Annotated in this window: 42 protein-coding genes, 1 tRNA gene and 3 pseudogenes (2 of these 46 running past the window's edge); 26 read left to right on the forward strand and 20 right to left on the reverse strand. The window is 71.4% G+C overall.

The features are described 5' to 3' along the window. Together JJJ15_RS08540 and JJJ15_RS08545 are read left to right on the forward strand one after the other, a co-directional pair. Window positions 1-354: the 3' portion of an RpiB/LacA/LacB family sugar-phosphate isomerase gene (locus JJJ15_RS08540; RefSeq protein WP_106110278.1), read on the forward strand. The gene continues 90 nt to the left of window position 1, outside the view; only the last 354 of its 444 coding nucleotides appear in the window; the start codon falls outside the window, past its left edge; its stop codon occupies window positions 352-354. A gap of 244 nt (window positions 355-598) precedes the next feature. Then, window positions 599-2899 carry a serine/threonine-protein kinase gene (locus JJJ15_RS08545; RefSeq protein ID WP_200510457.1) on the forward strand — a complete coding sequence of 767 codons (2301 nt, stop codon included), beginning with the start codon at window positions 599-601 and terminating at the stop codon, window positions 2897-2899. 549 nt (window positions 2900-3448) lie between these two features. Here the strand turns inward: JJJ15_RS08545 and JJJ15_RS08550 are convergent. The 3 genes from JJJ15_RS08550 to JJJ15_RS08560 form a co-directional block, all read right to left on the reverse strand. After that, window positions 3449-4036 (reverse strand): RloB family protein, encoded by a 588-nt coding sequence (locus JJJ15_RS08550; protein WP_200510458.1) that lies wholly within the window; start codon window positions 4034-4036, stop codon window positions 3449-3451. Window position 4037: 1 nt separating this feature from the next. Then, a complete protein-coding gene (locus JJJ15_RS08555; RefSeq protein WP_200510459.1) occupies window positions 4038-5342 on the reverse strand; it encodes an ATP-binding protein in 1305 nt (434 codons plus the stop codon). Window positions 5343-5433: 91 nt separating this feature from the next. After that, window positions 5434-6762, reverse strand: coding sequence for an ATP-binding protein (locus JJJ15_RS08560; protein WP_106110281.1), 1329 nt, complete (start codon window positions 6760-6762; stop codon window positions 5434-5436). Window positions 6763-7749: 987 nt separating this feature from the next. Between JJJ15_RS08560 and JJJ15_RS08565 the strand changes: the two genes are divergently transcribed. Then, window positions 7750-8145, forward strand: a complete 396-nt coding sequence (locus JJJ15_RS08565) for a VOC family protein (protein ID WP_200510460.1) — start codon at window positions 7750-7752, stop codon at window positions 8143-8145. 294 nt (window positions 8146-8439) lie between these two features. On the opposite strand, the gene JJJ15_RS08570 is transcribed toward JJJ15_RS08565, so the two are convergent. The 3 genes from JJJ15_RS08570 to JJJ15_RS08580 form a co-directional block, all read right to left on the reverse strand. After that, window positions 8440-8793 (reverse strand): DUF6176 family protein, encoded by a 354-nt coding sequence (locus JJJ15_RS08570; RefSeq protein ID WP_200510461.1) that lies wholly within the window; start codon window positions 8791-8793, stop codon window positions 8440-8442. Window positions 8794-9142: 349 nt separating this feature from the next. Further along, on the reverse strand, window positions 9143-9769 hold the full coding sequence (locus tag JJJ15_RS08575) for an NAD(P)H-binding protein (RefSeq protein WP_200510462.1): 627 nt from the start codon (window positions 9767-9769) through the stop codon (window positions 9143-9145). A gap of 242 nt (window positions 9770-10011) precedes the next feature. Continuing rightward, complete coding sequence (locus tag JJJ15_RS08580; RefSeq protein ID WP_165271644.1) at window positions 10012-11334, reverse strand: Fic family protein; 1323 nt, start codon at window positions 11332-11334, stop codon at window positions 10012-10014. Between the two features lie 393 nt (window positions 11335-11727). Here JJJ15_RS08580 and JJJ15_RS08585 point away from each other — a divergent pair, with 393 nt between their 5' ends. The 4 genes and pseudogenes from JJJ15_RS08585 to JJJ15_RS08600 all read left to right on the forward strand — a co-directional run bounded on the left by JJJ15_RS08585 (window position 11728) and on the right by JJJ15_RS08600 (window position 17055). Further along, window positions 11728-12513, forward strand: a complete 786-nt coding sequence (locus JJJ15_RS08585; protein ID WP_246741985.1) for an SIP domain-containing protein — start codon at window positions 11728-11730, stop codon at window positions 12511-12513. A 259-nt stretch (window positions 12514-12772) separates the two neighbouring features. Continuing rightward, window positions 12773-13276: pseudogene (locus JJJ15_RS13180) on the forward strand (helix-turn-helix domain-containing protein); the annotation flags it as partial. Between the two features lie 418 nt (window positions 13277-13694). Further along, window positions 13695-15386 carry an MDR family MFS transporter gene (locus JJJ15_RS08595; RefSeq protein ID WP_200510463.1) on the forward strand — a complete coding sequence of 564 codons (1692 nt, stop codon included), beginning with the start codon at window positions 13695-13697 and terminating at the stop codon, window positions 15384-15386. A 289-nt stretch (window positions 15387-15675) separates the two neighbouring features. Continuing rightward, the gene (locus JJJ15_RS08600; RefSeq protein ID WP_246741986.1) at window positions 15676-17055 is read left to right on the forward strand and encodes a hypothetical protein; all 1380 of its coding nucleotides are present in this window, start codon (window positions 15676-15678) and stop codon (window positions 17053-17055) included. Window positions 17056-17125: 70 nt separating this feature from the next. On the opposite strand, the gene JJJ15_RS08605 is transcribed toward JJJ15_RS08600, so the two are convergent. The 3 genes from JJJ15_RS08605 to JJJ15_RS08615 all read right to left on the reverse strand — a co-directional run bounded on the left by JJJ15_RS08605 (window position 17126) and on the right by JJJ15_RS08615 (window position 20634). After that, the gene (locus JJJ15_RS08605; protein WP_200510464.1) at window positions 17126-17881 is read right to left on the reverse strand and encodes a hypothetical protein; all 756 of its coding nucleotides are present in this window, start codon (window positions 17879-17881) and stop codon (window positions 17126-17128) included. A gap of 50 nt (window positions 17882-17931) precedes the next feature. Continuing rightward, complete coding sequence (locus JJJ15_RS08610; protein WP_246741987.1) at window positions 17932-19317, reverse strand: hypothetical protein; 1386 nt, start codon at window positions 19315-19317, stop codon at window positions 17932-17934. Between the two features lie 102 nt (window positions 19318-19419). Beyond that, window positions 19420-20634, reverse strand: coding sequence for a hypothetical protein (locus tag JJJ15_RS08615; RefSeq protein WP_106110289.1), 1215 nt, complete (start codon window positions 20632-20634; stop codon window positions 19420-19422). Between the two features lie 157 nt (window positions 20635-20791). Here JJJ15_RS08615 and JJJ15_RS08620 point away from each other — a divergent pair, with 157 nt between their 5' ends. From JJJ15_RS08620 to JJJ15_RS08640, 5 genes are all read left to right on the forward strand, one after another. Then, the gene (locus tag JJJ15_RS08620) at window positions 20792-21697 is read left to right on the forward strand and encodes a glycosyltransferase (protein ID WP_246741988.1); all 906 of its coding nucleotides are present in this window, start codon (window positions 20792-20794) and stop codon (window positions 21695-21697) included. Between the two features lie 28 nt (window positions 21698-21725). Next, complete coding sequence (locus JJJ15_RS08625; RefSeq protein WP_246741989.1) at window positions 21726-23603, forward strand: ABC transporter ATP-binding protein; 1878 nt, start codon at window positions 21726-21728, stop codon at window positions 23601-23603. Window positions 23604-23674: 71 nt separating this feature from the next. Then, on the forward strand, window positions 23675-25315 hold the full coding sequence (locus JJJ15_RS08630) for an ABC transporter ATP-binding protein (protein ID WP_200510466.1): 1641 nt from the start codon (window positions 23675-23677) through the stop codon (window positions 25313-25315). Between the two features lie 117 nt (window positions 25316-25432). After that, on the forward strand, window positions 25433-26158 hold the full coding sequence (locus JJJ15_RS08635) for a TetR/AcrR family transcriptional regulator (RefSeq protein ID WP_200510467.1): 726 nt from the start codon (window positions 25433-25435) through the stop codon (window positions 26156-26158). Window positions 26159-26355: 197 nt separating this feature from the next. Then, a complete protein-coding gene (locus tag JJJ15_RS08640; protein WP_200510468.1) occupies window positions 26356-27984 on the forward strand; it encodes an MDR family MFS transporter in 1629 nt (542 codons plus the stop codon). 181 nt (window positions 27985-28165) lie between these two features. Here JJJ15_RS08640 and JJJ15_RS08645 read toward each other — a convergent pair whose 3' ends face one another. From JJJ15_RS08645 to JJJ15_RS13185, 4 genes and pseudogenes are all read right to left on the reverse strand, one after another. Then, window positions 28166-28990 (reverse strand): alpha/beta hydrolase, encoded by an 825-nt coding sequence (locus tag JJJ15_RS08645; protein WP_106110292.1) that lies wholly within the window; start codon window positions 28988-28990, stop codon window positions 28166-28168. Window positions 28991-29157: 167 nt separating this feature from the next. Then, window positions 29158-30075, reverse strand: coding sequence for a copper homeostasis protein CutC (locus JJJ15_RS08650; RefSeq protein ID WP_246741990.1), 918 nt, complete (start codon window positions 30073-30075; stop codon window positions 29158-29160). 399 nt (window positions 30076-30474) lie between these two features. Further along, window positions 30475-31431 (reverse strand): cation diffusion facilitator family transporter, encoded by a 957-nt coding sequence (locus JJJ15_RS08655; RefSeq protein WP_200510469.1) that lies wholly within the window; start codon window positions 31429-31431, stop codon window positions 30475-30477. Between the two features lie 77 nt (window positions 31432-31508). Next, window positions 31509-31625 (reverse strand): annotated as a pseudogene (locus JJJ15_RS13185) (IS982 family transposase); the annotation flags it as partial. A 356-nt stretch (window positions 31626-31981) separates the two neighbouring features. Here JJJ15_RS13185 and JJJ15_RS08660 point away from each other — a divergent pair. From JJJ15_RS08660 to JJJ15_RS08675, 4 genes are all read left to right on the forward strand, one after another. Next, window positions 31982-32815 carry a trimeric intracellular cation channel family protein gene (locus JJJ15_RS08660; protein ID WP_200512010.1) on the forward strand — a complete coding sequence of 278 codons (834 nt, stop codon included), beginning with the start codon at window positions 31982-31984 and terminating at the stop codon, window positions 32813-32815. Between the two features lie 124 nt (window positions 32816-32939). Continuing rightward, window positions 32940-34283 carry an SMI1/KNR4 family protein gene (locus JJJ15_RS08665; protein ID WP_200510470.1) on the forward strand — a complete coding sequence of 448 codons (1344 nt, stop codon included), beginning with the start codon at window positions 32940-32942 and terminating at the stop codon, window positions 34281-34283. 295 nt (window positions 34284-34578) lie between these two features. Next, a complete protein-coding gene (gene ppgK, locus JJJ15_RS08670) occupies window positions 34579-35331 on the forward strand; it encodes a polyphosphate--glucose phosphotransferase (RefSeq protein ID WP_200510471.1) in 753 nt (250 codons plus the stop codon). Between the two features lie 608 nt (window positions 35332-35939). Then, window positions 35940-36242: a YtxH domain-containing protein gene (locus tag JJJ15_RS08675; RefSeq protein ID WP_200510472.1), complete on the forward strand. Its 303-nt coding sequence runs from the start codon at window positions 35940-35942 to the stop codon at window positions 36240-36242. Between the two features lie 218 nt (window positions 36243-36460). Here JJJ15_RS08675 and JJJ15_RS08680 read toward each other — a convergent pair whose 3' ends face one another. The 4 genes from JJJ15_RS08680 to JJJ15_RS08695 are packed head-to-tail and all read right to left on the reverse strand — an operon-like array spanning window position 36461 to window position 42005. Then, window positions 36461-37693: a phosphatase domain-containing protein gene (locus JJJ15_RS08680; RefSeq protein ID WP_200510473.1), complete on the reverse strand. Its 1233-nt coding sequence runs from the start codon at window positions 37691-37693 to the stop codon at window positions 36461-36463. Between the two features lie 57 nt (window positions 37694-37750). After that, complete coding sequence (locus JJJ15_RS08685) at window positions 37751-39406, reverse strand: glycosyltransferase 87 family protein (protein WP_200510474.1); 1656 nt, start codon at window positions 39404-39406, stop codon at window positions 37751-37753. A gap of 2 nt (window positions 39407-39408) precedes the next feature. Further along, window positions 39409-40800 (reverse strand): MFS transporter, encoded by a 1392-nt coding sequence (locus JJJ15_RS08690; protein ID WP_200510475.1) that lies wholly within the window; start codon window positions 40798-40800, stop codon window positions 39409-39411. Between the two features lie 5 nt (window positions 40801-40805). After that, entirely contained in the window at window positions 40806-42005 is a 1200-nt protein-coding gene (locus JJJ15_RS08695; protein WP_129591593.1) for a hypothetical protein, read from the reverse strand. Window positions 42006-42165: 160 nt separating this feature from the next. Here JJJ15_RS08695 and JJJ15_RS08700 point away from each other — a divergent pair, with 160 nt between their 5' ends. The 6 genes from JJJ15_RS08700 (at window position 42166) to JJJ15_RS08725 (ending at window position 47805) form a co-directional block, all read left to right on the forward strand. Beyond that, window positions 42166-43251 carry an AAA family ATPase gene (locus JJJ15_RS08700; protein WP_106110302.1) on the forward strand — a complete coding sequence of 362 codons (1086 nt, stop codon included), beginning with the start codon at window positions 42166-42168 and terminating at the stop codon, window positions 43249-43251. A 126-nt stretch (window positions 43252-43377) separates the two neighbouring features. Next, on the forward strand, window positions 43378-44265 hold the full coding sequence (locus JJJ15_RS08705; protein ID WP_246742266.1) for a DUF58 domain-containing protein: 888 nt from the start codon (window positions 43378-43380) through the stop codon (window positions 44263-44265). Beyond that, window positions 44266-44787: an alpha-amylase gene (locus JJJ15_RS08710; protein ID WP_106110304.1), complete on the forward strand. Its 522-nt coding sequence runs from the start codon at window positions 44266-44268 to the stop codon at window positions 44785-44787. Continuing rightward, on the forward strand, window positions 44787-45848 hold the full coding sequence (locus JJJ15_RS08715; RefSeq protein ID WP_246741991.1) for a VWA domain-containing protein: 1062 nt from the start codon (window positions 44787-44789) through the stop codon (window positions 45846-45848). Before JJJ15_RS08710 ends, JJJ15_RS08715 begins: the two co-directional genes overlap by 1 nt. Further along, on the forward strand, window positions 45845-46900 hold the full coding sequence (locus JJJ15_RS08720; protein ID WP_200510476.1) for a vWA domain-containing protein: 1056 nt from the start codon (window positions 45845-45847) through the stop codon (window positions 46898-46900). Before JJJ15_RS08715 ends, JJJ15_RS08720 begins: the two co-directional genes overlap by 4 nt. Further along, entirely contained in the window at window positions 46897-47805 is a 909-nt protein-coding gene (locus tag JJJ15_RS08725) for a hypothetical protein (protein WP_200510477.1), read from the forward strand. Before JJJ15_RS08720 ends, JJJ15_RS08725 begins: the two co-directional genes overlap by 4 nt. Window positions 47806-47895: 90 nt before the next feature. Here JJJ15_RS08725 and JJJ15_RS08730 read toward each other — a convergent pair whose 3' ends face one another. The 3 genes from JJJ15_RS08730 to JJJ15_RS08740 form a co-directional block, all read right to left on the reverse strand. Further along, window positions 47896-48591 carry a TetR/AcrR family transcriptional regulator gene (locus JJJ15_RS08730; protein WP_106110308.1) on the reverse strand — a complete coding sequence of 232 codons (696 nt, stop codon included), beginning with the start codon at window positions 48589-48591 and terminating at the stop codon, window positions 47896-47898. Between the two features lie 253 nt (window positions 48592-48844). Further along, window positions 48845-49291: a (deoxy)nucleoside triphosphate pyrophosphohydrolase gene (locus JJJ15_RS08735; RefSeq protein ID WP_200510478.1), complete on the reverse strand. Its 447-nt coding sequence runs from the start codon at window positions 49289-49291 to the stop codon at window positions 48845-48847. Between the two features lie 187 nt (window positions 49292-49478). Then, a tRNA-Gly gene (locus JJJ15_RS08740) sits at window positions 49479-49552 on the reverse strand. Between the two features lie 420 nt (window positions 49553-49972). Between JJJ15_RS08740 and dcd the strand changes: the two are divergent. The 4 genes and pseudogenes from dcd to JJJ15_RS08760 all read left to right on the forward strand — a co-directional run. Then, window positions 49973-50554 (forward strand): annotated as a pseudogene (gene dcd, locus JJJ15_RS08745) (dCTP deaminase); the annotation flags it as partial. 254 nt (window positions 50555-50808) lie between these two features. Further along, on the forward strand, window positions 50809-51930 hold the full coding sequence (locus JJJ15_RS08750) for a hypothetical protein (RefSeq protein ID WP_106110311.1): 1122 nt from the start codon (window positions 50809-50811) through the stop codon (window positions 51928-51930). Window positions 51931-52062: 132 nt separating this feature from the next. After that, on the forward strand, window positions 52063-55326 hold the full coding sequence (locus tag JJJ15_RS08755; RefSeq protein ID WP_200510479.1) for a family 20 glycosylhydrolase: 3264 nt from the start codon (window positions 52063-52065) through the stop codon (window positions 55324-55326). Between the two features lie 391 nt (window positions 55327-55717). After that, window positions 55718-57671, forward strand: partial view of an exo-alpha-sialidase gene (locus JJJ15_RS08760; protein WP_200510480.1) — the 5' portion only. 1259 nt of this gene lie beyond the right edge of the window; 1954 of the gene's 3213 nt are visible here — the first part of the coding sequence; the start codon lies at window positions 55718-55720; the stop codon falls past the right edge of the window.

The following is a 57671-nucleotide window of genomic DNA, read 5'->3' on the forward strand; positions in this document are numbered from 1 at the left end:
GTCACCGACCTGTCCGAGGCTGGCATCACCTACCCACAGGTCTCCTTCCTCGCTGGCCAGGCCGTTACCGAGGGGCGGGCCGACCGCGGCATCCTGGTGTGCGGCACCGGCGTGGGCACCGCCATCGCCGCCAGCAAGGTCAGGGGCGTGCGTGCCGCCACCGCCCACGACCTGCTCACCGTCCGCGGCTCGGTGGAGAACTACGACGCCCAGATCCTGTGCATGGGACAGAACGTCATTGCCGCCCCTGCCGCCTGGGCCCTGGTCGACCTCTGGCTCGACCTGCGCCACGACCCCGCCAGCGCCTACGGCCCCAAGGTCGGTGAGATCGAGGCCTACGAGGCCGCCCACTGAGCTGGCGTGCACCTGCTGAGCGACGACAGCCCGGTCTCCCCCTCCGCCTCAGGTCCCACTGGCCAGGCCCCGGCTCCCGTGCCCACCCGGGTGCGCCCGCGCTACCGCTCGGTCAGGTCATTGAGCCTGCCGGGGCCGCCCCGGCGACCCCGGCGGGGCGGGGCCGCGGCTGGCTGCTTGTCGGCGCCGGGCTCGTGGACTACCGTGGAAGGCCCCTGTCCTCTGCCCCTTCCCAGGAGTGGTGATGAGCGAGTCCCCCGACCCCGACCCCGACCCGCAGGACGCCGGGCGGCACCTGGGCAGCCTGTACGTCCTCGAGGAGCGTATCGGGGCCGGCGCCCAGGGCGAGGTCTGGAAGGGCCGTGCCCGGGGCTCCTCGGAGCCGCTGGCCTTCAAGATCCTGAGCTACGACCTGAGCCTGGAGCACACCGTGGTGGAGGCCTTCCTGCGGGAGCGCAAGGTCCTCCAGAAGGTGTCGAGCCCCCTGGTCGTGCGGTTCCGCGACCTGGTCGTCGAGGGCGCCCGCCTGGCCCTGGTCATGGACTACGTCGGCGGCGGGGACCTGCGCGGGCTCATGGGCACGCAGGGCCCCTTCGAGCCGGCCATGGCCGCCTGGATCGGCACCTGCGTCGCCACGGGCCTGGCCGCCATCCACCAGGCCGGGGTCATCCACCGGGACATTAAGCCCGCGAACATCCTCATTGACGCCTCGACGACCCCGGGCACGCCCCGGGTGGCGGACTTCGGCATCGCCCGGATCTGCGACGCGGCCGCCTCCACGCGCTCGACCCTGAGCGGCGGCACCCCGCTGTACATGGCCCCCGAGGTGTACGAGGGCGGCCCCCAGACGCCGGCCGTGGACGTCTACTCCCTGGGCGTGGTGCTCTACCAGATGTGCTGCGGGGTACCGCCCTTCGTCGGCAACCCGATGCAGGTGATGCGGGCGCAGGCCACCCAGGCGCCGGGCCGCCCGGAGGGCATCCCCGACCCCCTCTGGGAGCTGCTCGCCGCCATGCTCGCCCGGGCCCCCCAGGAGCGCCCCGGTGTCCTGGAGGTGCAGCGCCGTCTGAGCGAGATGGTGACCTCCCTGGCCGGCCTGCCAGCTGCCCCCGCGCTCACCCAGCCCCCACCGGGTCAGGCGCTGCCCCACAGCGGCCCCGCCGGGACCGCGGGTGCCGTGGCGGGCCCGGTCTCACCCCCGGTGGCCGGTGTCCTGGGGCCGGTCGACGCCGACGCCACGGATCCCTCGACGGCGCGCACGCTCGTCGGCACGCTCCCCAAGGGGGCGGAGGCTGTCCTGGCCGGGGTCACGCTCTCGCCCGGCGCAGGCGCCGCCCAGGCCCCCGACGCCCTGGTCTCCGGGGACCTGGCCTCCGGAGCCCTCCCGCCCGGGACGCCGCCAGAGCTCCTGCCCGCGCCCAGGCGGCGGCGCGTCGTGCTCCTCGTCGTCCTCGTCCTGCTGGTCCTGGGCTGCGGTGGTGGGGTAGTGGCCCTGTCCGTCCTCGGCCAGGACGACGACCCCGCCCCGACCCAGGCCGCGGGCAGCCCGTCCACGAGCCCGGCCACGAGCCCGGACGCCGGGCAGGCCACCTACGACCCCCAGGGCACTGCGAGCCCGGGCGGCGGCCAGACCCCCGCCACCGACGCCGCCGGCGACCAGGAGGCCACCGGCGTCGCGAACTCCCTGCTGACGGCCCTGGCCGCCAATGACGAGCAGGCCGTCTGGAACACCACGACCCAGCAGGCCCGGCTCCAGCTCGAGGACACGCTCCCCGGCTCCGGTACCGCGGTGCGCTCCTACCTGGTCAGCTCCACGTCCGCGTCCGTGCACTGCTCGCAGGCCGACGCCGACCCCCGTGTCCCCCTGGGTCCCGGGCAGGTGCCCTGCACGGTCCCCGTGACGTGCGCGGGCCCGGAGTCCACGACCTGCCCCCGTCCGGTGCTCGTGGTCGACGCCTCCTCGGGCACCGCCCGGGTCGCCCTCGTCGCCCTGCCCGCCAAGGGCGCCGTCCCCGCCGTCGCCTCCCCCGACCTGCCCCGCACGCAGATACCCGTGCAGGACGCCCCCGGCGTCCCCGACCTGGGCGACGCCACGCTGCCCCTGCCCGAGGGCTGCGCGGTGGCCGCCACGGCGTCGTTCCGCTCCGGCTCCGCCCTGGTGTCCAGCGGGAGCGAGGCCTCCCTGGTCTACCTGCGCCACCCGGTCACGACCATGTCCACCGCGCAGGGGCAGGTCACCCTGGTACCCCTGGAGTGCCATCGGGGCGGCAACAGGGACCTCTTCCACACGCGCCTGGCGGTCTACTCCTCCGACCGCGCCCTGCTCGGGGACTTCGCCCTCAGGGAGGCGCACAGCGGCGCCGAGGCCGGTATGGTCACCCGGGTCACGGTCTCCGGTAGCACCGTCCACCTGGAGTGGGTGAACCAGGAGACCGCGGGCGACCGCTCCTGCCACCTGTGCTCCACGGGCTCGGGCAGCATCGACCTGACCTGGACGGGCACGGGGCTCACGCCCAGCGGTCTGAGGACGGGCAACGGATCCTGAGACGGACTTGGCGTGGGAGCGTTCTGCGCAGACTGCCTCCTGCGCTACGGTCGTAGTGGGAGTGGTGTGTGGGGACGTTTTGTGCACAGGGTGACGTTTTGTGCGTAGGGTAACGTTTTGTGCAGAAAGTGACGAATCTAGGTCGCTTTGTGCGCAATCGGTTACCTTCTGCACAAAATGTTCCGCTGTGTGCCGTACAGCGCGGGCGGGGCGGGGCCTGGTTGCGGGGGTCGGGGGGCTGCTGGTGGTGCGGGGGGCGGGGCCCTCCCGGGGATCCTGCCGAGTGCGACAGTGGTTGGCCGGAGCGGTGTCTGCTGGTGGTGCGGTCTGTCGGGACCGGGGTGGTGTTGCACATTCATCCTGGGGTGCTGGCAGGGGTGGTGGCGTAGTTCCAGCGGTTCCCCGCCCTCGGGGACGTCCGGGAACAGGATGAATGTGCAACGGCGCCCGCGTTGCACATTCATCCTGCCTCCCGGGTCCGGGCCGATAGGCGAATCCGCGTGGTCCTGCCATTTACTGATCGCGGTTTGTAGAAAGAATGTGCAACTCCTACTGGATGAGCCCGAGGCTCCTGAGGAGGTAGGGCATTGTCGTTGAGGGACACTCTCCCTGGGTGTCCGGCTCGGGGAGGGAGCCCGGCGGCAGGTAGCAGCGCCCGGCCGCCTCCGCCATGGCGTCCCAGGGGAAGTCCTCGGGGATCTCCTTGCACTGCTTCTTGGGCAGTTTGGTCAGCTCCTGGTAGTGACGACCTGCCTCGGCCTGGTCCTGGTAGCGGCGGACAGGTCCATAGTGCGCGTTGAGCCAGACCTCGAAGCAGGGGACGGACACGATAGCGTGGACCGAGGTCCGCCTGTGGTTCCTGTCCAGCTTCTGGCACTGGTCGAGAAAAGGGCGGCGGTCAGTGCCGTCATGGTCGACGACGACCCAGACCTCGGCGAAGCAGCTAATGTCAGGGCGTTTTCTTCTCAGCTCCTTGACGACGGTCTCGGGAGGCCCATTGACAGAGCGGACGGTTATCGTTATATCGTTTCCGACCATCCTCTTGAGGCGGGTGAGGTAGGACTTCTCCGTCTTCTTCCCGTTGGTGACGAGGAGAACGGTGCGCCGCTCGGTGCGCCGCGGGCGCCGTGAGGCCATGTCAGTCCTCCTCCAGGCCCTCTGTCAGGATGCGGCGGATGCCTGACGTATCGACCCGCGGAACCGCGCCAAAGGCGCCGACGAGGTAGCGGCGCTGCTTGTTGGTGCCCTTGCGGGTGCTGGTGAAGTCCGCCAGGGAGAAGAGCTCGCTGGAGCCGTCCGCGTGCTTCTCGCACATCCAGATCTCGTCCCTCTCCAGGAGCTGGGTGGGGGAGTTGTCCATGAGGGAGGTGTCGTGGGTGGTGAAGACGATCTGCGCGCCGGAGCGGTTGAGGTCGGTATCCTTGAACATCTCCACGATCTCGGCGGTCAGCGCGGGGTGCAGGCTGGCGTCGAGCTCGTCGACCAGGAGGACCTGTCCGAGTCGGAGCGCCTCGATCGCCGGGCCGATGGTGGTGAACCAGGTGAGCGTGCCCTGGCTCTGGTCGCTTATGTCCAGGCGGTGCTCCTGGCCGTCCGCACCCGTGTGGGCGAATACGAGTGAGCGTTGAAAATCCCGGAGCATCTCCTCGGGGATCCTGGTCTCGCCTTTGTCGTCCTTCCCCATGAGGCGTCTCAGGTTCTCCAGTAGTTGCGGAGCGAGTTCCAGCTCCTCCAATTCGACGCGGGTAATGCCCAGGTCGGCGGCGTGCGCTATGGCATTACTGAGCTCGCTCCACTGGGTGGGCCTGTTGTCCAGGTGCCGCATGATCCACCGCAGCCATCTTTCGCGCTCCATGTCACTGTGGTGGATAGAATGCATGGCGCGCAGGCTGCGGGCGACCGGGGCCAGGGTCTCGTGACGGTAGCGCAGGGCGACGGCGAGGAACAGGTCCTCGACGGTGGTGATGCGCCGGACCTCGGCGGTGGCGCCCCGGAGCGTGGGACCGGCGTCAATGACCGGGGTGTCGTCCTCGGGGCCCTGCGTGCGGGCAAAGAGCCTCCTCCAGCGGGGGCCTGCCGTCCACAGCTCCTCGCGGGCCACGCCCCAGGAGTGGGCCTTGACGCTGTAGCGGAACCGCTGGTCGGCGTGGGTGAAGCCAATGGTGTAGGAGGTGGGGGCGGTAGTGTGCTTGGTGTCCAGCAGGTAGGGCTGGTGCAGGAGGCCACGGTGGCCGCCCACGGCGTCGCATAGGCACTCGACGGCGTCGAGCAGGGTGGACTTGCCGGAGGCGTTGGCGCCGTAGAGGGCGGCGACGCGCCAGGTCTCGTCCTCCCAGGAGGAGCCGGGGCGGGGGGTGAGGGTCTTGAGGCTGCTGCGGGTCAGGTCCAGGACGGCCTCGTCGGCGAAGCAGCGGTAGTTGACCACGGAGAAGTCCAACAACATGGTCACATAGTAGCATATAGGGCAAAATCAGGAAAAAATTTCCTCATTGGGTGTCTCGTGGGCCTGTCGAGGCCCTCTGGCTCGAGCGGACTCAGACCGCGGTGCGTCCTGGGGCGGCCTCGCCCGGACTGGGTGCGGACTGCGGGGTGAGGACCACGTGCGGCGTCCTCGGGCCCTGCCCGGCCTGCTCGGGCCGGGGCCGGTGGACCACGGCCGTGAACGCCACCCCCGTGTCGTAGAAGTCAGGCGCCTCCAGCCCGTGCCCGCGCAGGGCCTCGCGGACCTCCGTAATACCTCCGCCCTCGCCCTCGACGACGCGGATCCCGTCGGGGCCACGCAGGTGCTGGCAGATAGCGTAGAGGAACTCGTTGGGGGCGGACCGTCCCTCGGGGTGCCCCAGCTGGGAGGTGGTGAGGGCGTACAGGCCACCGGGGTTGGTGATGACCAGCCGGTCCCGGCTGAGCCGGATGTCCACCTGCTTGCCGCGGGTCGTGGGGCTGAGGCTGCGGTGGACCAGCGCGTTGGCAGTGAGCTCGCGTACCGCGGGCAGGGGGATCTCGGGGACGTCGACGGCGTGGCCGTCGTCCCGGTACGCCACCGCGCTGCTGGTGTTCCGCTCGACCCAGGCCATGGCGTCCTCCAGCAGCACGGGCAGCGGCCCGCTCAGGTGCACCAGGTCGCGTAGCCTGGGGCCGCCGTCGCGCGGCAGGTGGACGGCTGCTGTCACGCTCAGGGACGGGATGAACTGCTGCGGGTACTCGCCCAGCGCGTAGACCCCCGCCAGCGTCAGCCTGTCGCCGTGCGGCTCCAGGACACCAGTGCGGCGCAGCAGGGTCTCCTCGTCAATACCCTGGAGGCGCCTCGAGGTGCGTCGGACCAGGTCGGTATAGGTCGCACGAAGATCCGGATCCAGGTCGGCAAGGCCTGAGCCGTCAACCGGGGTGGCGTCATCGTGTACGCGGGTACGGCTGGTGAGCCTGAGGATCTCGACCTGCGTGCGCTCCTGCTGGCTCATCTCGTAGTCGCCGTCGGCCTGGCGCAGGTAGGCGCGTCCCTGGTAGGTGCAGGGGCGGTCGGCCAGCGGCAGCCCGGCGACGTCCACGAAAAGCGTGGCGGAGCCGTCAACCTCCATCTGGGTGAAGCTGACCTGGACCGGTGGGACGACGCCGGAGCGGGCCTGGGCGGCCACGGCCTGCTCCAGGGCCGAGACCTCGGTCAGGCCGGTGGGTGCGAAACCGCGGGACTCGTCCAGCCCCAGGATGATCGTCCCGCCCTCGGGCATATTGCCGAAGGCGCACAGCGTGGGCCCCAGTGCGGGGACGCCAGCGGCAGCACTCTTGACCTCCACCTCGGTGAGGTCGTGGTGCCTGCGTCTCAGAGCGGTAATGAGCGCGGCTGCTGACCGGGCGTCCCAGGACATAGGAGGAGTCTAGACGAGGCCGAGGCACGGCTCCGCCCTCCCCGCCCCGCCCCTCTTCGCGAGAACGGTACTTATTTCTCGTGAGAACGGTACTTGTTCGTGGGGGTGGTGTTTGTGGTGCGAGTGGGGTGGGGGGGCTGGTTGTGTGTCGTGTTTTTGGGGTTGGTCTGAGGTTCTTGAGGGAGTTAAGGCGTGGATGAGGTGGGGTCTGTCTGTGGAGGGTTGGGGTTCCTGGTCGTGTGGGTGGGGGTGGTGTGTGGGGACGTTTTGTGTATAAGGTAATGTTTTGTGTAGAAAGCGACGAATCTAGGTTACTTTGTGCGCAATCGGTTATCTTCTGCACAAAGTGTTCCGCTGTGTGCCGTACGGCGCGGGTGGGGCGGGGCCTGGTTGCGGTGGGCGGGGTGTCTGCTGGTGGGGTGGGGGCGGGGTCCTGCCGGGGATCCTCCCGGGTACGACAGTGGCTGGTCCCGCCATTATGACCGCAGCCAGCGTCATTGCGTGGTCCTCTCAGGTGCGACAGTGGTTGGCCGGAGCGGTGTCTGCTGGTGGTGCGGTCTGTCGGGACCGGGGTGGTGTTGCACATTCTTTCTGGGGTGCTGGCAGGGGTGGTGGCGTGGTTCCAACGGTTTCCCGGCCCGGGGGACGTCCTGAGGCAGGATGAATGTGCAACGCGGGCACCGTTGCACATTCATCCTGCCCCCGGGGCCCGCACCGTTTGGCGGATTCGCGTGGTCCCGCCGTTTACTGATCGCGGTTTGTAGAAAGAATGTGCAACTCCGCCGTCCGGGCCAGCCGACGGCCTGACCGCGGCCCCGGCCCGGCCTGCCAGCGGGTCAGCGGCCCCCGGCTCGGCCCTCGGAGGCCGCGGGCCACCCGAACGCACAGGTCCTGGGCAGCTACCCTGCTCCCGCAGTGCCGCGACCTGCTCCCACCGCTCTGGTACAGGGCGTTTCGTCGTGGGGCTCGCAGCGGGACAATCCTCCTGTGCGTATTACCGGCATTGACCACCTCGTCCTCACCGTCGCCTCCATCGAGGCCGCTGTCGACTTCTACTCGCGCGTCCTGGGGATGGAGGTCATCACCTTCGGTCAGGGGCGCACCGCGCTGCGGCTGGGCGACCAGAAGATCAACCTCCACGATGCCCGGGCCCCGATCGTCCCGCACGCCGCCCGCCCCGAGCCCGGCAGCGCGGACCTGTGCCTGGTTGCCGTCGGCGGGATCGACGTCGCGGCCGCGCACCTGGAGGCCTGCGGCACGCCCGTCGAACTCGGGCCCGTGGACCGCGCGGGCGCACTCGGCCCCGTCCGGAGCCTGTACGTGCGCGACCCCGACCGCAACCTCGTCGAGCTCGCCTTCTACGGCGAGGCCAATGAGACCTGAGGCGGCCAGCCCGAATGGGCCCGCCCCGTGAGGAGGGGGCCCGTGGCGGGGGGTGACGAGCCCGAGGGAGGGGCCGGGCTGGCCCCATAGGGAGGGGGCACGGCTCGGCGTCGAACCTGGGTGCATCCGCTCGCGGCCCACCCCCGCGCGGAAGGGGGCAGCTGCACAGTCTTGGCTACATCTCCTCCGCCGGCCCGCCCACCCCCGCGCGGAAGGGGGCAGCTGGGACGGGATGCCGCCGGAGACTGACGTGCGACCCGCCCCCTGACGCCAGGCCCGCCCCGCGCAAAAAAGTCAGTCGTCAATGGCGTCCTGGACGGCGGCCGTCACCACGTGCTGGCGGACGGTGAGGTCCTCCGGCGGGAACGACGGGTCAATGCAACGCCTCCAGTAGTCGAGGTGGGCCCGGTCGAGCCAGTGCCCGCTGGAGGTGACGTCGTCGCCACCCTCACCCTGGACCGAGTACCAGTACAGGTACTCGACGCTGTCGACCGTCTCGGAGAAGATCGTCTCGACGTGCATGTGCTCCGGCCCGAGGGTCTGGCGGACGGCCTGCTCGTGATCGCGCAGAAAGGCCATCCACTCCTCGACGACGCCGCCTCGCCCGGGTAGCACCCGGAATCGCGTGAGCTCCACTCGCACGGCCACGACCCCAGTATGGCACACCCGCAAGAGTTGGCACACCCCCAGCGAAGCCGCTGGTACGCACGGCAGCACCTGTCGCACCCGCGAGGGGCGGTGGTCCCCGGTGCCTGGTGCTCCGGACTGGCCCGCCCCCTCACCGCAGCACTCGCCCTCACCGCAAGAGGCCCCCGGCGCCCGGCATGCGGGCTGGCATTCCCCGCACGCTTGGCACCGAAATGGAAGAGGCCCCGGGCCCGGTCGAGCCCGGGGCCGGGAGCTCCTGGTCCTGCCTGGCTACCACCCCGGCCCCCGGCGTGCGGGCTGGCATTCCCCGCACGCTCGGCACCGAAATGGAAGAGGCGCCCGGGCCCGGTCAGTCGGTAATGACCGCGTCCCGGCGGATCCAGGCGGAGTCGTGCGCCGCCTTGTGTATAAAGGCGCCGACGTCGGCACGGCTGATGCGCGGCATCCCCCGCATCTTCATGCTCTCGGCCACACGGTAGGTGCCCCGTGCCGGGTTGTTCGTCAGGACGGTGGGGTAGACGATCGTCCACTCCAGTCCGCTGGCGCGCAGGATCCGCTCGGACGCGGCCTTGTCGGCGTAGATCCTGCGCACAAGGGTGCGATACGCGAGGCGCTGGAGCAGCGAGGCGGTGCGGATCGTCTCTCCCACGCCGTAGGCGGACAGCCAGACCAGGCGCTTGACGTCCGTACGCTGCATCGCCTCGACGACGGCCGTGGCGGCCCCCGTGAACAGGCCCTCCGGCTTCAGCGACCTGCCGCGCCCGAGGGTGACGATGACCACGTCCTGCCCCTCCGCGGCCCGGGCGACGTCGTCGGCCAGGGTGGCGTCCCCCTGGAAGACTGTGACCCGGTCCTCGACGTCGGCCAGCGCCTCAGGATGACGAGCGAGGACGGAGACGGTGTCGCCGGCCTTGAGCGCGTTCGCCAGGACGTGGCGGCCGGTCGGGCCGGTGGCGCCGAGGATCAGTATCTTCACGTTCGTATTCCTTGCCGGGTGCGAACTTCGCCAGCCAGTCTAGGTGACCGGCTTCGGGGACGGTGACGGTACGTCCGCGGGAGAGCGGTCCCGGCAGGCGGTCCGGGAGCTACTAGGTAGGCGATGCCGGTACGTCCATGAGAGGCGGGGCGCCCGGGCTTCCCAACGGCCACCGCCGGGTGCCCGCGTCTCCGCGCCGGGTACCTGAGCCTCCGCGGCCGCCATGCGCTCCGGACGCTCCCTTACGAGGTCGTCGTCGACTTCCTCTGCCTCTGAGGCATGCGGCTAGCCCGGTCGACACCGTGGTACGTCTCCGGGCCCAGCCTGGCCGGGGCGGGCAGGCGGGCGGCGGCGAGCTTCCTCTCCAGCCGGCTGTCCACCCACGTGATCGCCTTCACCACGCTGGGGGCTGTGTAGGCCCGCAGGCGCGAGCCGACCTTCTCCGTGGTCAGGATGCCGGCGGTCACCAGGGTCTCCAGCCCCCGGGCGGCCGCGGTGCGCGTGACCCCGTAGGTCTTTGCCGCCGTGCCGATCGTCAGCATCGGGGTCCCCGGCAGGTCGGGCAGGATGCGGGAGGCGGCCGAGCCCTCGCGCAGCGCGCGGTTGTCATTGTTCTGCTCGGACCAGTGCTGGAGCCGCTCCTCCCAGTCGGCCCGGATGTCCGCTATCTCGGCGGCGATCCGCTTGGCCTCGTCGCAGGCCAGGATCACCAGTGTCAGGAAGAGGATGATCCACTTCTCGTGGCCCGCGCCGAGGTCCTCCGTCCCGGTCTCCTCGGCCTGGCCGGGCTCGTAGGTCGGGTACAGCTCCTCGACGTACCTGTAGCGCATGGTCTCCATGACCAGGCTCATGGGCAGCGCGGCGCCGGTGAGGAGCCCACGGCGCGCCAGCACCATCTGGATGAGCATCCGCCCCACCCGGCTGTTGTCGACCACGAAGGGCTGGAGCGTCTCGAACTGGGCGTGGACCAGGGCCGCCTGGATGAGCGGGGCGTGGACGGCGCCGTTGAGGTAGGACAGCAGGTCCTCCGTCAGCTCCGGCACCAGCTCGGGGGGCGGCGAGACGAACCGGGCGTCCAGCGGGTTGCGGGAGGTGCCTCCGCGCCAGCTCTGCGTCAGCCTCAGGCCGTGGTGGTCCGGCGAGGTGGGCATTAGGCCGTCGTGGAGCTCCAGCAGGTCGGCCATGGTCACCAGCGGCGTGCGGGCCAGCCGCGTCGTGGCGCCCTTGAGCAGCATAATGTGGCGGACGGTGTCGTGGGCCTCCGGGGTCACCCCCTTGACCCTCTCGTGGCGGCCCAGCTCGGCCAGGACCACGTTGTGGGCCGTGGGGGTGATCCCCTCGATCCGCGAGGAGGTAATGGCCTCGCTGCGCAGGAGGAACTGCCCGGCCGCCGCCACGTCCGGCGACGCGTTGAGGTGGTTCACGCGCGCCTCCGCCTGGGCCGCCAGTAGCTGCGTGGTCGCGCTCAAGGTCAGGGAGGCCTCGCTCAGGGACCCTGGCACGTAGGCGTTGTACGTGCCCCGACGGCGGTCGCGGTCCCGGTACGTGGGCGCGAACGCGGTCATCTGCCCCTTCCAGAATTGGTCGACCCAGTGCCCCATGGTTCCCCTCCGTTTTATGCATAGGTTTATGCATGCTCTGTTGCAATCCTGGTGTCACTTTAGCCTTGAAGGTGTTGTGGCGCCATAACCGGCGTGTTGGGGCGTGGCGCGGCCCGGGACTGCACGTCGGCCGCCCGACTGTCCCGGGCCTCTCTTGGGCCCCTGACCCCGGGCCCCGGCACGGCCGCCCGTGGGCAGGCGCTCCTCGGGTCCCCTCCGGCGCCTCCGGCCCCGGCATGGCTGCCCCGCTCCGCCGTCGCCCCGGCCTCCCCCGGACCAGGGTGTGCCTGGTCTCACCCTGTCTCCTCTGTGGCCCTGGATATGATGACCCCCATCTCACCTACCTGAAAGGTCGTTATGGGCAAGGGATTCCAGGGCGCTGTGCTGCGCCTCCTCGGCGCCAAGGAGCACGTCGTCGCCGTCACCGGCAGGACCCAGCTGGCTGAGCACTTCGTGCGCATCCACTTCCGCTCCGACACCCTGCTGTCCGACGGCGACCTCTACCCCAGCGCCTGGATCCGCCTGTGGTTCCCCAACCCCGACGCCCCCTCCACCCTCCACCAGCGCGGCTACACCCTGGTGGACCCCGACCCGCGGGCCGGCACCTTCGCCATCGACTTCGTCCTCCACCACCCCATGGGCCCGGCCTCCTACTGGGCCTCGGGCTGCGAGGCGGGCGAGCAGCTCGTGGCCCAGCGCTTCGGCGCCCGGCCCTTCGCCCTCATGGACCCGCCCCCGGCTGGCTACCTCCTCCTGGGTGACCTCACCTCCTACCCGGCCATCACCTCGATCGCGGCCACCGTGCCCGACGACGTCCCCCTGGTGGCCTACCTGGAGCGCCACCACCCGCTCGACGAGACCCTCCCGCTGCCCGACGGCCCGGTGGTCACGGCCGCTTGGGTCGACGAGCTCCCCGACGGCCGGGGCCTGGTCCAGGCCGTCACCGGGCGCGACTGGTCCGGCTGGTTCGCCTGGATCGGCGCCGAGTCCCGCGCCACCCGGCGCGCCAAGTCCTTCCTGAAGCGCGAGCACGGCCTGGGCAAGGACTCCCTCCACGCCCAGGCCTACTGGATGCGTGGCAGGGCACTGGGGAGGTCCCGGACCCTCGACGAGCTCAACGCCGCCCACGAGTCCGAGCAGTAGGGCCCGGGGCCCACCGGGGTGCCTCGCGCCTCGGCGTGCCGGGCGTGTTCACGGTCATGGGGTGGCCCGCCGGGGCGCGTGCCCGGCTGGGAGGAGACGCGCTCACGGACTGCCTAGGGCGGCTGGCCGCGCGCCCGCCCCTTCGTGCCCTGGCCGTCGACGCGCTCGCGACCGCCAGGGCGGCTGGCTCACCGACGGGTGACTGATCTCGCACTTTCTGCATGGAGTGCAACTCTGCACTGAGTGCATTATTGGTGTCGTGACTCGGACCGACCTGCGCGCTGCCCACGCGCGACGCACCCGCGCCGCCATTCGGGCGGCCGCCCTGGCGCTGACCCGCGAGCGCGGTTACGCGGCCATGACGGTCGACGACGTCGCCGCTCTCGCTGGGGTCTCCCGCCGCACGGTCTTCAACCACTTCTCCTCCAAGGCCGAGCTCCTCGTCGTCGGCCCGGAGCCCCCCGAGCCCGAGGCGGTCGAGGCCTTCGTGACCGGCAAGGGGCCCCTCCTGGAGGATCTCGGGACGCTGCTGGTCTCCGGCGCGCAGGCCCTGGGGCCCGAGCGCGCCTGGCTCATGGCCTTCCCGCAGGTCGTCCGGGACAACCCGGAGGTCGAGCGCGCCGTGCACGAGCGCTTCCAGGCCGTCGAGCGGGTGCTGGAGGACGCCGCGTCCAGGCGCCTGGGGCTTCCGGCCTCCGCCCCCCGGGTGAGAGCCGTCCTGGCGCTGGCCGACGCGGTGCAGAGGGCCTCGATCCGCATGTGGGCCTCCTCCTGCGGGGCGGACGACTCCGCCCCCGGCCCGGCCAGCGGCCCCGCCCCCAGCCCGGGAGGAGCCAGCACGGGCGGCCCGGTCCCCGGCCCGACACCCGAAACCAGCGACCCGGCCCCCGACACGGCTAGCTGCCAGGGGAGGGCCGACGCGGGCACTGACCGGCCCCGGGCTGGCCAGGGGCGGGCTGCCGGGCCCGGTGGTCAGCCCGACCCGGTCCTCAGCCTGGCCGACGCCGTGCGCACCGTGGCCGCCGCTATTGACGAGGTCCTCGCACCTGCCGCCCCGCGGCGGCCGGCAGGCCCCGGCTCGCCACCCGGTCCGGCGCAGGCCCGGCCGGTCGCGGCGGCGTCGTGCCCGCCCCCGGGCCTCTCAGACCACTCTGTACCCTCAACACGTAAAGGCACTACTCGTGACTCAGTCCGCTACGGCGTCGCAGCCCCCCGGCACCAACCCTGCCGAGGCCGGGGGCGACTTCCGCCCCGACCGCCGCTTCTGGGCGGTCTACGCCTCCCTGCTGGTGGTCATGTTCCTGTCCGCCATGGATCAGACGATCGTCGGTACCGCCTTGCCCACCATTGTGGGGGACCTCGGCGGCGCCGCGCACATGGCCTGGATCCTGACCGCCTACATCCTGGCCATTACCGTGGCCATGCCGGTCTACGGCAAGCTCGGCGACCTGGTGGGGCGCAAGAACCTGTTCCTGGTGGCTATCGGCTTGTTCCTGATCGGTTCGGCATTGTGCGGCACCGCTACCTCGATGATGCAGCTCATCATCTACCGGGCCATCCAGGGACTGGGCGGCGGCGGTCTCATGATCTCCTCCCAGGCGATCACCGGTGACCTCATCCCGCCGCGCGTGCGCGGCACCTACATGGCCCCCATGGGCGCCATGTTCGGTATCGCCTCCATCCTGGGGCCGATCGTGGGCGGTCGGCTGACCGACTCGGTCTCCTGGCGCTGGACCTTCTGGATCAACCTGCCGCTGGGCATCCTGGCCTTCATCGCAGTCGCCATCGTGCTGCGCCTGCCCACCCGCCCGCTGACCGAGAAGATCGACTGGTGGGGCCTGATTCTCATGAATGCCGGGGCTGTGGCGATTGTCCTCATGGCGACTTGGGGAGGCAACGAGTACGCCTGGAGCAGCCCTGTCATCATCGTCCTGGGGGTTGCGGGTCTGATCTGCTGGGGGCTCTTCGCCTTCGTGGAATCGCGCGCCGCCGACCCGATTCTGCCGTGGTCGATCCTGATCAACCGCACCTTCGTCATCTCAACCATTGTGGGCATGCTCGCCATGGGCGGGATGATCGGCGTGTTGAGCTATCTGCCCACCTACCTGCAGATGGTCTACGGGTACTCGGCCACCGCCTCCGGTCTCCTCCTGGTGCCCATCACCCTGGGCATGCTCTCCTCCTCGATCCTCTCCGGCGTCCTGGTGGCCCGCAGCGACCGTTACAAGGTCTACCCGGTCCTGGGCCCGCTGGTCGCCGCCGGCGCCTCCTTCTGGCTCTCGCGCCTGTCGACGACGTCGCCCGTCTGGGAGGTCTCGGCCGCCACCTTCGTCATGGGCGCGGGCATCGGCCTGTTCTTCCAGCTCCTGGTCACCGTGGTGCAGAACGCCGTCCCTGCCCGGCACCTGGGCACGGCCACCAGCGGCAACAACTTCTTCCGCGAGGTCGGCGTCTCCCTGGGGGCCTCGCTCATCGGCGCGGCCTTCTCCTCCGGTCTGACCTCCAGCCTGGCCGATCGGATCGGGGCGCTGGCCGCCGGCTCTGATCCGACGGTGCTGGACTCGCTGGCTCGGTTCGGCGACGCCGATACCTCCTCGCTCACGCCTGCCCTCGTCAACCAGTTGCCCGCAGCCCTGCGCGACGCCGTTGCGAGCTCCTACGCCGATGCGCTCCTGCCGATCTTCGGCTGGATGATCCCGTTGTTCGCGGCCACGGCCGTCATCGCCCTCTTCCTGCCGGAGGTGCCCCTGTCCCGCAAGAACGGAATGGAGCAGGTCGCCGATGCCGAGGGGGCCGTGGCCGGGGAGGCCGATGGGGCTGGGGCGGCCGAGGGCGCCGATGGTCATGCCGCTGAACGCGTGGGCGAGCAGTAGAGGCGGGCAAGGATCCGCATTCCGGCACGCGAAGAGCCCGACGGCCGATCGCTCACGCGACGCGCGCGGTGATGCCTCGATATGCCGATGTGGAGTCCTTCGCGCATGGGGAGAATGATCCTTGACGCCTCGGCTCTCCGATTCATAGTGTGATCGAATCCGGGCGGAAATTCTCCCCGATGGCACGATATCCGCGGCGAGCAGGGGGAGGGCGATCGTGAGCGGTCGTCGAGGTCGGCGTCCAGTACTGATCTGCCTCATTGTGCTCTGCCTCGCCTGCGTCGCTCTTATGACGAAGGCGGTTATCTCCTTCGTCTCATTCTCCCCCCGATACGATCCGGTCGCAGACGAGCCGGAGGTCCTGTTCGATCTCAACGCCTCGGATTATGGGGAGAGGATGCGGATCGTGCCCTTGTCGGGTGACGCCGAGCGGAGCACGCTTCATGAGCCCGGGTCGTCGGTGACCTACGTCGGGATGAGTGATGGGGCGTCATCCGTGATCGTCGCCCTGGATGCTGCGACGGCCGAGGTGCGGTGGGACGCGCGGTTGACCGACTCCCGACCGCGTTGTGTGCCGTACGATCCGGAGCTCCGGTGCTCGACGGGTGGAGAGCTCGTGGGCATCTCGGAGAGCGATGGGACTACGACCGTGCTGACGGCGCTTCCGTCCGATGACTACCGGGTGAGCAAGAATCAGGAGGAGCGCATCACGTATCTCCTGCCACCGGTGGACGGCCGGTTCCAGGACTACCAGGTGATGTGGATCGATGAGAGGGATCGCGTCGTGATCCTGCCGTGGTCGCCGCCCCCGACTCCGTGCGCCGAGGCCTCCGGGACGAGCTTCAAGGATGTGGACCCCCACACCGGTGTGGGCGACCACGATCTGCTGGCCGCGGTGGTTGTTGACGGGTGGATGGTCCTGTCGGCGGTGGACACCGGGGAGATCGTCGACCAGCGCTTCGGCGATCTTCGGGAGAGGACTGGCGAGAGCGGCCCGCTGCTGTCGGGCGACGAGGCGTGCGGGTCGGAGTGGAGTCAGGTGGACGTGTCCTACCCTCCTCCTCATCGAACAGTCTTCAGCGTGGTCCCGCTTCCGGCGGAGAAGGTGCCGACGTCTCCGCCCGCGGACGAAGCGAGGCCGGTCCTCTGGAGAAATGGGGGGCGCACTCGATGGTGCGTCACTCCGGACGGCGAGTTCGGGGAATGGCGTGAGGGGTCGATGTGGACCTATGACGTCGTCGATCTGCGCGGTTCTCGTGTGGAGAACGCCTTCACGGACGGAATCGAAGTGGGCAAGGGCGCCGTGGCGGGGACGACGATGGGAGGGCTCTCGGAGAAGAGTGATGAATACTGGGTCATGGTCTCCGGGGGCGGCATGGTCTCCGTTCGGAAGAATGGTGAGGGCGAGGATCGTCATAAGATCGTGTGGAGTGCGGATATTGGGGACGACGAGTGGGAGGCGAGAGGCGGTGCCGTCATGACCCGCGACTCCGATGGGCGGGTGACCGCTAGGAGCATTGATAGCGGAAGAAGGCTGTGGGACCTGGATACTCCGGGAGAGATGCACTGGGAGGAGAACTCGGGGGAGCCCCGAGGATCAGTCGATAGCAATCCCGTCCTCATCCTGACCGCGGATTCCCGCATTCTCATGTACGGGCACCGGGGCTGACGGGTCCGACGGGGACTGGCGCGGAGGGGATCGGGAGCGGATCGGCGGAGCCTCGCGGGGCGCCATCGGCTCAGGACCGGGCCAACGGCCCCTCCGCCCAGGCGATCTCATCATCCGCCAGCCCGGGCAGGGCCTGACCGGAGACGATGAAGCGGGCGCGCTCCCACGGTCGATCGGCGGCGAAGAACGGGCGCTCGCTGCGCGCCCACCAGTGCCAGAACTCCACGGACTCCTGCTCGTCGCCGTTCGTGCCCTCGTCGATGTCCCGCGCGATGCCGCGCCGCTCGGCGACCTCGTCGTCGGTCTGCATCCAGATGTGGATATCGACGAGGTCGGCCACCGCGCGCATCCCCGAGCCCGTGCCCTCCACGATCACGAGCGGTGCGCCCGCGGTGATGGTGATGGAACCCTCGCGTCCGTGGCGCTGCCATGCCGGGGGCCTGAGATCGAGGGATCCGTTCCGGCGCAGCTCGGTGAGTGCGGCGACGAGCAGGTGATCCCACTGGAACAGGGGCTCGTTCCAGTCGAGGTCGTCGATGTGCAGCACCTGCGCGTCGGGGACGACGGAGGTCAGTCGTGAGGTGACGGTGGTCTTGCCGGAGCCGCTGCGCCCGTCCACCGCGATGATTCCCGGACGACCGGCGGGTTGGATCACTCGGTTGAGGACGGCCAGGACATGGTCGGCGAATGCGCGCTCATCGCTGGCGTACCAGTCGGGGACCGGCGGCTCCTCCGGCTGGAGCACCGCCCGATCCTGAACCGGCAGAGCGCGCCGTGTGATGGCCGGGACGCCCGAGCGGGGCTGCGTCGTGTCGTTGGAGCACATGGGTCGATGCTACTAACTCAACCGCGGATGCGGGTCGGTCCGGCGGGCGCTCACGCCGCCGGTCGGGGCTTCTCGGGGGAGAGGAGACCGGGCGACATGGAGATGATGACGAGACCGAGGACCGGGGGGACGGAGATGGCGTCCCGGAACATCGTCGCGGCCAGGACCATGCAGATCAGCCCCAGGCCGATGCCTCCGACGATCCGTGACGCCAGGTTGAGGGAGAACCAGGCGAGTACCACCCAGATGAGAGCCGCCCCGCAGCACGACGCCACCGCCGCATGGGCCGGGAACGTCGAGACGGCACCCGTGCCCGATGCCTCCAGACGGTACAGAACCGCGAGTCCGATCGCGGAGGCGCTCCCCAGCGCGACCGGTCCCCAGACGTGCACCGCGGGGCGGGAGAAGCGCCCGGACACCCACAGGCCGAGCGCCATCAGCAGGGGGATGAAGGCGATGAGGCCGACCGGAACTCCGAGCGTCAGGAGCACCTCCCGTGGGGCGACGGCGGAAATCCCAATGATCCTCATGATGACGCACGCGGCCGCCACTGCTCCGAGCGCCGTGGCGCAGGCGCCGAGGAGCCGTATCGACCGGACTCTCCATCGGGGCAGGTCCATCTGCGGCAGGTCCCTCATGATCCTCCTGGTCGTCACGGCCCGCGGCGCTGCCGCGACCCGCGGTGCTGCGGCCCACGGCGCTGCCGCGGCCGGTGGCCGTGCCGGCTTCTTATCAGCGGTCGAGACGACCAGGAGCACCACCGGAGCGGCCATGGCGTACATCCAGAGGAATGAGAAGGCGATCCAGACTGCCGGTGCCAGCAGCGCGCCCACTGCGATCCCGGCGACGGCGCGCAGTCCCGGGTCCAGCCGCCTGCTGACGGTCAGACCGCTGACGGCGATCGCCACGGCGGCGGCGAGCACGACCCAGGAGGCACGATTGAGTGTCATGTCGAGGTGACCGAGCAGCGGCTCGGGGGCGCCGAGGTTCTTGGCGTCGTAGCTGAACGTCATGGCGATATTCGCGACGGCCCCGATGACGCCGGATATGACGGAGGTGATTGCGGCGGCAAGAGCGTGCCGTGGGGCCAGCCAGCCGCGCTCGCGGGCGAGGCTGAGAAGCCCGATGGCCAGGAAGGCGGCGCTGAGGGAGGCGGATGCGCCTGTCACCCAGCGGAGGAGGTGATCATCGGCGTCGGCCTGCACGAGTGACGTGCCGGCCAGGAAGACGGCGAGGGACACGGGGGTCAGGGCGAGCAGGAGAAGCGAAGTGATGCTGCATCCCATTGCCGTCTTCCTGCCGAGCCTCATCCCCATGCGATAGGCGGGGGAGGCGCTCGTCGCGTCCCCGTTGCTGCTGCTATCGGTGGCGGGGCTGCCGGCGCTGTCGTCGCTGGGGCCGGGGCGAGGATACTGAGGAGACATGAAGTAGCTCATTCCGGGCTCACTGTGCTGGAAGTACGCGATGATGGTCCTGGAGTTCAAGCGTAACGAGGATTCCCGCCTGTGCCGAGGGCGGGACGCGGAGCCCGGTGCAGGTCATGCCCTCTGCGCGGATGTCGTGCGGGGGCGCTGGCACGCGAGGATGAGCCCGCCGACGAGGGGGATGGCGGGCGCGGCATGGGTTGTCAGGGAGGGAATTCCCAGTGCCAGCAGCTGCGTGTAGAGCAGTCCCGCGGCGACTGCCAGAATGGCGCGTCGCACTGCGGACATGCGCGCTCTGCGGATGATGGTCCAGCCGATCGCGGTGCCGCCGCAAGCGGCCGAGACGACCATGGCCAGGGCGATCCAGTCGAGATCGGGTGAGTCCAGGAGTTCCGCGATCGCCATCGCCACCACCGACAGACTCGCCAGCGCGATCGGACCCCAGGTGTGGATCGGGGCATACGGCGAATGGTCCGAGAACCGCAGACCGATCGCGGCGAGCAGGGGGAGGATGGCGAATAGTCCGACCTGGACGCCTGCGACCATGAGATCGGGCGCCATCGACGACGGAAGCATCGCGCGCACGGCCGCGCAGCCGATTCCCACCAGCCCCACCAGTCCGAGAAGGGCGGCGCAGGCGCCGAGCGGCCGCACCCATCGGGTTCTCGTGAGAGTCCTCGCGGGAGACGGGGCGGCGGTCGCCCGTGGCTGAACCGGCGTCTGCGGCGGATCGGTCGATTCGGATGGTTCGGTCACGGGCTGGACTCCCCGCCCGCGGGAAAATGCGAGGACCATGAGCACGATGGAGGCTCCGGCGATCGTGAACAAGGACATCGTCAGGGCCAGTCCGCCCACGGGCGCTAGGAACGCGCCCGTCCCGATTCCGATGATCATGCGCGGCCTCGGGCGCAGCCGTTCCGCGATGACGCCGTCGAGAACGATCGCGATCGCCGCGGCTCCCAGTCCCCAGGCCGCAAGGCCCAGCGGTACGTAGAGACGCCCGGAGACCGGGATGGGATCGCCGACGTCGGCGGCGGTGAACGCCGCCGTCCACGAGACCTGCGCAATGGCAGCGAGAATCAGCGATAGCGTTGAGATGGCGGCGGCCCATGACGTATGGCTCGGTGGCAGCAGGTCGCGCTGGCATGCCAGTCCGAGGGCGCCGATCACCAGGGGCAGCGGTGCGAGGGCCATCGACGCGGTCGGTGCCCACATGAGGAGGCCGTTATCGAAGACCTCCAGGGGGATGACGATCAAGGCGATGCTCATCGCGCTCAGGAGAAGCGCGGTGATCCCGCACCACAGGACTTGCTTCGTGGTGAGCTGCATCGTCTCATCCTCCGTCGACGGGGGCGCTGATGCCGGAAACCGTAGCAGTGGGGCGGGCAGTCGTGCAGGGGCGCCAGTGCTTTCGCGTCGGCCCGCCGGCCGAGGACGGGCGGGCCGGTCGAGCCGCTAGGCTTCAACGGTGAGAGAGAGCGGGCCAATGGGTACGACCGACTTGTCCTCGCCGATCGTCGGCAGCAGACCGCTGTTCATCACCACTGGGAGTCGCGGTGACGTTCAGCCGTTCCTGGCGCTGGCCCGCGCCCTCGCCGAGTCCGGGGCCGGCCCCGTCGTCGCCGCGCCGAGGCGCTTCGGCGACCTGGCCACGCGCTTCGGCGTCGAGTTCGTCGGCCTGGACGACAGCATCCTCGATCTCCAGGACGACCTCGTGGGGGCGGGGCCGGTCCGGGCCGCGCTCTCGCTGGGTCGCATACGGCCGCTGATGCGGCGGTGGCTGGACGATCTCGCTGAGCTCGCGAACAAGGAGGCCGGTCGGGCCGACGTCGTCGTCTTCACCCAGAAGGCCCTGGGCGGAGCGAGCATCGCGGAGAGACTCGGAACCCCCGGGCTGCCCGCTCAACTCATCCCCACCGGGCCGCCGACGAGCGACTTCCAGGTTCCGTTCGCCCCGGCCGGGACGCCGCGGTCCCTGCGCCGCGCCTCCTGGTCGCTGGTCGGGGCGTCCGAGGCGCCATGGCGAAGGATGGTGGCTCAGTGGCGGTCGACGCGTCTCGGTCTCACGACGCGCCCGATCCCCTTCTCCAGGATCATCGCCTCGCGGGGGATTCTCAGCGCCTGGAGCCCCCGTCTGCTGGTGGCGCCGCCCGAGTGGCGCCCCTCCCAGGGCCCCCTCGGGTTCTGGCGGTCGCGTGCGACCGGGACTCTTCCGGCGGACGTCGAGCGCTTCCTGGCCGCCGGGCCGCCACCCGTGGTCGTCGGCTTCGGAAGCATGATGCACGGCGACCCGGCGCGGCTCGCCCGAGAGGTGGTGGACGGCCTGCGCCGTGCGGGGCGCAGGGGGATCCTCCTGGCCGGATGGGCGGGGTTGAACGCGTCGGGGGGGTGATGACGTCCTCGCCATCGAGGAGGCTCCTTTGGATGGGCTCCTGCCGAGGGCCGCGGCCGTCGTCCACCACGGCGGAGTGGGAACCGTGGGCGCCGCGCTCCATGCGGGGACTCCGCAGATCATCCGCCCCTTCTTCGGCGATCAGCCCTTCTGGGCCGGCCGTCTCCGCGAGTTGGGGGTGGCGCCGCGTCCGCTCAAGCGCGTGACCGGGGAGGCCCTTGCTGAGCGCCTGCGCGTCATCGACGACCTGGCCGCCGTCGGCACCACCGCACTCGTCATGGCGCTCCACGTGTACGACGCCGCCTTCTCCGCCTCCCTGCGCCGTCGGCTCATGGACAAGCTCGCCCGACTGCCGCTGGGCTGGTTCGCCTCCCGCGGCTCCGGAGAGGTCAAGAAGATCGTGGGCGACGACGTGAACTCCCTCCACTACGTAGTCACCCATGCCGAGACCGATTGCGTGGGGGCCGTCGCCACCCCGCTCATCGTCCTGATCTACCTCTTCAGCGTCCAATGGCGGCTGGCGCTCGTTCTCCTTCTGCCGGTCCTCGCCTATGTCATCGTCATGGTCCGCATCATGAGGCGCGACGCCGACAACGTCGCCCGCTCCCAGCGCTACACCTCCCGGATCAGCGCACAGACCCAGACCTTCATCTCCTCGCGCCAGGAGGCGCGGGTACTTGGAACCTCCTCCGTCGTGGACCTCCCCGGCACCCTGTCCGAGGCGGGCGATTTCATCGCCGACTGGCAGATGCGCACCGGTCCCGTCAAGATCATCGCCGTCATGCTCAACCGTCCCACCACGGTTCTCGGGCTGCTGCTGGTAAGCGCTTATCTCATGATGATCCCCGGTTGGGTGAACGCGGCCGAGCTGCTGCCCTTCCTCATCCTGGGAACCTCCTTCGGGGGACAGCTGCTGGGCATCTCCACCAGCATCGGAGCGCTCATGGCGAGCCTCCAAGCGCGCGACGCCCTCGAGACCTTCCTCGGCACCCCGGAGCTCGCCGCGGCGCCCGCCCCCTCGCCCTCCCAGAGCGGCGTCGGCCCGCCCTCCGATTCCCGATCTTCCCGATCGAGTCCCGGCCGCCTCGCCCTGGAGAGCGTCACCTTCGCCTACGACGCCGGCCACCCCGTGCTGAGCGATGTCAGCCTGAGCCTGGAGCCCGGCGTCGTCACGGCGCTGGTCGGTCCCTCGGGGTCGGGCAAGTCCACGGTCGCCGCCCTCCTGGCCCGGCTGTGGGACCCCCAGGGCGGGCGCGTCACCCTCGACGGCGTCGATCTGCGCAGCCTGACTCAGGATGAGCTCTACGCCCGAGTCAGCATCCTTCTCCAGGACGTCCAACTCATTCGCGCCACGGTCCGCGACAACATCGCCCTCACCCGTCCCGACGCCACCGGCCCCGAGATCGAGGCCGCCGCCCGTGCCGCCCGCCTCCACGACACCATCACCGCCCTGCCCCAGGGCTACGACACGATCGTGGACTCCTCCCGCCTGTCCGGCGGGGAGCGTCAGCGTCTCGGGATCGCCCGGGCCCTCCTGGCCGACACCCCGGTCGTCATCCTCGACGAGGCCACCGCCTCCGCCGACCCCGACTCCGAACTCCAGATCCGTCAGGCCCTGAGCACCCTTCTGAAGGGGCGCACCGTTCTCATGATCGCGCATCGACTCCACACCATCCGCGATGCCGGGAGGATCGTCGTCATGCAGCACGGGCGGGTCGTCGAGACGGGGACGCACGACTCGCTCATGGCCGACGACGGCCCCTATGCCGCCCTATGGGCCGCTGCTGTCGGTCCTGACGGCCCTGACGGCCCCAGCGCCGTCGGCACCGTCGGCGCCGTCGGCCCTACCGTTCCCGACCGCGACCCTGACCAGCGTCACGAGGGGCAGGAGGATCCCGCATGCTGAGGAATCTGCACGCGGTGGTCGGCGGAGGCGCCCGTTTCTGAGCCTTCGTCGTTCTGACCGCCGCATCGGCCGTGATTCAGGCCGCCGCCGTCCTGTCCCTCCTGCCCATTCTCTCTCGACTCCTCGGTCCCGATCCGGCCTCCGCCGGCGGCTGGCTGCTCGTCCTCGTGGCGCTCATCGCCGTGGCCTGGTGCCTCGACGTCGTCAATGCCCGAGTGGGACTGCGGTTGGGAATTCGCGTGATGCGGACCATTCATGGCAGCGCGCCCCGGGCCATCATGACCTGGCCCGCCTCCATCCTGACCTCGGCCAAGATCGCACGGCTGCGCACCCTCGTCTCCTCGGGCGCCATCGAGGCCACCTCGGCACTCCTCCTGCTCATCAGCCCCCTGGTGGGCGCGGTCGTCTTCATAGGCGCTCTCGGAATCGGCCTGCTGCCGATCAGTCCCGCCCTGAGCGCCGTCACCGTCGGCGGAGGAGCGATTGTCCTGGGCGCCCTGTGGCTGTCCACCACCTGGGAGGCGCGCGCTCAGGAGGTCTTCTCCGACGCCATGGAGGAGCTCGACTCGCGCCTCTTCGAATTCGCCTGGGCGCAGCCCTCCCTGCGCACCGCCCGCCGCATCAGCCTCGGACGGCGAGCGGTGGACCGGGCGATGGAGGAGAGCCGATCGGGCGCACTGCGGGTCCTGGGTCGCCAGGTGCCCGGGCAGCTCGTGCTGAGTATCGCCATGCAGATGGTGATGGGCGGCTTCGCGTTCGCCGCCTGGAGGGCCTATGCCGATGGCCGGGTCGATGGCGCGGGGGCGGCTGCTCTGGTCATCATCCTGCTGCGCGTGATCGAGCAGGTCACGGTCGTCTCCGGGGCTGTCGGCGGACTGCTGGCCCTGCGACGCTCCCTGGCCGAGGTGCGCGAACTGGTCGAGGCCCCGGCCATGAACAGGGGCGAGCCCCTGGATCACGCGCCCTTGATCACGGTGCGGGATCTGCGCGTCACCTACCCCGACGGGACGGTGGGCCTGGGGAACGCCGATGATGACAGAGGTGTTGACCTGAACCTGCAGCCCGGGACCGTCACCGCGATCGTCGGTCGCTCCGGCTCGGGCAAGACCACCCTCTTGCGAGCGCTCGCGGGCGTACTGCCCTACGCGGGCGGAACCGTGGCGCTCGATGGCGCGGCCGCCACCGCCGATGAGCTGACCGCCAATGCCACCATGGTCTTCCAGACCACCGTGCTCGGCGCCGGCACCGTGCGAGACAACATCCTGGCCGTCAACCCCGCTCTGACGGATGAGGACCTGGAACGGATAGCCGAAGACTCGCAGGTCGGCGAACTCGTCGCCCGCCTGCCGCACGGGTGGGAGGCGCCCGCGGGGGAGTGGGACTCCCAGTTGTCGGGCGGTGAGCGCCAGCGCGTGGGGATCGCCCGCGCCCTGGCCAAGCCCGCTCACCTGCTCCTCGTGGACGAGGCCACCTCCGCCTTGGATCTTCAGGCCGAGCGGTCCGTGGTCCAGGCCCTGGGGCGCGTGCGCAGTGACTACACGACCGTCGTCGTCACCCACCGTCCGGCCACAATCGCCGTGGCCGATACCGTGGTGGTCATGGAGGGCGGGCGCGTGGCCGAAGTCGGGACGCGTGCGGAGCTCGAGGCCGCGGGCGGCCTGCTTGCGCGCTTCATGGAGGAGTGGCGGACGGCCTCGTCCTGGCGCGTGTGAGCCGCGGGCGGCGATCTCCGACGGATCGACGGGGCCCCTGCCGGGTCGCCAGCGCGTGATGAACCTCGCGCATTTCTGCATGGAGTGCAACTCTGCACTGAGTGCATGATTGGGGTCGTGACTCGAACCGACCTGCGCGCCGCCCACACGCGGCGGACTCGTGCCGCCATCCGGGCGGCCGCCCTGGCGCTGACCCGTGAGCGCGGCTACACCGCCATGACGATCGACGACGTCGCCGCTCTCGCCGGAGTCTCGCGGCGCACCGTCTTCAACCACTTCTCCTCCAAGGTCGAGCTCCTCGTCATCGGCCCTGAGACCCCTGAGCCCGAGGCGGTCGAGGCCTTCGTCGCCGGCAGCGGCCCCCTCCTGGAGGACCTCGGCACGCTGCTGGTCTCCGGCGCGCAGGCCCTGGAGCCCGAGCGCGCCTGGCTCATGTCCTTCCCCCAGATCGTGCGCGACAACCCCGAGGTGGAGCGCGCCGTGCACGAGCGCTTCCAGGCTGTCGAGCGTGTTCTGGAGGACGCCGCCTCCAGGCGCTTAGGACTGCCCTCCTCCGCCCCCCAGGTGAGGGCCGTGCTGGCGCTGTCCAGTGCGGTGCAGAAGGCCGCGATCCGCATGTGGGCCGCCTCCTGCGACGCCGACGATGGCGCCAACGGCCCGGCGGATGACCGGCAGGCCGGCATCCCGGACGGGCCCGGCACTGGAAGCGGTCGGACCGGGGGGCGTCATGAGCCGGCCACCGTATCGGTCGGCGAGCAGCCCGACCCGGTCCTCAGTCTGGCCGACGCCGTGCGCGCCGTGACTGGTGCCATCGGCGAGATCATCGCCCCGACCTCCCAGTAGCCGCTCATTGGGCAGCCGGCGGGCAGCCGGCGGCCAGTCACCAGCCACTGACTCGCCGCTCCATTCGGCACCATCCGGTCCCGGCCGGTCCCGTCTAGTCCCGGCCGCTCAGCCGCCCCGCCCCGGTCAGCGGGCCACCGGGACAGCTCCAGATTTCTCAAACCATTCCGCCCATTCAACACGTAAAGGCACTACTCGTGACTCAGTCCGCTACGGCGTCGCAGCCCCCCGGCACCAACCCTGCCGAGGCCGGGGGCGACTTCCGCCCCGACCGCCGCTTCTGGGCGGTCTACGCCTCCCTGCTGGTGGTCATGTTCCTGTCCGCCATGGACCAGACGATCGTCGGCACCGCCTTGCCCACCATCGTGGGGGACCTCGGCGGCGCCGCGCACATGGCCTGGATCCTGACCGCCTACACCCTGGCCATCACCGTGGCCATGCCGGTCTACGGCAAGCTCGGCGACCTGGTGGGGCGCAAGAACCTGTTCCTGGTGGCCATCGGCCTGTTCCTGGCGGGCTCGGCCTTGTGCGGGACCGCCACGGACATGACCCAGCTCATTGCCTACCGCTTCATCCAGGGCCTGGGCGGCGGCGGCCTCATGATCTCCTCCCAGGCCATTACCGGTGATCTCATCCCGCCACGGGTGCGCGGCACCTACATGGCCCCCATGGGCGCCATGTTCGGTATCGCCTCCATCCTGGGCCCGATCGTCGGCGGTTGGCTGACCGACTCCGTGTCCTGGCGCTGGACCTTCTGGATCAACCTGCCGCTGGGCGTCCTGGCCTTCATCGCAGTCGCCATCGTGCTGCACCTGCCCAAGCACCCCCTGAGCGAGCCCATTGACTGGTGGGGCCTGGCCCTCATGGACGCCGGCGCGGTGGCGCTGGTCCTGGTGGCCACCTGGGGCGGCACCCAGTACGACTGGACCAGCCCCGTCATTGTCTGTCTGGCGGTGGCGGGCGTGGCCTGCTGGGTGGCGTTCGTGGTGGTGGAGTCGCACGTGGCCGACCCGATCCTGCCCACCGCCATCCTGGCCAACCGCACCTTTATTATCTCCACCCTGGTGGGCATGCTCGCCATGGGCGGGATGGTGGGTGTCATGAGCTACCTGCCCACCTACCTGCAGATGGTCTACGGGTACTCGGCCACCGTCTCCGGCCTGCTGCTGGTGCCCATGACCCTGGGTATGCTCGGTGGCGGCATCGGCTCGGGGGTGCTCATGACCCGTAACGGTCGCTACAAGGTCTACCCGGTGGTGGGTCCGCTGGTGTCCGCCCTGGCCGCCTTCTGCCTGTGGCGGGTCACGACGGCCTCGCCCGTGTGGCAGGTCTCGGGGGCGACCTTCCTCATGGGGCTGGGGATCGGCCTGTTCTTCCAGCTCCTGGTCACCATCGTCCAGAACGACGTGCCCGCCCGGCACCTGGGCACGGCCACCAGCGGCAACAACTTCTTCCGGGAGGTGGCGGTCTCCCTGGGGGCCTCACTCATCGGGGTGGCCTTCTCCAGCAACCTCACCAGCCAGCTCTCCACCAGGATGGCCGCCCTGGCCGCCAGCGACGACCCGGCGGTGGCCGGTGCCCTGGCCCGCTTCCAGGGCGGAGGCGCCGACACGTCCTCCCTGACCCCGGCCCTGGTGGAGTCCCTGCCTCAGGTGCTGCACGACGCCGTCGCGAGCTCCTACGCCCAGGCGCTCAGCCCGATCTTCGCCTGGATGATCCCGCTGTTCATAACCACGAGCCTGGTGGCGCTGCTCCTCAAGGAGAAGCCCCTGTCGCGCAAGACCGGCATGGAGCAGCTCGCCGAGGCCGAGGACTCACCTGCTTAAACGCGCCCCTGACGCCTCCGGTGCGGCGGCCGTCCTCCCCGGTGCGAGCGGGCCGCGGGATCTGGTACGAGCGGGCCCGGTGCGTGCCGGTAAGCGGGCCCAGCACGGTCAGCCCCAGTGCGAGTGCGGGACGGTGCGGCCAGGCCCGGTACGTGTTGGGGCCGGTCGGTGCGGCGAGGGGCTAGCGCAGGCGGCGTTGGACCCACTCCACCCCCAGGCGTGCGACCTCCTCCTGGGCCTCGTTGACGTTCCCGGCGTGGACCTGCACCAGCTGGCTGCCGTCGGGGAGCAGGGAGAAGCCCTCGGCGGCGGTGTCGGCCGTGTCCGGGAACTCGTCGGTCAGGGCGCCGTGGAGCATGAGCACGGGCCAGGGCAGGTCGCCCATGGTGCGCTCCGGGGTCTGGAGGGAGACGTCGGCCAGGGTCTCCTTGCTGAGCAGGTTCCACTGGCGGCTGTTGGGGTTGTCGTCACGCAGCCGCGTCAGGCCGTGTCTTTCCAGCTCGTCGAGCTGGACGGAGGAGAAGACCTGGTCCCACAGGATCGACTGCGGCCCGGTGATCGCCCCCACCGCTACCGCCGTGCGCACCAGGTCCGGGCGTGCCAGGAGCGTGGCCGTGGCCCCGAAGCCGTTGGCGTGGATGGCAATGCGTCGGAACCCCCGCAGGGACAGCCAGCCGACCACCGCCTGGAGGTCCTCGGTCTCGCTGGACAGGGTGACGACGTCGTCGTCCGACTCGCCCTGCCCGGAGAAGTCGAAAGCGAGCGTGGCCAGGCCCGCTTCCCGGTAGGCCGCCGCCATGCGGTCCAGGCGGTGGTCCAGGCCGTGCCGGTCGGTCAGGAAGTCGTGGGCCAGGACGACCACGCCCTCCTGGCGTCTGGGGGCGGGCCGACCGGCTTCGAGGTCGGCCTCCAGCAGCTCCAGGTCCAGGGGGACGGCGTCCTTGGGCAGCATGAGCGTGCCCGCCAGGGTAACCCCTCGAGCAGTGTCCATGCGGATGTCAGTCATGAGATCCAACCTAGGTGAGGTCAAAGAACGGGTCATAGGGTCGTGGATCCCATTGCGCTGGCAGCGTGACCCTGACAAGGTGTCGTGGCCGTGGGGGCTGCTCGCCGGTGGTACGCAAGACGCCCCCGCGCGGGGATCGTGGGGTGGGGTGAGGCGGACGGGGTCAGTCAGGCAGGGGGAGGGCCCGGGCGGCCTCGACGGCGGCACGCACCTGGGCCTGCTCCGTGCGGTGCGGTCCTGGTCGGCCGTCCGCCGGTGCCGGACAGCACAGGTGCAGCTCGCGCACGCCGCTGGCCGCGATCAGTGCCGCCATGGTCTGGGGCCGTACGCCGCCCGCGGCAATGACCCGGGGCGCCGGCTCGCCCGCCCGGGCCGCCCGGCGCTCCAGGGCCGTGAGCCGGGCCAGGCCGGTGCCCTCGGCGCCCCCGGACGTCGTCAGTCAGGACGTGGGTCAGCCCGAGGCGGGCGGCGGAGCGGTAGGCCCGCTCCAGGTCCGCGGCGTGGTCAATGGCGCGGTTGAGGGTGACGGGGGCGCCGTCGCCCATGTCCACCAGGAGGCGCACCAGCCCGCGGTCCAGCTCCCCGTCCTCGGTCAGGGCCCCGGTGACGAAGCCGAGCTCGACGGCGGGGGGCAGGGTGCGGCCCACCACCCCGGTGGCCTGGGGGCGGGTGTGCTCGGCCAGCTGGGCGGCCAGGGAGGCGATCCGGCGTACGTCGGCGATCATGGCCCGGCCCTCGTCGGCGTCGAACACGTAGGAGCCGCCCCGTGGGCGGACCATGACGCGCAGGCCGAAGGGCTCGGCCTCCGGGGTGTCCGCCCAGTGCGCGCCGGCCCGGGCCCGGCGCTCGGCCTTGACCTCCGCGGCCGCGATAATGGCGGCCTCGACCACGCCGATCGACGGCGTCGTGCCCCCGACGGCGACGTTGTCGCACAGCTCGGCACGGTCCGCCCCGGCCTGGGCCGAGACGCGCACGCCGTCAATGTTCTCCATGCAGGTCTCGACGACCACGTGGTCAGGTGCGCGCCAGGGTGCGGGGGAGGGGTGGCGTAAGGGCAGCATCCTGGGGAGCCTCGTCGCGTTCATGGGTGAATTGTGTCACGCATGAGCACGCTTCCGGGGGCGGCACGCGGAAGGTCGCGGCCGTGTCGCGTGTGGGGTTCATGACGGCGACGCGGGGTTGATACCCCCTTACCTGGTGCGTCTGTAAGCGTGACTGCGCTGGTCAGAGCCGGTTAGCCCGGGTCGGGAGAGGGGGACGGGGCCAGGTGTCGTCAGGCTGGTCGGGTGCGGGCCCGCGGTCGGGGCGCACACCCGGTCGGGCTGCCGGGTGCGCACCCGGTCAACATGCGCCGAGGCGGGACGTGTGGTAAGGCACGTCGGCCCGGTCGGTGCGAGGTCAGGCGGGGGTGGGCGCTGTTGGGTAGGGCGTGCGGTCAGGCGGGGGCGCGCAGGCGCGGTCAGGTGAGGAGTGCGAGCGCGCGGTCAGACGTCCGCCACGTCCTCGTAGCTCTTGGGATCCTCGATCGGCTCCAGGTGGGCCGAGACGCGCAGGTCGGGGTCGGCGGCCACGAGGTCGTCAATGAGGGACTCGGTGAAGTCGTGGCCCTCCTTGACGTTCCACGCCCCCGGGACCAGGACGTGCAGGTCCATGAAACGGCGGTTTCCCGCCTCGCGCACCCGTACGGCGTGGAAGTCGATGACCCCGGGGCTGCGGTGCTGCTCGAGGACGGACTCCACCCGGGCCAGCAGCTCGGCGTCAGGGGCCGCGTCCATGAGGCCGGCGACCGACTCGTGGATGAGCCGGTAGCCCGTCCACATAATGTTCAGCCCGGCCCCCAGGGCCACGACGGCGTCGAGCACGGGGGAGTCGAAGACCACCACGAGCCCCACCCCGACCAGGACCGCCGCGGAGGTGATGACGTCGGTGGCCAGGTGCTTGGCGTCGGCCACCAGCGTGGTCGAGTGCGCCTGGCGGCCGACGCGGTAGAGCACCCACGCCACGGCGCCGTTGACGAGGGAGGCGATTACCGACACCACCAGGCCAATCCCCAGCTGCTCGGGCATGACCGGGGTGATCATGCGGTCCACCGCGGAGACGATAATGAAGGTGGCCGCCACGAAGATCATGACGCCCTCGGTCACCGCGGAGAAGTACTCGGCCTTGGAGTGGCCGAACTGGTGGTCCTCGTCGGCGGGCCTGATGGAGATCCTCAGGACGACGAGGGCCACGACGGCGGCCACGAGGTTGACCACCGACTCCGCCGCGTCCGAGAGCAGGCCCACCGAGCCGGTCACCCAGGCCGCCGTGCCCTTGAGCGCGATGGTCGCCAGGGCGGCGCCAATGGACAGCCAGGCGTAGCGGGAGAGGTCGGTGGGCGGGGGGTAGCGCTTGGAGGGGCATGGGGCTGGGCGGACGGCGGCAGGAGTTACGCGGGTCACAACCACTATGCTCTACTCAGGGCGGGGCGACGGCGAATCAAGGTTTCGGCTGCCCGTCGGGTACCGGGGGCGGGCTTCCAGAAGTAGCGTGAGTGGGGGGCGCGGTACCCGTACTGCGCCCACCCGGCCAGGCCCGAGCGCCTGACGGCGGGTCGGGAGCGGGCGCACTCGACGGGTGTGGAGTCGGCCAACCGGGTTCTATCAGCACCGATACTGCGAGGCCCTTACCCCTACCACCCTGCTCCCACGCCGCACCACACCCCCTGGAATCAATCATCTAGGGATCTGGGACGTACCTTAGTCGGCGGGGACGTATGACTAAGGTACGTCGCCGGTGGCTTAGGTACGTCGCCGACGGCTTGGGTGTGGGTCCGGCAGGGGGAGTAGGCCGGGGGTGCCCTGGCCCCGCCCGCGCTATAGGGTGTGGGTCGTGCTGGACCTCCTGCCCGCCGCGCTCACCCACGCCTCCTCTACGGCCCTGCCCGCCACGCCGTCGACCCTGTCGGTCCTGTCCCTGCCAGCCCTGTCCCTGCCGTCCCTTCCTGGCCCGCTGGCCCTGCCCGTCCCCGACACCCTCCCGGAGACCTTCCGCCTCCTGGACCTGTGCGGCGTCCTGCTCAACGGCATCCTGGGCGGGCTCATTGCCCGACGCAAGAACTTCGACCTGGTGGGCTTCGTGGTCCTGGCCATCCTGACGGCCACCGGCGGCGGCATCCTGCGTGACGTCATGATCCAGGCTGGCCCGCCCTTCGCCCTGACGGACCCCTACTACCTCTACACCGCCTGCGCCGGGGCCCTGGTGGCCTGGTTCGTCCCCTTCACCTCCCGGCTCGCCCGCCGCTTCCTGGTGGTGGCCGACGCCGTCGTCCTGGGCACCTGGGCGGCCACCGGGGCCTCCAAGGCCCTGTCCAACGGCCTGGGGGTGATGCCCGCCCTCCTCCTGGGCTCCCTGACGGCGGTGGGCGGCTCCATGGTCCGCGACGTCTCGGTGGGTGAGACCCCCAGCGTCTTCGGCGGCAACCGGCTCTACGCCGTCCCGGCCCTGTGCTCGGCCGCCACCATGGTGGCCCTGGTGGCCGCGGGCCTGCCCGACGCCTACGCCATGCTGGTGGCTACCGTGGTGGGAGCCGGTACCTGTCTCATGGCCTACTGGCGTTCCTGGCAGCTGCCGGTGGCCGGGGACCGGGAGCGCCGCCTGGCCCGACGTCGCACCGGGGAGGTCGGCGGCCCGCCGTCCCGCGGGGGTGGCCCCAGCTCCGGGTGGCGCCGGGCTCTCATGCGCCGTCCGTACGGCGAGCCCAGCCGGTGGGGCAGACGGCCTGGGGCGGGGCGGCAGGAGACGAGACGACGCCGGTACCGGCCCCTTGACCCCGAGGACCTGTGACTGCCCCGGGTCGGCCTCGGCAACGGCCACACCGGCCCCCTGACCCCGAGGACCTGTGAGCAGGCGGCGTCAGGACCGGGCGGACACGGCCTGTCGCGCTCGGAAACATGATGAGATGGGACACATGAGCGGAAACGACCAGCAGTCCTTCGAGCCCGACCACCTGCTCGCCGAGGTGATTGCGAGCCACTTCCACGGCGCGCGCGTGGTGGAGGCCGACGGCGCGCAGGTCGTCGAGCTGGGGGAGGGGATGCCCAGCATCCAGTGCGTCGTCGACGACATGCGCCCGGACCCGCCCTACGGCGCGTTCATCTTCCTGGAGGTCAAGGGCGGGCGGTTGGGGGAGACGGGCGCCCTGGTGACTGCCAGCGGGTACGGCCCCGGCGCGCAGGGGTCCGTGGTCACCGCGGGCTGCAACTGGGCCTGCGCCTTCGGTCCCGTCCTGCTGACCGCTATCGGCCGTCCCGACCTGATCAGGACGCAGGACCCCGAGGTCGAGCAGTTCGAGGCCCGCGTGGGCGCTCGCCGCTACCGGGTGACCGTGAGCCGGCTCGACCGCAGCATGGGGGTGGGCATGGAGGAGGTGGAGGGCCTGCGGCGGGCCCTCGGCGGGTACTCGGCGCTGACCCGGGCCGTGCTGGAGAGCGGGACGGTCCCGGCCACACGCTCGGACGACCTCGTCGCCCTGGGCTGCTTCCTGGGCACCGGGCGGTCGACGACGAGCGAGACCAAGCTCGGCATGGGCGACTGGCCGGCCGCGGCCGCCGTGCTGGAGGCCCTGGCCCGGAGGCACGCCGGGGGCTCGGGCATGCGCATGCTGCGCGAGTGGGCGGTCCTGGAGCCGCTTGAGCCAGCGCCCGTCCTCACCCGCGACAGCCTGCAGCACACGCTCAATATGCTGCGTGCCTGCGCCGACAACCCGCGCAGCGAGGCCGGCTGGTGCGGCGCCCGCCACCACGGCATGCGTCTGGGGGCTCCTGGCGGCGTCGTCCCCGGGCTGCCGGGGGACATGTCCTGGTTCCTGGGCACGATCGCCGCCAGCGGGGCGGGCCCCGGCTACGGCCTGGCGCCCCGGCCCCTCTCCGACAGGTGGTGGCAGCTGGCCGACGCCGGCTGCGGGGCCCGGTGGGTGCTCAAGCTCGCCGACGGCACCGTGTGGCTGGACTCGGTCGCCTGCGACGACGGCTTCCAGCTCGTGGCCCCCGGCTTCCTGGCCTGGTACGAGGCCTGGCTGGACAACGCGGTCCGCCAGGGCGGCCCCTTCGGCCGCTGGGAGTACCGGGTCGACTCCGTCTACAAGCTGCTCGTCAACGCCGCGCAGGAGAAGGGGGTCGACCGTCTGCCCGAGACCGTGACCAGGGTGAGGACCCACTCACCCGAGGGCAAGCCCATTGGCCCCTGCCACGCCTGCGAGGAGACCTATGCCCGCTACGGGGTGCCCCCCACGGTGTTCGTCACCGCCCCGTAAGGTGCGGCTGGTGCCCGCCCGCCCCGGCTGGCGGTGGTTGGCCAGAGGCCGAGACCCCACGCCCAGGACAACCCGCCCGCCCCGGCTGGCGGTGGCCGGGGCCGCGTCCACCCGCCCCCGCCCCTCCGAAGGCGCTCGCCCCGGTTGGTGGGGTGGCCCTGGTGCGGTCGTCCGCGGCAGGCGGCCCGGGGACTGGTCGGCCTGAGCCTTTGCGGTTCCACAAAGTCGCGCCCCGACGGCGTCGATCTCCGATATCCTCGACCCGTACCGACCGACGAGTCTCAGGAGACGGGCGATGACCCAAGTGGCATGCGGGATCGACATTGGCGGATCAGGCGTCAAGGGCGCCCTGGTCGACCTCGGGACCGGTGAGTTCATCGGTGAGCGCGTACGCATTGAGACCCCCCAGCCGTCCACGCCCGAGGCGGTCGCCCAGGTCTGCCGCGCGATTATCGACAGGCTCGGCGTCGGGCCGGACGTGCCCGTGGGAATCACCTTCCCCGCCCCGATCGTGCGCGGCACCGTCGTGTTCATGGCCAACCTCGACAAGTCCTGGGAGGGGGTCAACGTGGACGAGCTCATGACCCGGGTCCTGGGGCGCCCCTCCCACGCCCTCAACGACGCCGACGCCGCCGGGCTGGCCGAGGTCGCCTACGGTGCCGCCAAGGACGTGCCCGGCACCACTATCGTCACCACCCTGGGGACGGGTATCGGCTCGGCCGTCATCGTCGACGGCACCCTGGTGCCCAACACCGAGCTCGGCCACCTGGAGATCGACGGCCACGACGCCGAGAGCCGCGCCTCCACCCACTGCAAGGAGCTCCTGGACCTGAGCTGGAAGAAGTGGGCCAAGCGCCTCCAGCGCTACTACAGCCACGTGGAGATGCTCTTCAGCCCGGACCTGTTCGTCGTCGGCGGAGGCGTGTCGAGGAAGCACGAGAAGTTCCTGCCCCTGCTCAACCTGCGCACCCCCATTGTGCCCGCCAGGCTGCTCAACACCGCGGGCATTGTCGGCGCCGCCTACGAGGCGGCCCGTACCGCACGGTAGGCCCTTTCGACCGCCACCGAGCCGGTGGTCGCGAGAACCCGTGGCCTCGCCCACCGGTTCCGCGGCTTCTGCCCCTCGTTCCTGTCTGTCTTGACGCCGTGGCCCCGCCCACCGGTTCCGCGGAGCAGGCCACCGAGCCGGTGGTCGCGGGGAGGCCCCTGTCGCCGGGCCGTCGATGAACGCTACCTCAGGTAGGTGAACGCCCTTCAGGTGAGGTGAACGCTATCTTGGGGTTGTGAACGCTGTTTCAGAGAGGTGAACGCCGTCTAGGTGTGCGTTCACCTCCTCAAAATGGCGTTTACCCGCCCAAAATAGCGTTCATCTGCCCGAGACGGCGTTTACCTCCCTGAGGTGGCGTTTTACGACGACGGCTAGCAGCCCCAGGGCCCGGCGCAGCGACCAGCGGCAGCCAGTGGCAGCCAGCAGCCCCAGGCGACGAGGCAACCAACAGCCCCAGGCTCCAGGGCCCGGCGGGTGCCCGCCGCCTGGGGCCACGCGGGAGGCGAACACCACCCGCCAGGCCGTGGGGCGGCTCGCGACCTCAGGCCGACTACGCTGGGCAGTCCCGCCGCCCCGCCGCAGTGGGCGACCAACCACCAGGAGGCCTCATGGCTGGAAAACTCATCTTCGCCCTCGGGCTCGGTACCGGCTACGTCCTGGGCACCCGTGCGGGCCGTGCCCGGTACGAGCGCATGAAGGCCAGGGCCGTCCGGGTCATGGAGCAGCCCTTCGTCCGCTCCCGCGTGGACGCCGTCAGCACCAGGATCGTCAATGCCGTGCGCTCCCAGGGCGAGGCGGTCACCGACAAGGTCGCCGACGCGGTCAAGGAGCGCCTGTTCTCTTCCCGCCCGGCGCAGCCCGCGGCCTCGGAGCCGGTCAGCGTCCCCGCCACCATCCGCCCCACATCCTGAGCGCCTGCACATTCTTTTTACAATCAGCGATCATAGAACGGCAGGATCATGCGGATCCGTAGTGTGCCACGGGCTCCAGGATCCGGGATGAATGTGCAACGGCGTCAGAGTTGCACATTCATCCTGTTCCCAGTCCCCGCCCCGGCCCGCGATTCCGCGTGATCCTGCCACTTTATGATCGTGGAACGTAAAAAGAATGTGCAACTTGCCCCTGCACCTCACCCCGGCAGGATCTCGGGGGGCAGGAGGCACGCCAGCTCGTAGCCGTTGTCCCCGAAGACCACCGGGACCCCGGCCTCGTCAAGGATCTGCGCCTCCGGGCCCTGGCCCAGGGGGTGGGCAGACAGGGAGCCCGCGAGCACCTGTTGGGCGGGGGTGAGCTGGCGGATGGCGATGGCGGCGACCCGGTTGCGGTGCTCGCGCGCCAGCTCCCCGTAGAGCAGGAGATCATGCTGGCCGTCGTCGCCCACGAGCAGCCAGACCACCTCCGGCAAGTCAATGAGCAGGCGTCGGAACTGGGTGCGCTTGTGCTCGATCCCGCTGCGGAACCAGCCCGTGTTGGTCGGCCCCCAGGCGGTCAGGAGCTTGGGGCCGGCGGGGAAGCCGTGGCGCTCGAAGAACGCCCGCAGCGTGGGCAGCACGTTCCAGGCACCGGTGGAGACGTAGAAGACCGGCGCGCCCGGGTGGGCGGTCTGCACGTCGGTGAGCATCCGCGCCATCCCGGGAACCGGCTGGCGGGCCGAGGTGTACTTGACCATGGAGTTCCACGTGGCCAGCAGGGCGCGGGGGATGTGGGTGATCATGACGGTGTCGTCCACGTCGGCGATGACGCCCAGGCGCGGCCCCGGCGCCACCACGAGCACGGCGGCGGTCACCGTGCTGCCCGCCGCCTGGATGGTGGCCTGGTGCCATCCCGGGGGCAGGCCGTGGCCCCGCAGGACGACGTCCACGCAGCCCGAGCGGTCGGCCCGGGTGCGCACGCTCGCTGCCCCCAGCGTGACGGTCACCGGGATAAAGGGGACCGGCAGGTCGATAAAGAGCCGCCACCCGCGCTGGACCTCCAGCAGGCTGGTCAGTGCCAGGTCGCGGGCCTCCGCCATGTTCCCGGGCAGGGAGCGGAAGAGCGGGCCCTCGGCCGGGGCCCCAGGGTCGCGCATGACGACCCGGGCCAGGACCCGGGCCATGTCCGACGGCGGTGTGCCTGTGCTCCGTCGCCCGGGGTCGTCAGGGGTGACACCAGGGGCGCTGTCGGGGCCGTCGGGGGTGCCGCCGGTGGCGGGGCCGTGCCGAGCGCCGCCCGCGGCCTGCGGCCCGTCCTCCAGGGGGTGGACCGAGGAGCCGTAGCCGTCGTAGGGCACGATGCGGGGCCGCCAGCCATGACGCCGTAGCACGGGGATAATGTCCCGGCGGAAGCGGTTCTCTACGGCGCGGGGGATGTCGGAGATCGGCACGCCGTCAAGTCTAGGGGGCTTGCCGACGACGCCCCTGAGGCGCGGTGACCACGCAGTTCAGGGCGTGTCCTGGGGACGCCCGCACAAGGGCTCCCGAGGTGGTACCGGGTCTGCCTCGCCGCGGTCCGGCCGGGTCGGGACAGGGCGGGCACCGCGGTCCGTCGCGGCCCGACGCCTCACCTCCCAGGCCAGGGCGGCCCCGGTCACCAGGGCCCACAGGGTGTAGGAGGACCCGGCCCAGCGCTGGAGCGCGGTCCAGCCCGCCTCCAGGTGGTTCTGGTTGGGGAACCACCACTGCATCGCCAGGGCGAACACCGCCCAGCCCGTGGCCGCGCACAGGCCCAGCACGCCGCTGCGCCAGCGCCAGGCCGCCGCCGTCAGGCCCATGACCATGGGCAGGCACCACACCCAGTGGTGGGACCAGGAGATGGGGGAGACCAGCAGCCCCAGGCCCATGACCACCCCTAACTGGAGCAGCAGGACCGTACCCTCGGCGTCGGGCAGTCGGGGACCACCCGGGGCGGGGTGGTGCTCACGCCCGGTACGCGCACAGGGGTCACCCGGTGCCGGCGCCGCACTGCCTGGGGCTGGCGTGCCAGGAACCGGCGCCGCACCACCCGGGACCAGCCCCGTCTGGCGCGACGGCCGCAGGGCGTCCGTCCTGACGGCCAGGAGCACCGCCAGTACCGTGACCGCCACGACCGACACCGCCCACAGGGGCGTCCACAGCCTCTCGTCGCCCACCAGGGCTCGGGCCACCATCCCCTTGAGGTTCTGGTTGCCCGCGTACTCGGCAAAGCCCGCGCGCGTGGGATCCCAGGCCGCCTGGAGGAAGAACCGGGCGGACTCCCGGGGACTGAGGGCCCAGCACGCCAGGGTCACGCCCGACGCCGTCGCGACCATGGTCGCGGCCGCCCGCCACTGCCTGCGCACCAGGAGCACCACGACCGCGATGGCCGGGGTCAGCTTGAAGGCGGCCGCCAGGCCGCACAGGACCCCGCGCCAGCGTGAGCTGGCGGGCACGGCCAGCAGGTCCACCGCCACCAGGGCCGCCAGGACGGCGTTGACCTGGGCGTACTCCATGGTCTTGTAGACCGGTTCCAGGGTGAGCACGCCGATCAGGCCCAGCCAGGGCGCCGCCGCCCCGGCCCACCGCCGCACTCCCAGGGCCCGCAGGCAGGCCCAGGCCGTCACGGCCATGCACACGGGCGTGGCCAGCAGCATGACCACCTGGAAGGCGTGGTCCTGCGTCACCGTGGTCAGGGGCGTCAGGGCCCACGCGGCAAAGGGAGGGTAGGTAAAGGGCCACAGGTGGTCGGCGGGGTTGGCGTACCAGTCGTACAGGCTGCCGCCGGCGTGCCACTGCTCCACGGCGTGGCGGTAGATCCAGGCGTCCAGCATAAAACGTGGTGAGCCGTCGGTGTTCCACGCCCACCGGTAGGCCGACGCCAGCAGCCCCACCCACCCCAGGGTCGTAGCCAGCAGGCGGATAAGGCCCGACGCCGGGGCTGCCGCCGGGCTCAGTGCCGGTGCGGACGGCGGTGTCAGGGCGGGCGCCGAGATGGGCGCCAGTGCCGGGCCCGCTGCCGGGGCTGCCGCCGCTGCCCCCGGTGCCGGTGCGGGCGCCGCGCCCTCTGCCGGGGCGGCCGCTGGGTCCGACGCCGTCGGGTCCGGGCGGGTGGCCCTGGGCCGCCGGGAGGGTGTTCCGGGCATCTCTACGCCTCCGGCAGGTGGTGGTGGACCCGGGCCCGGCGTACGACGCCAATGGTGGCCAGGGCCACGAGCACCGACAGCCAGGCGAAGACGGTCACGAGCACGTACCCGCCGCGGGAGCCGTGGGTGTCCACCAGGCGGCCGGCCAGCAGCGAGCCCAGGGAGACGCCCACGTTCATGGCGGTACCCACCCAGGTCAGGCCCTCGGTGAGCTGGTCACGGGGGGTGACCGCCTGGACGATGTGGTTGCCCACGGTAACGGTCGGGGCGATGGACATGCCCGTGACCAGCATGAGGACCATGAGCACCGGGACCGAGCCGGCCAGGATGAAGGTGGAGGCGCCCAGCGCCAGGGCGAGGACTCCCACGAGGAACTGCCTCCACATGGGCCAGGCCCAGGTCCGTGAGCCGTAGACGAGCGCGGCGCTCAGGGAACCCAGCGCCCAGGCCGCCAGCACCAGGCCGGAGGAGGAGGGACGCCCCTGCTCGGTGGCGAAGGCCACCGCGGTGACGTCATTGGCGCCGAACAGGGCGCCGCTGCCCAGGAACACGGCCACCACCGCCAGGACCGCGCCGTGCCTCAGGGCCGACGTCGCCGTGCGGGCCGGCCCCGGGTGGAGGGCGGTCGCGTCGGGCCCGGGGCCTGCCCTGTCCGCCCGGCTCCGCCCGTTCGCGGGGTCGGCCGCCTGGCTCCGCCCGGCCGAGCGGTCCTGCGCATCCGCCTGGTCCCGCCCGGCCGCCCGGCCCTGCGAGCGCCTGGGTCTGCTCAAGGCGGACGCCGGTCCCGGGCCGTGGGCCGGGGGCTCGGTAGCACGCTGGGAGAGGAGCCACAGCCCGCCTCCCAGGTGCAGGCACAGGGCGGCGACCCACCCGGAGGTCACCGGCAGCGCCGCGGAGGTGCACAGGGCGGTGGCCGCCACCGGCCCCACCACGAAGACGACCTCGTCCAGGGCCGCCTCCAGGGAGAAGGCCGTGTGGATGTCGTCGGGGCTGTCCAGCACCGTGGTCCAGCGGGAGCGGACCAGGGAACCCATGGACCCGCCCAGGCCCCCGGCCACCAACGCCAGGGCCACCAGGACCCACAGCGGGGCCCGGAGGCCGGCTGCAGTGATCATCCCCACCATTCCCAGGGCCGAGCCGAGCACGGCGGGCAGCATGACCCGGGACTGTCCGCGGGCGTCCACCAGGCGCGCCAGGACCGGGGCCCCGACGGCGGTGGCGACGACCAGGGCGGCGCTCACCCCGCCGGCGGAGGTGTAGTTCCCGTAGAGGGACTGGACGGTCAGGATGGTGGAGATACCCACCATGGACATGGGGAAGCGGGCCAGGAAGCCGGCGGCCGAGAACTGGAGGGCGCCGGGCCTGCTCAGGATCCGGGCATAGCTCGAGGTCACCGGGCTCACCGGTGGGTGGAGTTGGCGCCGTTGCGCGCCATGGTGAAGCCCTCCCCGGTGATCTGGCTCCAGCAGGTGATCCCGGACTCGTCGGACGTGCAGGCCACGGTCCCGTTCTTGGCGCTGGCCCCGTAGTCCAGGGTCACCCCCACCGGGGAGAAGGACTGGGAGCACGAGCCCGTGGCCTGGCCGGACTTGCCCACCGAGCTGGTGAAGGGCTTGGAGCTGGCCGAGCAGGAGGCTCCCTGGGCGGTGAAGTTGTACTCCTTAATGGTGCACGAGGCCGTGTCCCCGTCCAGGCGGCAGGTGATGTTGCCGCTGGGGGCGGTGAAGCTCGACAGCTGCTGGGCGGTGGCGGGGGCCGGGTAGCGCAGCGCGGTGGGGGTGGCGGTGGGCGTGGGCGTGGGCGTGGCACTGGGGGTCGGGGTGGGCTTGCCCGCACCGGTCGTAGCGGTCGTCTGGGGGACGGAGGCCTCCTGGGTGGTGCTGGAGGTGGTCTGGACGGCCGTGGGCTTGCGGTTGTTGGCGGTGAGGAACCACGTCAGGGTGCCTGCCACGAGTACCACGACGACGCCGGTGAGGACCCACAGGACGGCGTTGGACTGGTGGTGCTCCTCCAGTATGTCCTGCTGGCCGCTCAGGAGGTCGGCCTGCGGGCCCATGGCCCCCGTCCCGGCCCCCGGAACGGCGCCCGCCCCGGGGCTGATCGGTACGGCGGGGCCCACCGGGACGACGGAGGAGGTGGGGCGGGTGTAGGTCCGGCTGTAGTGGACCGGCTCCGGGGTGCCGACCGCGCCCATGCTGGTGGTGGCTGCCGCGGCGGACTGGGCGGACTGGGCCGCCCACTGGTCCTGGGCGAGCTGGGCCGAGTCCTGGGCGGGGATGACCTTGGTGTCCCGGCCGGGGGGGCCGGGCCTGATGGCGGTGTCCGTGCCCACGCCCGGCTGGGCGGTCGGCCTGGGGCTCTGTATCGCCATGGTGGCCGCCTCCGAGGGGTCCGCGCCGCCGAAGCGGGCGGCCAGGGCGGCGTTGACCGCCGGGTCGCCGAGGCTGCCGAGCCACTCCAGCAGCGCCGGGTAGGTACTCGGGTTAGCGGCGATGGCTGGCCGCAGTCCCGGGTAGTCCTGCGCCAGCCGGTGGAGATCCTCCAGGGGGGCGTTGGGGTCTGAGGCACGTGCAAGGAGGTCAGCCTGAGACTGGGACATGATTGAGGTCCTTATGTGGGTGGGGTGTACCGCGGCCCGGCCACTTCCAGGGGTGGCGCGGTACCACTGGGATCTGGCCTATATCGTAGCCGAGGTGCGTGTGGAGGTGCCCCGGCGCCTGTGACAGGTTAGTCTCTGGCAGACACCAAGGAGACCGTATATGACCACCCCCGATCCCCGGCGCCGTGCTGGCAGCCACGCCGCGCCGAGCTTCCCGCCCGCGGCGGCCACCTCACCGGCCCCCACCCCCTCTTCCTCCCACTCCACCCTGTCGGCCTCGGACCTGGACCGGGCCGACGACCTGCTGTCCAAGGTCGCCAGCGTCTACTCCGAGCGGGTGGTGGGACAGCAGCGCCTGCGGGTGGCCCTGCTCTCCTCCCTCATTGCCGGGGGGCACGTGCTGCTGGAGTCCGTGCCCGGCCTGGCCAAGACCACGGCGGCCCAGGCCCTGGCCGCCGCCGTCTCGGGGTCGTTCCGGCGTATCCAGTGCACCCCCGACCTCATGCCGAACGACATTATCGGCACCCAGGTCCTCAATGTCTCCACCGGTGAGATGAGTACCCAGCTGGGGCCGGTGCACGCCAATATTGTCCTCCTGGACGAGATCAACCGCTCCAGCGCCAAGACCCAGTCAGCCATGCTGGAGGCCATGCAGGAGCGTCAGACGTCTATCGGCGGTGTTGTCTACCCTCTCCCCACCCCCTTCATGGTCCTGGCCACGCAGAACCCCATTGAGGAGGAAGGGACCTACGTCCTACCTGAGGCCCAGATGGACCGCTTCCTCATGAAGGAGGTCCTGACCTACCCCAGCCCTGCCGACGAGGCCGACATCCTGGAGCGCGTCGCCAGCGGCGCGTTCGAGAGGCGGATCAAGCACCCCCCGATCTCCATCCGTGACGTCATGTGGCTCCAGGAGGCGGTCAACGCCGTCTACGTGGCCCCCGTCATCCGCCAGTACATTGTGGCCCTGGTGGGGACCACCCGGGGCTCGGGGCCCCGCCCGGTGGCCGGTATCGAGCGGCACGTGCGGGTGGGCGCCTCCCCGCGCGGGGCCATCGCCCTCATGAAGGTGGCCCAGTCCATCGCCCTCCAGGACGGCCGCGGCTACGTCACCCCCGACGACGTGCGCCTCCTGCGCCACCCCGTCCTGCGCCACCGCCTGGTCCTGACCTATGACGCCCTGGCCGACGACGTCGCCCCCGAGTCCATTATCGACGCGGTCTTCCAGGCCGTCCCCACGCCCTGAGAACAGGACCGCCAGCCGCCCATGTCAGCTCCCAGCCCCTCCGGCGCCTCCTCGCTCTACCCGCCCCAGGAGCAGTCCGTCCCCCGGCCCAGCCGCGGCTCGCGGCTGGCGGGCGTGCGACGTCGTATGAGCCTGCCCGTGGTCCGGCGTGCCTCCGGGCTGCTGGACGGGCGCAACCGCTCCATCTTCGTGGGGCACGGCCAGGACTTCTCCGACCTGAGCCTCTACCGGCCCGGGGACGATGTGGAGGACATCGACTGGAAGGCCACCGCCCGCAACGGCAAGCCGGTCATCAAGCGCTTCCAGAGGGAGTCCAACCTGCCCCTGGTCCTGGCCCTGGACACCGGGCGCACCATGGGCGCCCAGGCCCCCAGCGGGGAGGACAAGCGCGACCTGGCCCTCTTCACCGCCGAGATCCTGGCCTACCTGGCCCGGATGCGCGGGGACACCGTGGCCGTGGTGGCCGGGGACGCCCAGCGGCTGGTCTCCCGCCCCCCGCGCTCGGGCAGCGAGCACGCCGAGATGATCCTGACCCTTATGGCCCGCCAGCTGTGGCACCTGGATGAGCTCGACCCCCTGGCCGCCCCCGCCTCGGACGTCTCGCGCGTCCTGGAGCGGGTCTCCACGACCTTCCGACGCCGCAGCCTGGTGGCGCTGGTCACCGACACCTCCCACCCGGACGCCTCCGCCAGCGACTGGCTGCGCCGCCTGAGCGTCCAGCACGAGCTCATGGTCGTCCAGGTGGCCGACGACCTGCCGGTGGCCCCCGGCAAGGGCCGCAGCCGCGACGTGGAGATGGTCCACGAGCTGCCCGCCTTCCTGCGTGAGGACGCCTCCCTGGCCGCCGAGATGGCCGGGGCCGACGCCTCCCGCCGCGGCCAGGTCTCCGCCCTCCTCGACTCCCGACACCTGGAGCACACCACCGTGACCTCCTCATCGACCCTCGTACCCGCCCTGGCCGAGCTCCTGCGCCGTCAGCGCCTGGCCTCCTCCCGCAGGCGGCGGGTGATCTGAGTGACGCTCAACTCCCCCGTCCTCATGCCCCTGTGGTGGATCATGGCCGCCATCGTGGGCCTGCTGCTGGTGACGGCCTGGCTGGTCTGGGTGTTCGTGAGCACCGCCCGGGACACCTCCTCCCGGGTCGGTGACATCCCCCTGGCGCCCGGGGACCGGAGCCGGTGGCTGGGCTGCGTGCAGGACGCCGCTGCCGCCTACGAGGCCGGTGAGCTCAGCGTGCGCGACCTCCACCTGGAGCTGGCCGCCGTCCTGCGGGGCTTCGCCACCCAGCGCACCGGAACCCCCATGGAGTCGCTCACGGTGGCCGAGATCCTCGACCTGGCCCAGGGGGCCGACCGGCGCAGCGTGATCGACCGTATCCGCTTCCTGCGCTCCCGGCGTCGCCCCGTGGACCGCAACCCCCTGGGGTACGTCGGGGAGCTGCTGACCGTGTGGGAGCAGCCCTCCTTTGACGCGGTCACCCGCGCCGACGCCCTGGAGGCCGTCCACGAGACCATGGAGGTGGTGACACGATGGTAATGAGCTGGCTGGCATGGGCCCTGGTCCTGGCGGGCCTGGTCCTGGCGGGCCTGGCCGTCGCCGGGGTGCTGGGGAGCCAGGCCGTGCGCCTGGCCGCGAGCCGGGGCCTGCGGCGGGTGGCCAACTCCGCCGGGCTCCTGACCGCCCCCGCGGTCCGACGTCGGATCAGGCTCCGGCGCTGGACCTACGCGGCCCTGGGCGGGGTGGTGGCGGTGGCCCTGGTGGCGGCGGCCGGGATCGCGGGACGGCCCGTGCACCGCACGGTGCGCAACGACCAGCTGGCCAACCGCGACATTATGCTCTGCCTGGACGTGTCGCTCTCCATGATCGGGGTGGACGCCAAGGTCCTGAAGACCTTCAGCACGCTCGTGGACTCCTTCGAGGGGGAGAGGGTGGGGCTGACGGCCTGGAACAACACGGCGCAGACGATCGTCCCCCTCACCGACGACTACGACACCCTGCGCAACCAGCTCACCGAGGTGGCCAACGCGCTGGACTTCGACACCAGCACCGCCACGTACCACGACCCCGCCTACCAGCGCTACGCGCGGACCTTCGCGGGCACCACCAACAGGGACATCAAGGCCTCCTCCCTGGACGGGGACGGGCTGGCCTCGTGCGCGGCCGCCATGGGCAACCAGAGCGTCAAGGACCGGCCCCGGATCCTCATCCTGGCCACCGACAACCAGGTCTACGACGACTACCACCTCCAGATCTACTCCCTGCAGGCCGCCGCGGACTTCGCCACCCAGAACAATATCAAGCTCATTACCCTGTTCGGCGTGGACGCCAAGAACCTGGACCCCGGTATCACCCAGGCCGATATCGACGCCGCCCGCACCGAGATCAAGAACGTCACCCTCGAGCACAACGGGCTCTTCTACGAGGTCGACGACCCCAACGCCACTTCCACCATTGTCAACGAGGTGGAGAGCACCCAGGTCAAGGAGGCCCGGGAGAACACCCAGGTCCGCACCACCGACGTCCCCGAGGTCTGGGCGGTCGTGCTCGCCGGGGCGGTCCTGGTCCTGCTCGCCGGAGCCGTCTGGAGGCGCGCATGACCTTCGTACCCATGGTCCCCGTGGCCGTCATCGTCCTGCTGGTCGTGGCCTACGCCGTCCTGCTGTGGCTCGGCGCCAGGTGGATCCGCCACGGCGGCGCCGAGCCGGGGGCCTGGCGGCGCTGGTGGCGCCGTGGCGCCCTGGCCGCCCTGGTCCCGGTCATCCTGGCGGGGCCCTCCGTGGAGCTCAAGGAGAAGGTCCCCGTCTCCAGCATCGAGGTCTACCTGGTGGTGGACCGCACCGGCTCCATGGCCGCCCAGGACTGGGACGGGGGCAAGGGGACCCGTCTGGACGGGGTGCGCGCCGACCTGACCGCCATCCGTGACGCCTACGCCGACGCCCGCTTCTCCGTCATCGCCCTGGACTCCACGGCGGCCCGCGAGCTGCCCCTGACCAGCGACGTCGAGGCCCTCACCACCTGGATCGCCAACCTGACCCCGGAGATCTCCTCCCGCTCCTCCGGCTCCTCCGTGGACCGCGCCCTGCCCCTGGTCACCCAGATCCTCTCCGACGCCAAGGAGCACCGTCCCGGTGGCTCGCGGATCCTCTACGTCCTGTCCGACGGGGAGTCCACCGAGGACGGCGCCACCCCGGGCACCATTAACCCCAGCTGGTCCACGGTGGCCGGCTACATCCAGGGCGGCGCCGTCCTGGGCTACGGCACCAAGGAGGGGGGCACCATGCGGCAGAACACCGGCACCGGTGCCACCGACGCCCCCCTCATCCAGGACCCCAGCGGCAAGGACGCTGTCTCCGTGCCCGACACCCAGGCGCTCTCGGCCCTCGCCTCGGCCCTGGGCGTGACCTATATCCAGCGTACCGGCACCAATGACGAGCCCACGAGCAAGTTCACCGACCTGAACGTGGAGGGCAAGACCACCGAGGAGGACCGCACCCGTCGCTCCAGCCGCTACGTCGTGTGGCCCCTGGGGGTCGTGGCCGCCGGGCTGCTCATCTGGGAGGTCGGCAGCCTGGGCCGGGCGGACGTGGCCGCCCGCCGCCTGGTGTCCCGCTCCTCACTGACCCCCACGCAGACAGGAGGCCGCCGATGAGGCTGCACCGGGCGAGCAGGCACCGCACCGCGCAGGACGACGGCCAGGGGCCCCGGGCGCGTGAGCCCCGGGCGGACCCGGGCCCGGAGGATCCCCGGGCGCGTCAGGCCCGCCTGACCCGACGCCGCCACCGCTTCGTCATCGGCGTCCTGCCCGCCCTGCTGGCCCTGGCGCTGTCCCTGTGGCTGGCCGCGGTGTGGGGGTGGACCTTTGCCGGGCACCGGGCGGCCATTGCCAAGGACTCCGCCCACGCGGTGCGCTACTACCGCACGGTGGAGCGGCTCAACCCCTGGTTCGAGCAGTGGCGGGTGCGCTACAACCTGGGTACGGCCGAGCTCGTGGACGACCAGGTCGACGCCGCGGTCAAGGACCTGGAGCGGGCCCTGAAGGTGGTGCCGAGGGCCCCGCGCAAGACCGGGACCACCTCGGACGGCACCCAGGTGCAGGTGGCCAAGCCGGACAGCCCGGAGTGCCTGGTACGGGGCAACCTGGCGGTGGCGCACGTCCTGCTGGCCGCCAAGGCGCAGGAGGCCGGCGACTCCGCCGCCGTGGAGGAGCAGAAGCAGGCCGCCGTCACGGCGCTCGACGACTGCTCCATGCCCTCGGGCCAGGACGGCAGCGACTCCACGCCGGATCCCAGTACCAGTCCGGACCCCAGCGCCAGCCCGGATCCCACCGCGAGCCCGGACCCGAGCGCCAGCCCGAGCCCGGACCCCAGTGCCAGTCCGGACCCCAGTGCCAGCCCGGATCCGAGTGCCAGCCCGAGCCCGGGCTCTACGCCGACTCCGTCTGCCAGTGCCAGCCCGTCGCCCACCCCCAGGCCCGGTGGGCCGACCCTCGACCCGCGCCTGCAGACCCGTAACCCCCAGCAGCCCGGCGGGGGCGGAGCCAGGCGCCCCTGGTAGGTCGCCGCTACCCCGGCTGCCGCCTACCGCGGCTTGAGGTGCGGGGGCAGCTTGTGCGGTCCCGTGGCGTCCGGTCCGTGGTCGCCGGGCTCAGGCCACGTGGGCCACCGGGCAGCGAGCACCTGCTGGTGGCACCGGGGTGGCGGGCTCCTCGACGTGCGAGGGCGGCACCGTCGGGACGGCGTGGTCCGGCACCGCGGCGCCGACCGCGCGCAGGACGAAGGTGTCCAGGGCCGCCAGGTAGGCCTCGCGGGCCGCGGGCTCGGTGGGGGTGGGCCGGCCCCCCATGACGCAGGCGTGGACCAGGGAGACGAGCGTGCGGGGGTCCTGGGGTGGGATGGCGCCCGAGTCCATGGCGTCGGTGAGGACTGCGGCGAGGGTCTGGACGAGCAGCTCGCCGTGGGCGCGCAGGCGCCCGGCGGTCGCCCGGGAGACCGAGGTGTTCAGCGGGCCGGTCGCGGGGAAGTGGTAGTCGCGCTTAATGAGGGCCTGCTGGCGCACGTAGACGCGCAGACGGTCAACGGGGTCCTGGATGCCCTCGAGCGCCTGGGACAGCTCCTGGGAGTACCGGGCGGCCTCGTGCTCCATAAAGGCCAGGAGGAGGTCCTCCTTGTTCGCGAAGTGGTTGTAGACCGCCGTGCGTCCGACCCCGGCCTGGGCGGCGACGTCGGACAGGGTGATCTTGTCGAAGGGTTGGCGGCTCATGAGCCTGCCCAGGGCGTCAAAGAGAGCACTGCGTGTGCGCTCACGGTGCTCGGCCAGTGAGTGACCCAGTATCTTCGGCATAAGGACAGCCTAATCCATAAGGCCTTGGTGACACCTGTGAGGTCTTCGTCAGTATCCGGGGGTCTCCGCAGGGGCCGGACTGTGCTGCGGGCCTCGGCCAGGACCCGGTCCACGTGGGGCCCGGGGTCCCGGGCGGGGTCATCCTGACTGAGACTGCGACAGGACCCGGTCCACGTGGGGCCCGGTCCACGGGCCGGACGGCGTCGGTGGCCCCGCTGGCTCGGCGTTGGTGGCCCCGCTGGCTCGGCCCCGGCTACGCCCCGGTGCGCGGGTGCGCGACGGCCTTACGCAGGGCTGACACGACAGGCAGGTCCGCCGGCAGCCAGGGGAGGGCCGCGACCTCCTCCAGGGGCACCCAGTCCAGGCTCTGGTGGGCGTCGCCCAGCACCGGGGCCAGGCCGTGGGCCACCTCGGCCAGCCACACCCGCATGCGGTACCCGTGCATGGCGGGCCAGGTGGGGGAGCCGTCGGTGGGAGGCAGCTCGGGCCCGAGCCTGACCGGGACTCCGATCTCCTCGCGCAGCTCCCGCACCAGGGCCTCGTGCGGGGTCTCGCCGGCCTCGACCTTCCCTCCGGGGAACTCGTACTGCCCGGCGTGCTCGGCCGGGTAGGAGCGGGCGGCGCACAGCAGGGCGCCCGGGGCGGACAGGGAGTCGAGGACGGCGGCGGCCACGACCAGCCGGGAAGAGGTAGAGGTCATGGGCCGGACCCTACCGTCCTGCCGCGTGCCACGACGGCGCAGGCGGGTGGGTCCAGGGGCTGTCGAGGCTCCCCTCTGAGCCCGGGGCGGTGACGTGGAGGAGGCGGCCTACCCGACGGCGATCCCATCTGAGCTAGGCGGGTCCAGGGTGTGAGGCAGGGGCCGGGAGGCGGGCCCGGCGGCCTCGTGGAGCGGGTGACGGGAATCGAACCCGCGCTGTCAGCTTGGGAAGCTGAAGTTCTACCATTGAACTACACCCGCGAGCGCCTACCACGTAGGCCGTGGCCGGCGGCGCCAGATGAGCATAGCGCACCCTGGGCCCGGGTACGCAAGTCGCCTCGTGGCGGCGTGTGGTGGTACCGGTCATAGCTGACGTGGCGCGGGCGCCCGGTCCGGGCGGCAGCAGGCACCCGGTGTCCTCACGTGAGGGTCGTAGGCCCTTTTCACCCGTGTCAGTATGGTGATACTGGGCACAGGAGGTCCGGTGGCACCCGGGGCCGCTGGGCGCGGTGCGCGGCGGGCGGGCCGCCTGCGCGGTGTACGGGCGCCGGGTAGGCCAGGGCGCGCGCGCCAGCAGGGGCGTGCGGCACGCGCCCCCGGCGGGGCGGTATAGGACGTCCTGCCCTGGCGCCGGGCCCGGCGCACGGCGTACCCGCCCCCGGTGGTGGCACAATTCGGGGCGTGCTGCTCTCCGACCGTGATATCCGTGCCGAGCTTGACGCCGGCCGGGTCGCCCTGGACCCGTATGACGCGCAGATGGTTCAGCCTGCCAGCATTGACGTGCGTCTGGACAGGTGGTTCCGCCTCTTTGACAACCACCGCTACTCGGTGATCGACCCCTCCCAGGCCCAGGAGGACCTCACCCACCTGGTGGACGTGGGGCCGGACGAGGCGTTCGTCCTCCACCCGGGGGAGTTCGTCCTGGGGTCCACCTACGAGCGGGTCACCCTGCCTGACGACGTCGCCGCCCGGTTAGAGGGCAAGTCCTCCCTGGGCCGCCTGGGCCTGCTGACCCACACCACGGCGGGCTTTATCGACCCCGGCTTCACGGGGCACGTCACCCTGGAGCTGTCCAACACCGCCACCATGCCGATCCTGCTGTGGCCGGGTATGAAGGTGGGGCAGCTGTGCTTCTTCCGGCTCTCCTCCCCGGCACTGGCCCCCTACGGCCAGGGCGCCTCCGGCTCGCGCTACCAGGGGCAGCGCGGTCCCACGGCGTCGCGCTCCTACCAGGGCTTCCACCGGATCCGGGTGCCTGAGACCCTCGGCCCGGACGCTCCCGCGGCCCCTGACACCGCGCCCGGTCCGGCTGCCGCACCGGCCCCTGACGCTGGCCCCGACGCAGCGCCTGAGCCCAGCCCCTGCCCGGCTGCCGCACCCGGCCCGGGGCCCGAGGCCGCCCAGCCTCCCGGCCCTGGTGCCGGCCCTGGGGCCGCGCCCGGCCCCGGATCCGGCCCCGACGCCGCGCCCGGCCACACCGCTTGTCCCGCCCTGACGAAGACCGAGGAGGAACGCCCGTGAACGACCTTGCTATATCCCTTCCCACCGACACCACCACCTTCACGGCCTCCTCCATGCTGCCGGTGGGGCTCGTGGACGACCACCACCTCCTTGTCCTGGCCGACGACGTCAGCCCCGACGAGGTCGAGTCCCTGGCCGTCTCCCTGGACCCGCAGGCGGGGTGGGTCGGCGCCTCCCGCCTCCAGCTGACCCCCGGGGCCGAGCTCCAGGGCCCCTGGAGGCTGGACGTGCAGATACGCAGGCTCCTGCGCCTGCCTGAGTGGGTCAGCCAGGTCATGCTCCTGCACTGCCGTGCCCAGCGCTCGGGCCCCCTGCCCCCTGAGCTGACCGGGGTGGACCCGCTCTCGGACGCCTTCCCCCTGGGGCAGCCCGAGGGCCTGGAGCTGGTGGCCCTGACCCGCCTGCGCGCTATCGCCCGGCGCCTGGCCGGGGGGCTGCGCCTGGCCGCCCCGGGCCCGGACGGTGAGAACCACGCCACCCTGGTGGTCCCGGACCCGCAGTCCTCGGTGGATCTGACGGTCTACTCCCCGCTGTGGCTCGACCCCGACGGCGCCCAGGCGGTCCTGTCCGCCGTGGCCCCCTCGATCCGCGCGGTCATGGACGTGGTCCCCGTCGAGGGGCCCACGGGCCTGGCGACCCTGACCCCGGAGGCCCTGGAGCGGGTGGCGAGCACCCTGGGGGCGGACCGGCTCGACGACGCCTGGCGCAAGGCCCAGGACGCCCGGGCCGCCGCCGGGCGCGCCGAGATGGAGGCGCGTCGCTCCGGGCAGCCGCTGACCCAGGTCCTGGACGGCTACGCCCTGGCGACGCCGGTGGAGGAGGGCCACGACGACTGGGGCTCGGTGGAGGTGCGTATCGGGGAGGCCCAGAGCCTGCCCCTGGCGGTGACCGGTGAGCCCTGGGCCCGTGGCGGCGTCGTGCAGTACTTCCTGCGGTGGCGGCCCCGGGACGCCTCGGAGGCCTACCGGCCCCCGTCCTCGCGCAGCCGGCGCCGGGAGCGGGCCCGGGCCCGGGACCTCATTGAGGAGCTCGTGGTGGCGATCCTGGGCGCCGTCAACGGGGTGGCGGCGGACGAGGACGGCTTTCTCGTGGATCTCGGCGTCGGACAGGCCTCTTAAGCGATCCTGAGCGTTCGGCCTCGAAAAGATCAGAATCCTTCGATACACTGCCTCCTGCCAGACCTTGCGCGGGTGAGGGGGCGACGTGGCCCCGTGCCCGCCGGTGCGTAATCACTGACGAATCGGAGCACCATGAGACCCATCCCACGGGCCCTGACTGCCGTCGCCGGCCTGAGCCTCCTGGCGGGGGCCCTCGGCCCGGTGGCGGCGGCGGACCCCGCCCCACCGGACGCCCCCGTTACCCTGCCCGCCACCGTACCGAGCCTGACCAGCTGGGAGGCGGCGTCGGGTACCTGGTCCATGACCTCGGCCACGCGCGTCGTCGGCTCTGAGGACCTGGCCCGTACCCGGGACCTGCTGGCCAGCGAGCTGCGTGCCGTCACCGGCGAGGCCGTGCCCACCGCACCCCAGGACCCCGACGCGGGCGACATCTCCCTGAGCCTGGACCCCGACCGCCTGACCGAGCTCGGGGTCGAGGGCTACGAGCTGCGCGTGAGCGCCGACGGCATCGCCGTCACCGGGGCGGACGCGCGGGGCGTGTTCTACGGCACGCGCACGGTGGGGCAGATGCTCCGCCAGCAGCGGGTCCTGCCCGCGGGCAGCGCGGTGGACGTGCCCAGGTACGCCGAGCGCGGGGTCACCGCCTGCGCCTGCCAGATCAATATCCAGGGCGACTGGATCGACCGGCTCCTGACCGACATGGCCGACCTCAAGCTCAACCACCTCCTGCTGGAGATGAAGCTCAAGAGCGACAGGCACCCCGAGGCCAACACCTGGTCCTACTACACCCGTGCGGACGTCTCCCGCCTGGTGTCCCGGGCCAGGGACCTGGGGATCGACGTCATCCCCGAGATCAACTCCCCGGGGCACATGGGGATCTGGCTGGAGAACCTCCCCGAGTACCAGCTCGTGGACCGCGACGGCAGGCGCCACCCCGAGATGCTGGACCTGTCCAACCCCCGGGCCGTCCAGTACTACCTGGACCTGGTGGACGAGTACGACGGGGTCTTCACCACCAGGTACTGGCACATGGGCGCCGACGAGTACATGATCGGCACCAGCCCGGCCAACTTCCCCGCCCTGGCCCGGTGGGCCGAGCAGACCTACGGGGCCGGGGCCACCGTCAACGACGCCTTCATCGCCTTCGTCAACCAGGTCAACGCCCACGTCAAGGCCAGGGGCAAGAGCCTGCGCATGTGGAACGACGGCGTCGTGTCCACCAACGTGGTCAGCCTGGACCGGGACATTACCGTGGAGTTCTGGTACGCCTCGGGGGTCAGGGCGGACGTCCTGGCCGGGCGGGGCTACCGCGTCATGAACGCCAGCGACGCCCTGTACTGGTCGCGCTCGGCCACGTTCTACAAGATGGACTCCGAGCGGCTGTGGAACAGCGACTGGGACGTCGGCAGGTTCCCCGGGGCGGGTATCGACCCCGGCAACCCCATGGTGACCGGGGCGAAGCTCTCCATCTGGCCCGACGACTCCGTCTACCAGACGGAGAACGAGGTCGAGGAGGAGGTGTTCGACAGCCTGCGCTTTGTCTCCCAGATGACCTGGACCGCCTCCCACGGCGGCATGGACTGGGCGCAGTTCAAGGGCTCGGTCGACGCCGTCGGGCGCAACCCCCTGTGGGACAACGTGGCGCGCAGGCCGGTGGAGGCCGGTACCTACACCCTCACCGCCACCGGCTCTGACGCCGTCCTGGGGGCGGGCGCGGACGGGGCGGGCGCGGATCCCGCGGGCTCCGACGCCTGGACGCTGACCCCCACCGCGGACCACTACTACCAGCTGCGCTCCCAGGCCACCGGCGCCTGCCTGGCGGTCACCGAGGGCACCCGGCACCTGTCCGTGGTCACCCAGGTGGGGGCCTCCACCTCCATGGTCCCCTGCGCGGACGTGGGCGTCAGGTGGTCCGACCCCGGCAGCCGGGAGACCGCCCGCGAGCGCAACACCCAGAAGTGGCAGCTCCTGCCTGCCGGGGACGCCTACGTGCTGCGCAACGCCCTGACCAACCAGGACCTGGCCGTCGCCACCGGCTCCGAGCAGCACGTGGACCTGACCAGGCCCCTGGACCCCGGCGCCCTGGTCCAGCTCCCCGCCGACATGACCGCCACCACCTGGCGCCTGAGCGCGGGCGCCCTCACCCCGGGGACCACGGTGGACGTGGAGCCGGCGCCGGCCGCCCCCGGCCAGCCCTCCACGGTCAGCGTGACGGTGACCAACCACACCGCGAACGCGGTCAGCGCCCTGAGCGTGTCCGCCGGGTCGCTGCCGGGCTGGAGCGTGGGGCAGGCCGGTGGCGGCAGGAGCGAGCTGGCGGTCGGGGAGAGCACCACCTTCACCCTGACCGCTGAGCCGACCACCGCCGCGGGTCCCGCCACGCTGCCGCTCACCGTGAGGTGGGACGGCGGCGAGCGCGTCCTCCAGGCGTCCCTGGTCGCCACCTGCGGCACCCTGGTCACGCCCACCCCGGTGGCCACCAGCTCGCAGGAGACCAGCGGCGAGGGCCCGGTCAACGGGCACCTGGAGGCCGCCTTCGACGGTGACCCCGGCACGTTCTGGCACACCCGCTGGTCGGGTGCCCAGGACGCCTACCCGCACTGGGTGACCATGCGCCTGCCTGAGCGCCAGCGTGTCTGCGGCCTGGTCTACACCCCGCGCACCGGGTCGAGCTCAGGGGTGCGCAACGGGTGGATGGCCGGGTACGAGATCTACGTCTCTGACGACGGCGAGAACTGGGGCTCCCCGGTGGCCACCGGCACCCTGGGGGCCAGGGCCGAGCCGCAGACCATCACCTTTGACGCCACCGGGCAGTACGTCAGGCTCGTGGGTACCAGCCAGGTCGAGGGCATGCCCTTTATGAGCGCCGCCGAGATCGGGCTGCGGGCCTCCGCGCTCCCGCCCGCTCCCGGCCCCGACCCGAGTCCTGGGCCTGACCCGAGTCCTGGGCCTGACCCGAGCCCTGCTCCCGAGCCGAGTCCTGGGCCTGACCCGAGTCCTGGGCCTGACCCGAGCCCTGGGCCCGCGCCGTCCCCCGCCCCCACCGCGGGGCCCGCGCCCGGCTCCGAGCCCGCCTTCGTCACCGCCGCCCGGGCCAACGCGCAGGCCACCATCCTGCGCGGCGACTGGGACGGCGACGGGGCGGTCACCTACGGCGTGCGGGTGGGGAGCCGCGTGATCCTGTACAACGAGAACACGGTGCTGGCCTCGGCGGCGGTCGTCCTGTCCCTGGGGCGCAGGGGCGACCAGGTCCACGTCGGCGACTGGGACGGCGACGGGCGCGACACCCTGGCCCTGGTGCGCGGCTCCACGGTCCTCCTCCAGGTCAGCCCCGCCTCCTCGGAGACGGTGGCCGGTACGCGGGCCGACCTGGACCGGGCCCGTCCTCAAGGCTGAGGCCCGGCCCCCGTCGGGTGGGCCCGGGACCGGTTCCCACCGGCTGGACCCTGACGGGACCGCCGGCCCCCGCCGGGTGGGTGCCCGGCAGCCCCCGGGCACCCACCCGCCACCACCTGTAATCTGTAATATACTCAAGACGCAACTAAAGTAGAACGCCGTATGTGAGCACGTGTAAGGCGTGGTAGCTTGCTGCACCCTGTCGTCCGCCACACCCCTCCCCGGGACCCTGGGCCCACGGCCCGTGAGACCTGGCACATGAGGGGGGTGGGGGGGAGGGAGGGCCCGATAAGGGGCCCGTGCCTCGGCTATCCTGGCCTGGTTGTCAGACAACCAGGATCTGACTGCTGCTCGGGGCAGCGCCGCCTTACCGCAGAAGAACGGAGCATCCATGACAACGATGACGTCCACCCGGTTCAGGAGACTCAGGAGACTACCCGCCCTCCTGGGCGCGGCTGCGCTCGCGGTGACCGGACTCGCTGCCGCGCCGCTGGCGCAGGCGGCCCCCACCCCTGACGGCCGTATGGACATCACGATCACCCAGTCCGGTGCCCCCCAGGACGGCATCTACGCGGTCGGTGACGTCATGACCTTCGACATCTCCGTGACCAGCAACCTGTCTGACGCCGCCGCCTTCCGCGTCAGGAGCACCAACCTGGGCGGCGGCGTCTCGGCGTGCCGGTGGACCAACCTCCCCGCTGGCCAGACCCGGGAGTGCAACGGCCAGGCCACCCACGTGGTGACCCAGGAGGACCTCGCCTCCGGCGGCTTCACGCCGTCGGTGGCCTACGAGACCCTGGACGTGGGCTACAACGGCACCCCCACCGCCTCCGAGGCCGTCAGCGGGCCGGCCGTGCCCGTCACCGGTCCCATGCTCGACGTCGTGTCCTTCACCAACCAGACCCCCCAGGACACCTACGCCGTCGGGGACCAGGTCACCTACCAGATCCGGGTCAAGGGCCTGGCCAGCACGGTCATCACGGTCGAGGCCACCGGCTCCTCCTTCGACGACCTGGCCGACCAGTGCACCTGGAGGAACCTGCCCGTGGGGGCCGCGGGCGTCTACAACTGCAAGGACCTCAGCCACGTCATGACCGACGAGGACGGCCGCAACGGCGCGTGGACGCCGTCGATCACCCTCCAGGCCAAGGACCCCGCCACCGGCGCCGTCCTGCAGACCCGGACCCTGAGCGGCACCGCCCTGCCGGTGGCCTTTACGCCCCCGCCGGCCCAGCCCGCCACCGAGCCGGGCGTGGATCCCTCCCTGCCGTCGGAGTTCACCAGCTCCACGGTCCTGGCCGCCAACACCAGCGCCAACAACTACCGTATCCCGGCTATTACCTCCGCCCCCAACGGCGACCTGCTGGTCTCCTACGACGAGCGCCCCCGCACCGGCTGGGACGTCAGCGGCGGTGACGCCCCCAACCCCAACTCCATCGTGCAGCGCCGTTCCACGGACAACGGCGTGACCTGGGGCGAGCCCACCTACGTCCACCAGGGATCCAAGGACTCCCGGGACACCCGCGTGGGCTTCTCCGACCCCTCCTACGTGGTGGACTGGCAGACCGGCGCTATCTTCAACTTCCACGTCAAGTCCTACAACACCGGTTTCTTCGGCTCCCAGGCCGGTTCCGACGTCAATGACCGCAACGTCCTCCAGGCGGAGGTCTCGGTCTCCCGGGACAACGGCTACACCTGGGAGCACCAGGTCATCACCCCCCAGGTCACCCCGGACGCCTCCTGGATCTCCCGGTTCGCGGCCTCCGGCCAGGGCATCCAGCTCAAGTACGGCGCCTACGCCGGGCGGCTGGTCCAGCAGTTCACGATCAAGAAGGACGACGGCTCCATCCAGGCCGTCTCGGTCTACTCCGACGACCACGGCGCCACCTGGCAGGCCGGTGAGGCCTTCGGGACGCGCATGGACGAGAACAAGGTCGTGGAGCTCTCCGACGGCACCCTGCTGCTGAACTCCCGTGACAACGCCGGCGGCGGGTACCGCAAGATCGCCCGCTCCTCCGACGGCGGCCGCACCTGGGGCGAGGTCACCCCGGACTACCAGCTCAAGGACCCCACCAACAACGGCCAGGTCATCCGCGCCTACCCCTCGGCGCCGGCTGGCAGCCCCCAGTCCAAGGTGCTCCTGTTCACCAACTCCGCCACCTGGAGCGGGCGCACCTACGGGACCATTAAGATGTCCTGCGACGACGGGGCCACCTGGGCCTCGGCCAAGACCTACAACACCGGCCACGTGGGGTACACCACGATCGCGGTGCAGTCCGACGGGCACATTGGCCTGGCCACCGAGGAGGGTGGCAACACCATCTCCTACAACCGCCTCTCCATGT

It is taken from the genome of Actinomyces sp. HMT897 (assembly GCF_016626125.1).
Taxonomy (GTDB): Bacteria; Actinomycetota; Actinomycetes; order Actinomycetales; family Actinomycetaceae; genus Actinomyces.

Coding starts and splice junctions, on each gene's coding strand:
- JJJ15_RS08545 (WP_200510457.1), top strand. CDS start 599: ATGAGCGAGTCCCCCGACCCCGACCCCGACCCGCAGGACGCCGGGCGG.
- JJJ15_RS08550 (WP_200510458.1), bottom strand. CDS start 4,036: ATGGCCTCACGGCGCCCGCGGCGCACCGAGCGGCGCACCGTTCTCCTC.
- JJJ15_RS08555 (WP_200510459.1), bottom strand. CDS start 5,342: ATGTTGTTGGACTTCTCCGTGGTCAACTACCGCTGCTTCGCCGACGAG.
- JJJ15_RS08560 (WP_106110281.1), bottom strand. CDS start 6,762: ATGTCCTGGGACGCCCGGTCAGCAGCCGCGCTCATTACCGCTCTGAGA.
- JJJ15_RS08580 (WP_165271644.1), bottom strand. CDS start 11,334: ATGACCGCGTTCGCGCCCACGTACCGGGACCGCGACCGCCGTCGGGGC.
- JJJ15_RS08585 (WP_246741985.1), top strand. CDS start 11,728: ATGGGCAAGGGATTCCAGGGCGCTGTGCTGCGCCTCCTCGGCGCCAAG.
- JJJ15_RS08600 (WP_246741986.1), top strand. CDS start 15,676: ATGACGAAGGCGGTTATCTCCTTCGTCTCATTCTCCCCCCGATACGAT.
- JJJ15_RS08605 (WP_200510464.1), bottom strand. CDS start 17,881: ATGTGCTCCAACGACACGACGCAGCCCCGCTCGGGCGTCCCGGCCATC.
- JJJ15_RS08610 (WP_246741987.1), bottom strand. CDS start 19,317: ATGAGCTACTTCATGTCTCCTCAGTATCCTCGCCCCGGCCCCAGCGAC.
- JJJ15_RS08615 (WP_106110289.1), bottom strand. CDS start 20,634: ATGCAGCTCACCACGAAGCAAGTCCTGTGGTGCGGGATCACCGCGCTT.
- JJJ15_RS08620 (WP_246741988.1), top strand. CDS start 20,792: ATGGGTACGACCGACTTGTCCTCGCCGATCGTCGGCAGCAGACCGCTG.
- JJJ15_RS08645 (WP_106110292.1), bottom strand. CDS start 28,990: ATGACTGACATCCGCATGGACACTGCTCGAGGGGTTACCCTGGCGGGC.
- JJJ15_RS08650 (WP_246741990.1), bottom strand. CDS start 30,075: ATGAACGCGACGAGGCTCCCCAGGATGCTGCCCTTACGCCACCCCTCC.
- JJJ15_RS08665 (WP_200510470.1), top strand. CDS start 32,940: ATGAGCGGAAACGACCAGCAGTCCTTCGAGCCCGACCACCTGCTCGCC.
- ppgK (WP_200510471.1), top strand. CDS start 34,579: ATGACCCAAGTGGCATGCGGGATCGACATTGGCGGATCAGGCGTCAAG.
- JJJ15_RS08675 (WP_200510472.1), top strand. CDS start 35,940: ATGGCTGGAAAACTCATCTTCGCCCTCGGGCTCGGTACCGGCTACGTC.
- JJJ15_RS08685 (WP_200510474.1), bottom strand. CDS start 39,406: ATGCCCGGAACACCCTCCCGGCGGCCCAGGGCCACCCGCCCGGACCCG.
- JJJ15_RS08695 (WP_129591593.1), bottom strand. CDS start 42,005: ATGTCCCAGTCTCAGGCTGACCTCCTTGCACGTGCCTCAGACCCCAAC.
- JJJ15_RS08700 (WP_106110302.1), top strand. CDS start 42,166: ATGACCACCCCCGATCCCCGGCGCCGTGCTGGCAGCCACGCCGCGCCG.
- JJJ15_RS08705 (WP_246742266.1), top strand. CDS start 43,378: ATGAGCCTGCCCGTGGTCCGGCGTGCCTCCGGGCTGCTGGACGGGCGC.
- JJJ15_RS08715 (WP_246741991.1), top strand. CDS start 44,787: ATGAGCTGGCTGGCATGGGCCCTGGTCCTGGCGGGCCTGGTCCTGGCG.
- JJJ15_RS08720 (WP_200510476.1), top strand. CDS start 45,845: ATGACCTTCGTACCCATGGTCCCCGTGGCCGTCATCGTCCTGCTGGTC.
- JJJ15_RS08725 (WP_200510477.1), top strand. CDS start 46,897: ATGAGGCTGCACCGGGCGAGCAGGCACCGCACCGCGCAGGACGACGGC.
- JJJ15_RS08730 (WP_106110308.1), bottom strand. CDS start 48,591: ATGCCGAAGATACTGGGTCACTCACTGGCCGAGCACCGTGAGCGCACA.
- JJJ15_RS08735 (WP_200510478.1), bottom strand. CDS start 49,291: ATGACCTCTACCTCTTCCCGGCTGGTCGTGGCCGCCGCCGTCCTCGAC.
- JJJ15_RS08755 (WP_200510479.1), top strand. CDS start 52,063: ATGAGACCCATCCCACGGGCCCTGACTGCCGTCGCCGGCCTGAGCCTC.